A 57,671-nucleotide genomic window follows, 5' to 3' on the forward strand; every position below is an offset into this window, starting at 1 on the left:
TCGCCAACGGGAATGATATTTATAAATGGTTAACAGGAAAGTTCTGATGGGATCGATTTCTTTTTATCTTTAATAGATTCTAATTCGAGTTATCTAAATAAAAAAACTCCATCAAATTGATGGAGTTTTTTTTATTATAAAGAAGTAATTACTTAATCTACAAGAATAATAATTTTGTTATCATTTAATTCGACAGTACCACTTTGAATTGGCAACACCATCGCACCATTATCACCTTTACTAAACTTATTTTGATAAGCCTCTGCAATGGCTGTATTGCCTTTTATCTTCACATTTCCTTCCTGCAACAAAGATACGATTGGTGCGTGGTTGTTTAACATCTGAAACTCACCCATAACACCGGGAACTGTTACAGATTCAACTTCACCTTTAAATATACTTGCCTCAGGCGTTACAATTTCTAAAAACATACAGTTTATTTTAAGCGTCAGCTAACATTTTTTCTCCAGCTTCGATAGCTTCTTCAATCGTTCCTTTTAGGTTGAAAGCAGCTTCTGGATACTTATCTAATTCACCGTCCATGATCATATTAAAACCTTTAATGGTATCTTTAATATCAACCAACGAACCAGGAATTCCTGTAAATTGCTCCGCTACATGGAAAGGTTGTGATAAGAATCTCTGAACTCGTCTTGCTCTATGAACAATAAGCTTATCTTCTTCACTTAATTCTTCCATACCTAAAATGGCGATGATATCTTGTAATTCTTTATACTTCTGAAGAGTCTCTTTTACTCTTTGTGCCGTATTATAATGCTCCTCCCCCAAAACTTCTTTACTCAAAATTCTAGAAGTAGAATCTAATGGATCTACCGCTGGATAAATACCTAACTCGGCAATTTTTCTAGACAATACAGTTGTTGCATCTAAGTGAGCAAATGTGGTTGCAGGCGCAGGGTCTGTCAAGTCATCTGCTGGTACATAAACCGCTTGTACGGAAGTAATAGAACCATTTTTTGTTGAAGTAATTCTTTCTTGCATAGCACCCATTTCCGTAGCCAATGTAGGTTGGTAACCAACGGCAGAAGGCATACGACCTAAAAGTGCAGATACCTCTGAACCAGCTTGAGTAAAACGGAATATATTATCAATAAAGAATAAAACATCTTTTCCTTGACCTTCTCCGGCTCCATCCCTAAAATATTCAGCGATAGTTAAACCAGATAATGCAACTCGCGCACGTGCTCCAGGAGGTTCATTCATCTGTCCGAAAACGAATGATAATTTTGAATCCTTTAATTGACTCTCGTCAACTTTTTCAAGGTCCCATCCCCCTTCTTCCATAGATTTGTTGAATTCTTCTCCGTATTTAATAATACCCGATTCCAACATTTCTCTCAACAAGTCATTTCCTTCACGGGTACGCTCTCCAACTCCGGCAAACACAGATAATCCACCGTGTCCTTTCGCGATATTATTGATCAATTCCTGAATTAATACAGTTTTACCAACACCAGCTCCTCCAAAAAGTCCGATTTTTCCTCCTTTGGCATAAGGCTCGATCAAATCGATTACTTTGATACCGGTAAAAAGAACCTCAGTAGAGGTAGAAAGGTCTTCAAATCTTGGCGCTGCGCGGTGAATAGGTAATCCATTATCACCATCCTTAGGTAAGGCTTTTAATCCGTCAATCGGATCTCCATTTACATTAAATAGTCTTCCATAAATTTCAGTTCCTACAGGAATTTTTATTGGACTACCTGTTGCTACTACCTCATGACCTCTACTCAAACCGTCAGTAGAATCCATCGCAATACATCTTACGATATCCTCTCCTGTGTGCTGCTGAACTTCTAGTACTAACTTAGAACCATCTTCTCTGGTAATTTCTAAAGAGTCATAAATCTTTGGTAATTCAGATTCTGAAGAAAATGACACATCGATAACCGGGCCAATAATTTGAGCGATCTTACCTGTTGTTTTTGCCATTATTTGTAAAAATTAATTTTTGTTAACTATCAGACAACTAAACTGTAAAGCTTATTTAGCGCCTATTTTTCGAGGTGCAAAGATACTGTTTTAAAACAAATGGAAAAACATTTTTATCTTATTTTTTGAGTGCTAGAATATATTGAGCCACAGCCATTTTAGCTTCTTCTGAAAGATAATCTTGTGGAGGCATTTCAGGGTAGTCATCACGCACTTTTTTTGGCTTTGTAATGTAGTCAACAATTCCTTGTGGGTTGTTGTGGTAAATTGCCTGAATAGCATTCACCGGCACACCAATCAAGCGAATATCGTACGCATGGCAACCAGAGCAAATTCCATAATATGTCATTTCTCCTAATTCTAAAGCGGTAATTTCTTTTGGTTCAACCGGATGATCTAACATAAATGATTGAACATGCGCGGTACTGGTAATCTTCGGTTCTTCAAAATCTCCCAATCCAAATGTTCGGTATCGTTGTTTGTCTCTTATTGTACTGCCTTGACCTCCGCCAATCGCCAAAATATCAGGACCTTTTGAGGATAATTGTGTCATCATCAAGGCTTTTAATTCACCAACAGGTGCATTCCCATTATTGATCATAAAATTGTCCAGAATTGTTATTCGATCAGGGTTGGGTTCTGAATCAGGATCATTAGATGCTTTTGCTCCCCCATTTGCAAAATCTGTGATGATAATTCCTGCATTATTATTGCCGGAAATGATATTGTTTTCGATAATCACATCGTCTGCCGCCATGACTAAAATCCCTGTCCCCGGAGGTATACCCGACACAATGGAACCAGGAGCACCAAAATTTGCGTGGTTATTTTCAATCACAAAATTATCTCTGATAATTACATCATAAGTTGTTTTGATGGGTAAACCGGGAGTAATAAAAGCCAGAATTCCTCCAGTATTGTTATAGGCATAGTTATTTTCTACCAAGGCATGACGCGAATTTTCAATTTCGATTCCCGCCACGTTCTCAAAAACCTTGTTGTGCTTTACATCAACATTATCACACATCCCGATATAGATCGCAGCATCTTCAATTCCGGACAATATATTATGTTCTACGATACCATTTTTTCCATACTGAGGGAAAATTCCATAAACACCTGTATCAATGATCCAATTATTTCTAATCACAAAATTATTGCCTGCTTGCCCCATAATTCCGTTTCCTTTGTAATTGATAATCTTAAAATTTTCGATCTGTATACCATTTCCGGAATACAAAAAAGCATCATTCAATTCTTTTTTCCCATCTAAAACAGGCCATGCTCCCTCTTCAATTATTCCCTGAAAAGAGATATTATCTTTGTCGATATATAACGTTTCTGAATAAATCCCTGGGTATACACGTATTAAATCGCCTGGATTAGCTTTTTTTACAGCATCCTGAATTTTTGATCCATTTTTCACTTCGTGGATTTCTCCATTAAATTCGATGGAGGTATATCCATTAGTTAAAGAATCTGAAGAACTATGCTGTTCAGGTCGAAAGAGCACATTAGATGTTGGGAGGGGCGCTGACTTTTTCTTTACACCGAAAATTGTTTTGCCCAGAAATACACCAATGACTAAAATAATTAAACTGAAAATAATTTTTTTTAACATACTAAACTTTTTTAGGATATCGGAAGTCCAGACGGAACTTTCTTTGGAATTTCAGGCATAAATGTTTCATCCGTTAAGGTTTTTAAAAAATCATGAATTCTCTCGACCTCCTCGTCGCTCAATTGAGGCTCCCAAATATGCCAATGAAGATATAAATTTTCTCCTTTTGGAACGGCATGTCCCCTTCCTTTTGTATAAAATGCAATGGCCTCTTTTAGCGTTTTAAAATGTCCTGAATGCATGTACGGTGCAGTTTTTTCAATATTCCTCAAACTGGGCACCTTAAACCCACCTCTCATGGTAGCATCATTAAATGTTTCCTGAGCACCTTCATCGAAAAAATCGGCATTTGGTTCAGGACTTCCAATGACGGCAATCTGTTGATTTGAAAACAGCGGTGGCGTATGACACTCTGCACATCGCGCCACAAAAGATCTAAAAATATTCATTCCCTCAATTTCCTTTTCATTTAGCGCATTGGCAAACCCATGAGCATATTGATCGTACCTGCTGTTCAAACTAATCAGGGAAGTTTCAAAAGCAGTGATGGCCGTAAAAACTTCATTCATTTGAATAGAATCCTTTTCATTTTTAGTTCCAAATGCCTCTCTAAATAACTGCCTGTATTCTTTTGATAGATTTAATTTCTTCAAAATTTCCTCAGAAGTAGAAGCCATTTCATGTGGTGAAAAAAGCGGTCCTTGCATTTGTTCCTCGAGAGAATTGGCTCTGGCATCCCAAAAGAGTCTTTTCAAATAAGCCACATTCCAAAGGCTTGGTGCTGACCTTTCTAAAACTGCACCGTTCATTCCTTCTGATTTTGCTTTACCGTCGCTAAAGCCGAGTTCAGGATTATGACAAGAAGCACATGAAATTTTGTTATCACTAGATAAGATGGGATCAAAAAATAAATACCTGCCTAAATCCATTTGTTGTGGACTAAAGCCATCTCGCACCTCTGGTAAGCCAATTTTTAACCCACCTAGACCTTTATTATTTGGAGAATCATATTGCATGTACAAATTGACATTCTCACATTTATTTTCTTTGGTAAGCTTAAATCCGGGAGGACAAGTTGCACATAAACTAAAATAATTATTATTGCTATCTTGAAATTTTTTATACGCTGTTGGTGTTTTATCAAACAAAAAGACGAACAAGAAAACAATCCCGATAATAAAAATAGAAATCGTAAAAAAAATCCTATTCATTCTAAGAATACTTTAAACGAAAAAGGCACCCATCGGCGCCTTTTCTTATTGTAATGCTGGGTTATAATTGGTGGGGTATTCTCCCACATCGACCAATTCACCGGCTTCCTCAAAATTAGAACCATAGGTTTTATCTATGGCTTTCATCATTTCATTTGCAACAAGACCATATCCCCTGGCAGTTAAATGTACTCCGTCTAATGAAAATGCTCCTCCCCTTACTAGATCAGAAGTAAGAATATAATTACCGCTCTCTATACCGGATGTTGACAATTGTTTTAATAAAGTATTTGCATCTACAAATGCTAGACCTGCATTATCTGCCGCTGATTTAATAACATTGTTAAAACGATCTGTCGCATTTTTGACTTCTTCCTGCTCTGAGGGTATTAATACCCAATTATCGCGTAAAGGATAAGTAACACCATTGACCGCTAATTGTCCAGCTTGTTGAGCAGGTACTCCCAAACCAACCAACTGTTGGAAGTATTGTGTATTTACTGTAGCAATAATGGAAGAACTAGGCAATGACAACAAGTCATTTTGATTTGCTTGCCTTGATTGACCAAACTGACTAGATAATAAAAAAGCCGTTTGCTGATCTAAACCTCCAGCCATTAAAACTTGCATTAACTGGGCTGAAATATCTGTTAATGATTCGTCATAGATTAAAACTGGACTAGCCTGTGTTTCAGAATAAACTACTGAACGCTCTGGAACACCCAAAAAAGCAAAAGCTTGATTCAATTGCGCAAATGTTTGATTTAATAAAGGTATTTGAGCAGCGAAATCCGGATTTGAAGGACTTAATGGATTGTATGGAACTGTAGTAAAAAAAGGAATTGTTGTTACATCTGGTATATTGGCCATTACACCTTTAGCACCTTGAGATGTTAAGGTAGTTACAATGGCACTAATAGAACCATTAAATGTTGCATCATCAGTGATAGGATTTGATCCATCACCTCCTGTTGTGGCATAACCTAAGACATCATTATTTCCAACCCATAAAGTAAAAAAGGTGGGATTGAGCGCCATCGCATCTGCAATTACACTAGTATTAGGGTTTGAAGCCATTCTTACAAAGTAAGGATTGGCTAATCCTTGTTGTAAACCTGCAATATTACCATAACCAGGCGCCAATAAATGAAAACTTTTTGCTCCTGGCACACCCATATTATTGTAGGGGCCTGCTTGAATATTTGACACTTCGGTTGTTGGTGTGCCCGGTAGCACCTGAGGACCAGAACCGTTAAAAAACAATCTAGGATTGGAAATCACATTTCCTCCCAAAAGAAGTCCGCCAACATTATCATTAGTTAGTGGTTGTGTAAATTCTCCTCCGCCGACTAAAGCAAACTTTTCTGCCAAAATATTGGGAAAAGAATTGTTTTGTGCAGCAATAAAAAGTGCATTATCTGTAAAGCCTGCAGTTAAAGAATTGCCTAAAGAGACATAAGTATTAAAATCGGCTGAACCCGGTACCAGCGCAACTTTTTTATCCGATGGATTATCATCATCATCGTCACAAGCTACAAAAGCGAATAAAAATAAAAGTAGCCACGTATATTTTAATTTAAAACTCATAAGAATTATTTTAATAGTTAATTAGAAATTGCCAACAACCCAAGATACATAATACTGCGAACCAACGAATCCTGTACCAAACGCGGTAAAGTAATCTTGACCAAAGATATTGGATGCCCCAACTTTGATAGTCGATTTGAGCGATGGCATTGCATAGTTTACCTGTGCATCCATGGTGTGGTAAGCAGGAACGTCTCCATCCCCAAAAGTACCTTGCCAGAAATAAGCATCACTCCATCTCCAGGCAATATTAAAACCTAAGTTTTCATAAACATTCGCATTACCGAACATCATTTTCACCTTGTGTTCTGGGGTGTTAAAACTAGTTCTGAAATCAGGGTATTTTTCCTGGTCAAAATCTTGTTTTGCATATGTGTAGTTACCAGATATATCATAATTACCAAAAACTTTGGTCGAAAGTGATATAGATCCACCATAAGAATTTACGTCGGCATCAGAATTTGTATAGGTTTGATAAACTTCAAAATCTCCAAATTGCAAGGCAGCCAAGGATAAAGCATTATCCCCCACAGTGCCGTATAAGGGAACAAGGACATTTTCATTAGAAATGAAATCTTTATACTTGTTATAATAGGCGTTTAAATCAACGATGACCCTATTAAATTTCCCTCTATAGCCTAATTCAAATGAAGTTACCTGTTCTGGTTTTACCAAATTGATATTTGAGGCTTGAGGGGCACCGGCCTGGACTGAACTTACCGTAAATGAATTTTCATAGGCTTGTCTTCCTACAACATTTACTTGAGCTGGAACCCCCAAATTTTGACCACTTTGTGAAACATCGTAAGTTCTTACATCACGGTCTAAATTTGTTTTGGCAGCTCCAACAAGAACTGCGGCACCTGCATCCAAACCAATGAATAAATCTTGTGTAGTAGGATTTCTGAATCCTGTTTGAATAGATCCTCTAAAATTGTGATTTTGAGTCTCACCAGCGGTATAACCGAGAGAAAGTCTTGGTGAAAAGAAACCATCAAACAATTCAGATTTATCATAACGTACAGAAGCAGTAAGTTTTAATCGTTCTTCGGCTAAGAACTTTTTCTGTAATTGCGTATAAGCACCGTATTCTGAATAGTCAATTGGTCCATCCTTATCTGTATAAATAGAACCTTTTGAATTTAATTCATACATTCTATAAGACCCACCAACTTGAATATCTGCCCAATCCCATAAATGGCTAAAATTATAATTTGCATCACCGTGATAAAACTTTGATTCATCCTGAAATTTAGATCCTGTACTAAAATCCGGATCTTTTATGATCTCGTTAAATGCATTCTTGAATTCCGGTGATCCCGGTTCAAATCGGCCAGTATCCGCAGCGGCTCTAGCAGCCTTGTGGGCTTCATCTTCAGTCGCTCCTCCCAATGTTGCCCCAGCGAATGTATTGATATACTCTCCAAACCACTGTCTGTCTGATTTCCAGCGTCTGTTGATATTAACCCCTGTAAACACCATATCATATGAGTCTCCAGCGTCATCAGCAACAACATATCCTCTAACAAAGAAATTGTTACTTCTCACCTCAATTTTATGCTGCTGCATATTAAAGTTTTTAATATTGTATCGGTTCGTTCCTTGGTAGATGGTATTTCCAGACCCGTATTTTCCTACATAAGAAAACTCAATATCATTTTCCCAAGGTCTGATATACACACCCCAATCAGCCTTAAAGCTTTCTGCATTATAATTGGTTAGAGTAGTTTCACGGTAACCTGTTCGACTTACCACGACATCTGGAATTATGCCAAGACCACCAGAAGCTGCTCTGATGTTTGTTGATACTTCATCTCCATATACATTCAGACCATCGTAGTTATAGTCTTCTCTTGTATTTCCTTTGATAAATCTATCTACCATGTTGTCGGCATGCCAGTCTGTTCCTTTTAAATATCCAATGTTAATTTTTGCAGCAATTTTTTCATTGAATTTAACACCATATCTTGCACTAACATCGTAAAAGAAATTGGTTCCTGCCACATCTTGCGAAGTTACGCCTGCTTTTACACTGGCACTTACACCGTGGAAATCAAACGGATTTTTACTCGTCATGAAGAGAATTCCATTAAAGGCGTTGGCACCGTAAAGGGCTGAAGATGCACCTGGCAGTAATTCTATACTGTGCACATCTGTTTCTGTCATTCCCAATAAATTTCCTAAAGGAAAGTTCAATGCCGGTGCAGAATTATCCATTCCGTCCACCAACTGCATAAAACGTGTATTAGAAAAAGTCGAAAAACCTCTTGTGTTAATCGATTTAAACGTCAAACTGTTGGTATTGATATCTACCCCTTTCAAATTTTCAAGTCCATCATAAAAATCTGGTGAAGCAGTATTTTTGATATCTTTTAAAGACATCGTCTCTACTGTTACGGGTGATTCAAATATTCTTTCAGGTGTTCTCGACGCAGAAACGACTACTTCATCTAAAGTAGTTTGACTTTCTTGTAAAACGATTGTAATTTCTTCGTCCGCATTCGTTACCTCGTATGTATTGCGATCGTAACCAACCGAAGTAAATTCTAGTGTAAATGGTGGTGTCGCGGTCGTATTTACTGAAAATAACCCGTCAAAATCAGTTGAAGCACCCGTAGATCCTCCAATAATTTTTACATTCACGCCGGGTATCGGCTCATTATTTACGGCATCGACTACTTTTCCGGATACTTGCGTTTGAGCGTACGTAATCGCAAAAGCGAAAAAGGCCATCAATGTCAATAAGATAGATTTCATATAGTTCAAATTGTAGTTAAAGTGGCGAAAAATACAATTTTTTCGGAATATCGTGATTATCCTATGATAAAAATCAGGAAAAAATAAAATTATTTACCTTAATTATGACATTCATAATTTATTTTATGATCAGTTTCCTTGTAGAATTTTGATTTCCTCTTGAGACTTTAACAAAATAAATCCCTTTCCCAACTCCTGGAATTAGGATTTTCTCTCTAAATAGAATTTCCTGTGTATTGTATCTTTTTTGTATGATTTCTCTTCCTAGCATATCATATATTATGATACTCACATCACTGATTTGATCTGAAGAAAAGGTTATGGTAAAATAATTTTCTGCAGGATTAGGATAAATATTGAAATTTTCAAGTTCAAATTCATTGTTGCTCAATACTTCTTCATTTGTACAAATGTTCAAATTCCAACCGATAATGGAACCTATATCGTCAACCGCATTATCGATGACGCGCAATCTCCATATTCCGAAAGCGTCATCACCATTAAAAACTTGCAGGTCATCCTGAGGCTTAATTCTCCCCTCAATACTGGGCAGGGTAAGACTGCAAATAATTTCACTTCCATCATTTGTAAAAGTAGCCCCTAAATTATTATACTCAGGCCCAAAACATTGATTTCTTAAAAGCGCAATACTTTTCCCTGAGGGGCTTATCAAATCTAGCTGTAAATCGTTTACAAAGGCGTGCTCAATGTTAACAGATACTTCAAGTCTGTCGATAATTAAACTATTAGGCACATTTAATTGAGATATTACACCTGTCAGGTTATTATCAGGAATCTTTTTAGGAACGTCAGTAGAAACAAAACTGTTGCAATCTTCGACAAATGTCCCAATTGAAAATGCTTTTTTATTCACAGAATAAAAAATATTATTTGCCGCGGCTACCATTATATAACAAACAGGGTAACCTGTATTCGGTACCTGAATGCTTTCTTCGCCATCATTTGGCGTGTTTAGTTTTAGTGGCTCACTAAATGTAAGTCCGCCATCTGTAGATAAGAAAATATTGACATTGGCAGCATTAATATTGCTCCCTGTTGTTCCAGCCACATTCCACTTTATAATCTGTGAACTATTTTTCTCCCAAAAGAGATTTTCCTCGTTTTGAGAAGTTACAACAAAAGGCCCAGCAGCATCTGAAATCGTAACTTTCATGTCATCTGAGGCCGATTGCCCTCCTTCTTCATTATTATCTCTAACGGTAAGTGTAAAGTTTAAATTTCTGGCAACGCTTGGTGTAACTTCCCAGGTTGTAGATAAATTGCCTGAAACAACTGTTTTCAAATCAGGCATATAGCGATTCGGACTTTCCTTTGGATTTACGGAACGATACAAGGCCCCGCTTGTTGCTGTCGAACTTGGTGGAACAGTGGTTGCCCCTGCGTCTATTTGCTCCCAGCAATATGAAATCGGGTCATTATCTGCATCACTTCCCGATCCTCTTAAAACATAAGGAGTCGATTTTGGTATGGTAAAATCTGATCCGGCATTAGCCAAGGGTACGTTTCGATTCTGGGTGAGATTTGTAAAAGCGGCACAAGTACTTCTACCTGCACTGACATTATTCCAAATTTCTTTGATACTTATGGTATGAAAATATAAATCACTGTTTCCTTGTACATTCTGCGGAGCACATAAACCCGCATAAGCCATAAGCGTAGATCCGCTTCCAGGCTCTACCGACGTAGTTGCATTTCTTGTATCCCCACCACAATTAATCGCAGTCCCATTAAATGTATGGTTTGCCCCTAACTGATGACCAAATTCATGAGCTACAAAATCAAAGTAATACCTATCGCCCACCGGATTACTTGAACCGGTAACTCCTTTAGCCTTTGAACTGGTGCAAGCCGAGGCCAAGGAAGCTAAACCTCCTCCTCCAGTGCTAAATACATGACCAATATCGTAATTCGTTGTACCGATAACATTATCGATATTGGTTTGATTTTCATTTAACATGGTACTTCCTGAATTATTGGTATATGGGTCTGTGGAACCGTCTAAATAAATCAATTGATCAATACCTGGAATAATCTGAAAACGAATCGATAAATCATTTTCGTAGATTTCATTAATTCTACTGATAGCGAGTACCATTTCTGCTAAAATCAATACTTTTTTCTGTTGATCACTTGCGTTTTGAGCACCTGCCCGATCAATGTGAAACTGCGCATACTCACCCGTACATGCCAAAGCCAAACGGAAAGTTCGCATTCTTAAATCGTTAAAATTTTTGGCCAGAACAGCTTTCTGTTGAACGGATTCTAGACTTTCTGTTTGACACAAAAAATCATTTGCCAAATTTTTCAGATCGGATCTTTTGTAAGAAATATAGGTATTTTGATCTTGAGAACTTGGTTCTATAAACTGAATACTTCTTTTACTATCCATCACCATGGCATGCAAACCCTCAGGTGTAAAAGAAAGTCTTACCCGTTTGGAAGAATCCTTACTCTTTCCTTGATAACTTCGAATTTCAGGATATTTTTTTTGCAAATCCGGATGAATAACTTCGCTATCTGTCAATTCAAAAACTTCATATTCTCCCTCGGAAACAGGCAATTTAAAATCAAAACTTTCTTTGATCCCTTTGCTTACAATTTGCTTTTGAATCAGACTTGTATTTAATTCATATACTTTATAAATAGATGGTTCTGGTTTATCTTGAAACAATTCTCCCTTTGAGTCGGCAGCAGATAACTCCTTCCAATTGCCCATTGTTTGTCCGAAGAAATTAAGGGAATATAAGAGGGGTAGAATTAGTACGTAGCAATTTATTCTTCTAATCATAAAAACTCAGCTGATACAAATCTAAAAAAATAATCGGTTAAACTTTTAATTAGACCTTACCTTTGCATAAAAAAATAATGAAGATTCTTTTTTCTCTTTTAATTTTACTTTCCCTAACAAATTGTAAAACAACAAAATATTTGGGGCAAAACGCGCAAAATGAAGCACATAGTTTAACGCTTGATCATTGTCCGGATGGTGGCTCCTGTAAAATTTCTGTAATTAAAAACAAAGAATTACACTTAAAAACGGATGAATTTGGCATGAATTATCCGGAAATCATCGAAGGGGAAAATTACATTTTTGAATACATCTTCTCAAAAAACACTGATTATGCAGATGGAAATTACAAAGAAATTGTGCTATTCGAACTACCAAAAAACGAAATAAGTTTACTTTTGCAGGATGAAAATTTACAAAAAGTGAATTTATTGTATGGTAGATTATGCTATTGTAAAGGTGAATCTGGTTATGAAAAAGTTTTAAGGGGCAAACTAGACCTCAAAAGAAACAATAGCGAAGTAATAATAAAATTAGAATTTAATACTGATTTGCCACAGGTAATAAAAACCATTGAAGAGGTCATTATTTTGCCCTAAACATTGTATGAGAGTTCATCAAAGTATCATAGATTTTTCAAAAAAAAATATCCCTACTGTGCTGACCATTGGCACTTTTGACGGTGTGCATATTGGACACCAAAAAATAATTGAGCGGTTAAACGAATTAAAAAAGGAATCCCTTTACAGCGCCATTTTAACTTTCTATCCCCATCCCAGAAGAGTTTTGGGCAAAGAAAACCAAATTCAAATGCTCAATTCTTTTCAAGAAAAAAAAGATCTTCTTGCCATGTACAAATTAGATCATCTCATAGTTGAACCTTTTACAGAACGATTTTCACAAACTTCAGCTGAAGATTTTGTTAGAAATATTTTAGTTAACGAACTTAATGTCAAGAAACTTGTTATTGGCCATGACCATAAATTTGGAAAGAATAGAGAGGGTGATTTTGACAAACTTGTTGAACTGTCGAGGGTCTATGATTTTGCAGTGGAAGAAATTCCCTCACAAGATATTGAGAATATAGCTGTAAGCTCCACTAAAATTCGAAAAGCACTTTTGGCAGGAGATGTATTACTCGCCAATCGTTATTTGGGCTATCCTTATATCCTGAGTGGGAAAGTTGTGAAAGGCCATGGTATAGGTAGAACGATTAATTTTCCTACGATCAATATACAAATAGAGGAAGATTACAAACTCATTCCTAAAAACGGTGTGTATATAGTAAGAACTGAATACAATGGGATAAAAATGTTTGGATTGATGAACATTGGAACCAGACCAACATTAAATGGTCAAAACCGATCAATAGAAGTTTATCTTTTAGATTTTAGCGGAGATCTATACGGCAAAATACTGAGAGTCGAAATACTGAATCGCCTGCGCGACGAGACCAAATTCGATTCTATCGATGGATTGAAAAAACAAATTGCCGTAGATGAAATTCTGGCTAGAGAATGGTTGAGAAATAGATAAAATCTAAAAACAAGCCCTAATTAGTCTCAATTCATTGTTTATATTTGCCCCACATTTCAAATTTATTTCCCATGCTCACATTGGCTTTTATCAGAGAAAATAAAGATCTAGTTTTAAAAGGTTTAGTAAAAAGAAACTTTAAAAACGCTAGTACCATCATTGATGAAGTAATAAAAAAAGATAGTTTAAGACGTGAAACACAGGCTAAATTGGATCAGGTTCTGGCTGAGAGCAATAAGATATCAAAGGATATTGGACAATTCTTCAAATCTGGCGAAACCCATAAGGCCAATTTACTCAAAGAAAAAACAACCAAATTAAAAGCCGTTTCAAAAGATTTAAGTGATGCCTTAGCCGCTGCTGAGCATGAGCTCAATGAGTTGCTCTACCAAATTCCTAATATTCCAAACGAAATTGTTCCTGTGGGTAAAACACCTGAGGAAAATGTAGAAGTATACAAGGAAGGAGAAATTCCAAAATTATACAAAGATGCTGCACCTCATTGGGATTTAGCAAAAAAATATGATATCATAGATTTTGATTTAGGGAATAAAATTACGGGTGCCGGTTTTCCTGTATATAAAGGTAAAGGTGCCAAATTACAGAGAGCTTTGATCAGTTATTTTTTAGATAAAAACACAGCTGCCGGATACACAGAAGTGCAACCTCCCTTATTGGTAAACGAAGCTTCAGGTTTTGGTACCGGTCAATTGCCCGATAAAGAGGGGCAAATGTATGAAGTGGGTATTGATCAATTGTACTTGATCCCAACCGCAGAAGTTCCTTTGACCAACTTTTTTAGAAATGAATTGTTGAAAGAATCTGATCTTCCGATAGGATTAACTGCATATACACCTTGTTTTAGAAGAGAAGCGGGATCTTATGGTGCGCATGTAAGAGGGTTGAACCGTTTACATCAGTTTGATAAAGTTGAGATTGTGCGTGTAGAACATCCAAATAATTCTTATCAAGCTCTGGAGAATATGGTAGAACACGTGAAAGGTATTTTACAAGATTTGAAATTGCCTTTTAGAATTTTAAGATTGTGTGGTGGAGACATGGGCTTTACATCGGCCTTAACTTACGACTTTGAAGTTTATTCTACTGCCCAAGAAAGATGGCTTGAAATCAGCTCAGTATCTAACTTCGAAACTTTTCAGGCGAACAGACTTAAGTTAAGATTTAAAAATAATGAAGGTAAAAGTGAATTAGCACATACGCTAAACGGATCTTCATTGGCTTTACCCAGAGTTTTAGCCGGAATTTTAGAAAATTATCAAACCGAAAAAGGAATCGAAATACCTGATGTATTGAAACCGTATACCGGTTTTGACCTAATCGACTAAAAAATAGAAGCCTTAAGCGGCTTCTATCAGTCTTTTGTAGTGATGCATTTCAGTTAAATCCTTATAATAAGCATTTAATTGGCCTTTTCTCATGTGGTTTGTAGCTCTTTCTTTGGCCTTGTCGTAGAATTTGATTAGTTCGTTCATGTCTTTATTTTTTGGGTTGTTGTTTTGTTATTGGGTATATCTAAAAAGACTGCCCAATTAGAATAACGTTACATTTGGCCATTTATTTTATAATTAATTTAACATTCTTCGTGTTTTTTGTTTTTTCGATACATTTTTTCATCAATCTATCCTAAATTCATAATAATTTATACAAAACTTTAAATAGCATATCCAACTTTTGTTTTTCTAAATTTTCCGACCTTTACCAGATGAGAAATATTTTTTTTATTTTCTTCCTGAGTTTTTCTACATTTCTTTTCTCGCAAAAGCCGGAACAAGCTTATCGTTACTACATGAAAGGGGAATACGAGCAAGCCGCAATGCTATATAAAGCCTTACATGAAAAAAATAGAATTCAAAGAGAATATTTTAAAAAACTTATTACTTGCCAACAGCAGTTAGGTGATTATGATGAGGCAGAAAAAATTATTTTAAATCAGTTAATCGAATTTCCTATGCTCACTTACCTGGATGTAGAATTAGGATATAATTTTGAATTACAGGGAAAATTTGAAGAGGCTGAAAAATATTACCAAAGTGCGATTCAATCTATAGAGATTAACCCAAACCAAGTATATAATATTGGATATTCATTTACCGAAAATCATAAATTGGAATACGCACTTCAATCATATGAAATTGCTAAGAGAAAAAATCCGAAATTAGTGACACAGATTCAAGAAGCCCAAATTTATGGAGAGCAGGGCGAATTTGATAAAATGTTTGCATCTTATTTGAATTTGGTTGATTTTAATGAAGAATATGTAGACACAGTTAAGCGTTATCTCGCTCAATATATTTCTGACGACCCTTCTGATAAGAACAATATTTTATTCAAAAAGCAATTGCTTTTACGAGCACAGAACAATCCAAAAAATAGCTATAATTTATTGTTGAGCTGGCTTTTTGTTCAACAAAAAGACTATAACAAAGCAATTGTTCAGGAGATTTCCATTTATAACCGCGACAAAAGTAATATCGAAAAAATTTATGAGTTGGGATTGATTTCCATGGAAAATAAGGATTTTGAAAGTGCGAAAAAAGCATTTTATTTTATCCTCAACCAAGACAACAGTGATGAGGTCATCCTAAATATTCAGAACAATCTTCTTTCTATCCAAATTCAAGAGTCGAAACCCTCTGATTATTCTTCAGTCGATAAAAATTTTCAAGAAATTTTTATCCAGTATGGTAAAACGGGTAGAACAATTCCCTTACAAATCAATTACGCTGATTTTCTTGCCTTCCAATTAAACAAGCCGGATGAAGCAATTAAACTTTTAAAAGAGGCCATTCCGGATGCTTTATCCGAATTACAAAAGGGGATGATTAAAATAAAATTAGGTGACATCTTGGTGTTTGACAACCAGTTCAACCAAGCTTTAATTCTGTATAGCCAGGTTCAAAACGATCTAAAAAACAGCAATTTAGCGCAAACTGCTAGATTTAAAGTAGCACAAACTTCTTATTTTAAAGGGGATTTTGAATGGGCAAAAGACCAACTTTCTGTATTAAAATCATCAACATCGCAGCTCATCGCCAATGATGCCCTGGATCTTTATCTACTCATTTTAAATAATATCGATAAAGATTCGCTTAAAACACCTCTTGAACTTTATGCAAAATCACAGCTTTATTCTTTTCAAAAAAAAAATGATATAGCGATTAAGACATTGGATACCATTACCCAAAATTACAAAGGGAGCTTAATAGAAGATGATGCTTTAAAATTTCAAGCCGAACTATTTACATCAGAAAATATAGCAGATCGTGCTGAGTCTAATTATTTAAAAATTGAAAGTTTTTATCCAGACAGCATTTTAATCGATCAGGTTCTCTATCAATTGGCCGAGTTATACTTAAACCATTTATCGGAGCCCGACAAAGCCCGAATTTATTTCGAAAAAATTATTTTTAATTACCCCTCCAGTATTTACCTGGTTGATGCCAGAAAACAATACCGTAAATTAAGAGGGGATATTCTAAATTAAAACCATGATCATTTACAACGTTACCACCAATGTGGAAAAAGAAATAGAAGAAGATTGGCTCATTTGGATGAAAACCGAGCATATTCCTAAAGTAGTTAAAATTGGAAAATTTAGCCATGCCTTGCTGACAAAAATATTAATTGATGAAGAGATGGGCGGGATTACTTATTCTGTGCAATACACGTCACCCTCCAGAGACGTCTTGGCTAATTATTTAAATCAACACACACACATACTTAAACAGGAAGTAGTTGATAAATTTGGTGATAAACTGGTTTCATTTAGAACAGAATTAGAAGTAATAGATTTAATTGAAAACAATGAGCGTTAGTGCCAAAAAACATTTGGGACAACATTTTCTGACCGATGAAAATATTGCCTCTAAAATTGCAGACACACTAGTAGGTAAAGACTACAAGCAAGTATTAGAAATTGGTCCTGGCATGGGTGTTTTGACGAAATATCTTCTCAAAAAAGATTTTGAAACCAGCGTAATTGAAATTGATGATGAATCCGTGGCCTATCTCAAATTACATTTTCCAATGTTGTCAGATAAAATTCATCATTTAGATTTTCTAAAAACAGATATTCCGAAACTTCTAAACCATCAACAAACAGCCATTACAGGAAATTTTCCATATAATATTTCTTCTCAAATCATTTTTAAAACTTTAGAGAATAAAGAATTAATTCCAGAGTTTTCTGGTATGTTTCAAAAGGAGGTGGCACAAAGAATTACGTCAAAGCCCGGTAATAAAATTTATGGAATTTTGTCCGTTTTAACGCAAGCTTATTACCAAGCAGAGTATTTATTTACCGTGCCTCCCAATGTTTTTCAACCTCCTCCAAAAGTAGATTCGGGTGTTTTGCGTTTGACGAGAAAACCAAACTTAAATCTTGGAGTCGATGACGCTTTCTTTTTTAAAGTGGTAAAAACAGCATTTAACCAAAGAAGAAAAACCCTCCGCAACAGTTTAAAATCTTTTGATCTGAGCGATAAGTTGAAAGAAGATACTATCTTTGCGCAGCGTCCTGAACAACTTTCTGTTCAGGAATTTATCAACTTAACAAAAAGCTTAGAAGAAGATGCCCTTCGAGATCAACAATGAATTTATCGAAAACCTTGAGTCTCTTATAGAAAGAAGGGATGATCAAGTAATTATTGATCTTTTTGCTGAGGAACACACGGCAGATATTGCAGAAATTATTGACGAATTATCCAACGATGATGCGACCTATCTCTTCCGACTATTGGATTCCGAAAAAACGGCCGAAGCGCTTTTAGATATAGACGAAGACGACAGAGCCAGAATTCTATCAAAACTTTCGGAAAAAGAAATTGCAGAGCATATTGACGAATTAGACACCGATGATGCCGCAGATTTAATCGGGAGCCTCTCAAATGAAAGACAAAATATTGTTCTTTCTAATATCGAAGACGGTGACCATGCAAAAGATATTGCAGAATTATTGCAATACGATGAGGATACTGCCGGTGGTTTAATGGCGAAAGAATTAGTAAAAGTAAATGAAAACTGGACAGTTCCTAATTGTGTGCGTAAAATGCGATCACAGGCACAAGAAGTTACTAGGGTACACTCAATATATGTTGTTGATAATAAAAACGTTTTAAAAGGCAGATTATCTTTAAAAGACTTGTTGGTTGCCCCTGCTTCCGCAACAATATCCGAAATTTCTATTCCAAAAGTTGATTTTGTAAACGTGAATGACAAAGCCGAGGAGGTAGCGCGAATTATGCAAAAGTATGATCTAGAGGCCATTCCTGTTGTTGACAGTGAAAATCACTTACTCGGAAGAATTACGATTGATGATATTGTCGATGTAATTAAAGAAGAAGCAGAAAAGGATTATCAAATGGCTGCTGGTTTAACAGATGATGTTGAAGCTGATGATAGTATTATTGATCTCACCAAAGCGAGATTACCGTGGTTGGTACTCGGTTTATTTGGAGGAACCGCAGCGGCTTCCATCATGGGTGGGTTTGACGAAGCCTTAAAAAATTACCCTGAATTATTCTTTTTTACACCGCTTATTGCTGCGATGGCAGGTAATGTAGGAGTTCAATCTTCAGCCATCATCGTGCAGGGTCTTGCAAAAGATAACCTAAGAGGTTCTCTACTCAACCGTATGTTTAAAGAAATTAGCCTTGCCTTGGTGAATGGAGTTTTTCTGGCACTCATCGTTTTTTCTCTGGGATTATTGTTAAAATACCCTATGAAAGTGTGCAGTACAATTAGTATTTCATTAATTATTGTCATCATAATTGCTTCTTTAGTGGGCACATTCGTCCCCTTAATTCTTCACAAAAAAGGCATCGATCCTGCAGTTGCAACAGGACCCTTTATCACCACTTGCAATGATATTTTTGGAATTTTCATCTTTTTCACCATCGCTAAGCTAATCCTAGGCTTCTAAAGCGATCAGTTTTTTTCTATTTAAAAAACTCAAAAACAGCAATCTAAGGCGGAATTGCTTTTCTCTTTAAATTCCTATTTTTTTGCTTAATTTTGCTCCTCATATATCAAAAAGTAATGACAGAAGAAACTAAGTCTCTTAATTTCATTGAACATATTGTAGAAGGCGATTTAAGACAAGGTTTGGATCCCTCCAAATTGCGATTTAGATTTCCTCCGGAACCAAATGGTTATTTACACATTGGCCATGCAGCTTCAATTTGCTTAAATTTTGGAATGGGCTTGCGCTATGATGCTCCTGTCAACCTAAGATTTGATGATACAAATCCTTCAAAAGAAGAGCAGGAATATGTTGATGCGATCAAAAAAGATATTGAATGGCTGGGTTTCGAATGGGATAAAGAACTTTACGCGTCAGACTATTTTGATCAATTATACAATTGGGCAATTCAACTCATCAAAAATGGTAAGGCCTATGTTGATGACCAAACCTCTGAACAAATTGCGCAACAAAAGGGTACCCCTACTCAAGCAGGAACTGAAAGTCCTTACAGAAATAGATCTGTTCAAGAAAATCTAGATTTATTCGAGAAAATGAAAAATGGGGATTTTGATGAAGGTTCTCATGTTTTGAGAGCAAAAATAGATATGGCATCAACCAATATGCTGATGCGGGATCCTGTTATTTACAGGGTATTAAAAAAACCTCACCACAGAACGGGCGAAAAATGGAAAATTTATCCCATGTACGACTGGGCACATGGTGAGTCTGATTATATAGAACAAATCTCTCATTCCATATGCACTTTAGAATTCAAGCACCACAGAGAACTTTATGATTGGTTTTTAGACCAGGTTGTTGATGAGGAATTGGTTCGGCCAAAACAGCGAGAATTTGCCAGAAGGAATCTGAGCTATACGGTCATGAGTAAAAGAAAATTATTACAGTTGGTTGAAGAAGGTCATGTAACCGGATGGGACGACCCTAGAATGCCTACCATTTCTGGATTGCGCAGAAGAGGTTATACGCCAATGTCTATCCGAAATTTTAGCGAAACTGCGGGAATTGCTAAAAGAGATAATATTACCGATCTAGCTTTATTGGAATTTCAAATCAGAAATGAACTCAATAAAACAGCACCACGGGTAATGGCAGTTTTAGATCCGCTTAAAATAGTGATTACAAATTATCCTGAAGGGAAAGAAGAATTATTATTGGCCGAAAATAATCCCGAAGATCAAGATGCTGGCTTCAGAGATTTACCTTTTTCAGGAGAGATTTTTATAGAAAAAGACGACTTTTTGGAAGAAGCGGACAAGAATTTCTTTAGATTAAAATTAGGTCATGAAGTGCGCTTAAAAAATGGATATATTATTAAAGCCAACGAAGTTATCAAAGATGAGAACGGAGAAATTGTTGAGGTCCACTGTACTTATGATGAGGATTCTAGAAGTGGGAGCGGCACTGAAGCGAGTATGCGTAGGGTAAAAGCAACCATTCATTGGGTATCGATTAAACATGCGCTTCCGGCCGAAGTGAGATTGTACGACAGGCTTTTTACCCATGAAGCACCCGATGCGAATAAAGAAGTTGATTTTAAGACCTACCTAAACCCTGATTCTTTAAAAGTGCTTGAGAATGCTTTTGTTGAACCGAGCTTGGCAAATGTTATGCCTGGAGATAAATTTCAGTTTCAAAGGTTGGGTTATTTTAATGTGGATGATGAAAGCACAAAAGAACACCTTATTTTCAACAGAACGGTTTCACTAAAAGACAACTGGGCAAAAAAAGGAAAAAAGCACTAGCTTTAAAAATAAAGATCTTTGAAGACAGTAGAGCTCATAAAAATTCCAATTCAAACAGAAATGGAAAGCTTTGAACAAAAGTTCAAAGATTCTATGGCATCTACCGTTCCTTTAATCAACAGAATAACACATTATATCGTTCGTAGAAAAGGCAAACAAATGCGTCCTATGTTTGTGTTTTTAGTAGCGAAAATGGTGTCTAACGGTAATTTTAAAGAAAGAACTTATAGAGGTGCTGCAATTATTGAGCTCATACATACTGCTACTTTAGTGCATGATGACATTGTGGACGACAGCAACCGAAGAAGAGGTTTTTTCAGTTTAAATGCTTTATGGAAAAACAAGATCGCCGTTCTTTTTGGCGATTTTTTATTGTCGAAAGGTTTAATTTTGTCCATAGATAATGATGATTTTGACATACTCAAGCACATTTCGGTTGCCGTAAGGGAAATGAGCGAAGGTGAATTGCTGCAAATTGAAAAGGCCAGGCTTCTGGATATTACAGAGGATGTTTATTTTGAAATCATCAGAAAAAAAACGGCTACATTAATTGCCGCTTGTACGGCGATTGGCGCTACCTCTGTCGATGCACCACCAAGAGAAATAGAGAACATGAGGCGATTTGGTGAACTCATTGGAATTGCATTTCAAATCAAAGATGACCTATTTGATTATACCGATGATAAAATCGGAAAACCCACCGGAATTGACATTAAGGAACAAAAAATGACCCTCCCTTTAATATACGCATTGAACAACTGTTCTGAAAAGGACAGAAAATGGTTGATCAATTCTGTAAAGAATCATAATAAAAATAAAAAACGCGTTAAAGAGGTCATCAATTTTGTAAAAAAGAGCGGTGGAATAGATTACACCCAATCAAAAATGGAAGAATTCCAGAAAGAGGCATTGTTTTTGTTAGATAGATATCCGGATTCGCCCTATAAATCTTCTCTGATAACCATGGTAAATTATGTGATTGAGAGAGAAAAATAAGAGCGAGATTATTGTTCTCAATGATGAAAAAACTTCTATTACTTTTAATCATACTTTTCCTTAACAGCTGTGAAAGCTCATTTAGCGAACTCCAAAACCCAAATGTAGATGAGGACGGAGATCCAATTGTTGTTAATCCTGATCCCGAAAATGAAACACTTGGCGTTGAAGGGGGCTACTGTTATGGTTATTCTCCACCTTCAAGTGATCATAAGGTTGCCGAAATCCAAATTCCTGCCAATTTACCTGCCTCAATTGATCTATCTGAGTACTTACCTGAAGTAAGATCTCAAGGAACGCAAGGCTCTTGTGTGGCTTGGGCAACTGGTTATTACCTCAAAACATTTCAGGAAAACTTAGAAAACGATAGAAAAAATACAACCTCAAATGACATCAACATGAGTCCGGCGTTTATGTTTAATCAAATCAAGATACAACCCTGTGATGGTGCCGTGGTATCAAAAGGATTAGAATTACTTGTTTCGCAAGGGCTAAGTTCTTGGAATGAGTTTCCTTATGACGACGACAATTGCTTTGTAATGCCTACACCCGAATTGATAGAATTGGCTTCTCCTAATAAAATTCAAGATTTTTTTTATTTGAATGAAGGCCAAGTTTTTGAGCAAACCAAAACCTTTTTGAACAACAAGCAACCCATTGTTATTGCAGTAACTATAGATCGGACTTATTTTGGAGCCAGAGAAGGAAGTGATGCTGTTTATAGAAAATTTCAAAAAGATGACGGCGCTCATGCTATGTTAGTGGTAGGTTATGACGATACAAAACAAGCTTTTAAAGTGGTTAACTCTTGGGGGAAAAACTGGGGAAACAATGGTTTTGTTTGGATAGATTACAAAGCTTTTCAAGAAGCAAACGATCCAAATTCTGAATTTAAAATTTTATGCGAAGCATGGGTAAGTGAGGATGTTATAGATCTTGATAACGGCCTTCCAACGCCTTAAGTTCTTCCATAAATTGTCTGTCATTGCATAGCCGAGGGACTTTATGTTGACCACCTAATTTGTTGTGTTGCTTAAGCCAATCGTAAAACAAACCGTTTTTTACAGAATGAATAATTGGCGGATTAAGTGTCATATTTTTATACCTTTTCGCTTCATAATCAGAATTCAATACTTTTAAAGATTCATCGAGTGTCTTTTTAAAAACATTAAAATCTTTTGGAGATTTTCGAAACTCAATCATCCATTCATGGCTACCTTGTTTGTTATCAGACATAAATATAGGAGCAACAGTATAATCAACCACTTCTGCATCTGTTTTCTTACTCGCCTCTTTCAATGCTTCCTCTGCATTTTCCACCATCAATTCTTCTCCAAAGACATTGATAAAATGTTTGGTTCTACCTGTTATTTTTATTTTGAATGGATTCAATGAAGTGAATTTAACCGTATCGCCAATCAAGTACCTCCACAATCCGGAATTTGTAGAGATCACCAGAGCATAATTTTTGTTCAATTCAACCTTTTCTAAAGGAATGGCTTGAGAATCTTCATCATTGAATTCTTCCATCGGAATAAATTCATAAAAAATTCCGTAATCTAACATTAAAAGCAACTCATTCGAATCGTTTAAATCCTGTATAGCAAAAAAACCTTCAGAAGCATTATAAGTTTCATAATATTTAAATTGATGACTTGGAATAAGCTTCTTGTATTGCTCCCTGTAAGGATTAAAGTTTACGCCGCCATGAAAATAAACCTCTAGATTTGGCCAAACTTCAAGAATATTGTTCTTGCCTGTTTTCTCTAAAACTCTGTTCAAGAGTACAAGCATCCAGGAAGGAACACCCGCTAAACTTGTAATATCTTCATCAATCGTTTCATTGATGATTGCTTCCATTTTCGCCTCCCATTCGCCCATTAAAGCTGTTTTCTGACTTGGCGTACTGCTAAAATCAGCCCAAAAAGGTAAATTCTCAATAATGATAGCGGATAAATCTCCAAAATAAGTGTCGCTATTCTCGTATAATGCACTACTGCCTCCTAACCTCAAACTCTTCCCGTTGAATAACTCTGTTTCCTCATTATTATTGATGTACATACAAAGCATGTCTTTCCCCGCCTTTAAATGACAATCTTCCAAGGCTTCATTGCTTACTGGAATAAACTTACTTTTGGCATTAGTTGTGCCACTAGATTTTGCAAACCATTGTATTTTTGTTGGCCAAAAAATATTATTCTCCCCTTTTCTCGCTCTTTCTATCATTGGCTCAATAGATTCGTATTTCCTTATAGGTACCCTTTGAGCGAAGGATTCATAACTTTTGATCGAATGAAAATCATAAAGTTTGCCTATTTCGGTGTTTTTGGCAGAGGAAAGCAAATTATACAATACTTCACCTTGGGTATCTATAGGATACTTGATGAACATGTCCATTTGGTACTTGCGTTTTTTCAAAATCCAAGATAGAACGGTATTAAATAATGGAATTTGCATGGGGAATAAACCTAATTTTTGTTTTATCTTAGCCCTAAAATAAGGCAAAATATTTGTCTTATTCAAATTTTTAATAGGCACAAATTAATTTATTTTATGGCTAAGGTTGGAATTATCATGGGAAGTGATTCAGATCTTCCAATAATGCGAGAAGCAATCGAAATTTTAGAAGGATTTGACATTGAAACTGAGGTAGATATCGTTTCAGCTCATAGAACACCAGAAAAACTTTTTGATTACGCCACCAACGCCCATAAAAGAGGAATTAAGGTAATCATTGCAGGTGCTGGCGGAGCAGCCCATTTACCAGGTATGGTGGCATCTATGAGCCCACTACCTGTCATCGGTGTCCCGGTGAAATCGAGAAATTCTATCGATGGTTGGGATTCGGTTCTATCTATCTTGCAGATGCCAGGTGGAGTTCCTGTGGCAACAGTGGCATTAGATGGTGCAAAAAATGCCGGAATTCTGGCTGCTCAGATCATTGGTTCAAGTGATCAATGTGTACTTGATAAAATTATTTTTTATAAAGAGAGTTTAAAAAGCAAAGTTCTTCAAGCCTCTGCCAAATTGAAAAAATAAGTCGCTTACTTTTCCAAATTTAATATCAAACAAACAACCCTATCTTTTTATGGATAATCCTTTATTAATGGAGTTTACCGGTATTTATCAAACCGCTCCATTTTCGAAAATAAAAAATGAACATTACAAACCTGCATTTGAGAAAGCCATTGAAATGGCTAAAGCAGAAATTGACGCTATTGTAGAAAATACGGAAGAACCAAATTTTCAAAATACAATTGAAGCCTTAGATTTTTCCGGAGAAAAACTAGATCGAATTTCAAGTATTTTTTTCAATTTAAATTCTGCTGAAACGAATGATGAAATCCAAAAAATTGCACAAGAAGTTTCTCCTATGCTTTCTGATTTTTCCAATGATATAAGACTCAACAAAGCACTTTTTAAAAAAGTAAAAACAGTTTTTGATAAACAGAATGAATACTTTTTAACGACAGAGCAAAAAACATTACTCGATAAAAAATACAAAGGCTTTACACGTAACGGTGCCAATTTGAACGAAGTTGATCAGCAAAAATTAAGAGAAATAGATAAAAAACTAGCTCAGCTTTCTTTAAAATTCGGCGAAAATGTGTTGGCCGAAAACAATGCTTACGAATTGCAAATTACAGATGAGAACAGATTAAAAGGTTTACCTGATGGGGCTTTAGAAGCGGCAAAACTATTGGCAGAAGAACGTAAAAAGGACGGTTGGATTTTTACACTGGACATACCCAGTTATTTGCCTTTTATGACTTATGCAGAAGACAGATCTTTAAGAGAAATCTTGGCAAAAGAATATGGGAAAAGAGGTTTTCAGCAAAATAATTTCGACAATCAAAAAATTGTTTTAGACATAGTTAATTTAAGAAATGAAAGGGCAAAATTATTGGGTTACCCAACACATGCTCATTTCGTTTTGGAAGAAAGAATGGCAGAAAAGCCACAAAAAGTGATTGACTTTTTAGAAGATCTTTTGAAAAAGGCCAAACCAGCGGCAGTCAAAGAGTTTGAACAACTAAAAGAATTAGCAAGCAAAGATCAAATTGAAGCACTACAGAAATGGGACAGCTCTTATTACAGTGAAAAATTAAAGAAGCAACTTTTTGATTTAGATGAAGAACAATTAAAACCATACTTCAAACTGGAAAATACAATACAGGGTGTTTTCGAAATTTCTAATAGGTTGTACAACCTAACGTTTGAAGAAGTTCAAGATATTGATAAATACCACGAAGATGTAAAGACCTATCTTGTCAAAAAAAATGGCGAAGTACTTTCTGTGCTCTATGCAGATTTTTTTCCTAGAAAAGGAAAGAGAAATGGTGCTTGGATGACTTCGTATAAAAGCCAATGGAAAAAGGATGGAGTCAATTCGAGACCGCATATTTCTATTGTTTGCAATTTTACAAAACCTACTAAAACAAAACCATCGCTGCTCACTTTTAACGAGGTAACAACACTTTTTCATGAATTCGGCCATGCCCTCCACGGCATGCTGGCAAACACAACTTACCCTAGCCTTTCTGGGACTAGCGTGTATTGGGATTTCGTAGAATTACCTTCGCAGGTGTTTGAAAATTGGTGCTATGAGGAAGATGCGCTAAACCTTTTTGCCAAACACTATGAAACCGGTGAGTTAATTCCTTTTGAACTCATCGAAAAGATCAAGAATTCTTCTAACTTTTTAGAAGGACTTGCCACTGTAAGACAAATAAGTTTCGGACTATTAGATATGGCTTGGCACGCGAAAGATCTGTCTGCAATTAAAGATGTAAAATCATATGAAGAATTGATTTTTGAACAGACCAAATTCTATCCAGATGTACCTGAAAATTGTATGAGCACCGCGTTTTCACATATCTTTCAAGGCGGTTATTCCTCTGGTTATTACAGTTATAAATGGGCTGAGGTATTAGATGCTGATGCTTTTGAAGCGTTTAAAGAGAAAGGGATATTCGACAAAGAAACAGCTCGAAAATTTGAAGAATTTGTATTAAGTCAAGGAGGAACCGATAAACCCATGACTCTCTACAAAAAATTCAGAGGAAAAGAACCTGATGCCAAAGCATTGCTAAAAAGGGCAGGATTACTGCAGAACTAATCCAAATTATTAGATTTAATAACTATTTTTGCAATCGACTAAAAAAAAATCAAAAATGAAATCATTCGATGTTGTTGTTATAGGTTCAGGACCCGGTGGATATGTTGCTGCTATTAGATGTGCTCAATTGGGTTTAAAAACTGCCATAATTGAAAAATATTCGACCATGGGTGGAACTTGCTTGAATGTAGGTTGTATTCCGTCTAAAGCTTTACTTGATTCTTCTCATCATTATTACGATGCGGTGCACCATTTTGAAAAACACGGCATCGATGCAAAAGAGGTGAAAGTAAACTTTAAACAAATGATTGATCGCAAAAGTGAGGTCGTATCCCAAACATCTGGAGGTATCAATTTTTTGATGGATAAAAATAAGATCGATACATTTCAGGGCTTAGGTTCATTTAAAGATGCCAATCATATCAATATCAAAAAAGAAAATAACGAGACTGAAACGATCGAAACAAAAAATACGATTATTGCCACCGGGTCAAAACCGGGAAGCTTACCTTTTATAAAAATTGATAAGAAAAGGATCATAACTTCAACTGAGGCCTTGAGTTTATCTGAAATCCCAAAACATTTGCTGGTCATTGGTGGTGGTGTGATTGGTTTGGAACTCGGGCAAGTTTATAAAAGATTAGGTGCCGAGGTTTCTGTTATAGAATATATGCCAACTATCATACCTACGATGGATGGTGCACTTTCTAAAGAATTGCAGAAATCCTTAAAAAAGCAAGGAATGAAATTCTTTACAGATCACAAAGTTTCCTCTGTAAAGAGTTCAGGTAAGGAAGTGGTTGTTACTGCAGATGATAAAAAAGGAAATCCTGTAGAGTTTAAAGGTGATTACTGTTTAGTTGCCGTAGGAAGAAAAGCTTACACTGAGGGTCTTGGATTAGAAAATGTAGGTATCCAAGTAAATGAGCGCGGTCAAATTGAAACAAATGCACATCTTCAGACCAATATCCCAAATATTTATGCCATTGGGGATGTGATTAAAGGAGCAATGTTGGCGCATAAAGCCGAAGAAGAAGGTACCATGGCTGCTGAGATCATTGCCGGACAAAAACCTCATATCGATTATAATTTAATCCCAGGAGTTGTCTACACTTGGCCGGAAGTTGCCGGAGTAGGTAAAACCGAGGAAGAATTAAAAGCGGCAGGAGCAAATTATAAAGTGGGCTCTTTTCCTATGCGCGCTTTGGGAAGAGCGAGAGCCAGCATGGATATTGACGGACTTGTAAAGGTATTGGCAGATGCAAAAACAGATGAAATTTTAGGAGTTCATATGATTGGTGCCAGAGCAGCAGATATAATTGCCGAAGCTGTTGTGGCCATGGAATTTAGAGCTTCCAGTGAAGATGTAGCGAGAATGTCACATGCTCATCCAACTTATACCGAAGCCATTAAAGAAGCGTGTTTGGCAGTAGAAAACAGGTCTATTCACAGCTAGAAAATTAACACACAACATAAAAATGGTTATTGAGAGATTTTAAGTATTTTTCGATAACCATTTATTTTTTGTAAAATTTTGCGAATTCAGAAAGATTTTAAGGCCATAACGATTCCAGATCTCAAATTGAAATTACTCAATTGGGCTCAGCAGGAAAAAGTTTTCCTTTGGTGTGATTCGAATACCCATTTAGGTAATCAGACATACGAAACCTACGACGCCGTATTGGCCATAGGTGTACAAAGTGAGTTAAAATGCTCTTGTGAAAATGCTTTCGAAAAACTAAAACAATTTAGAAAAGTAGCAGACGACTATGTTTTTGGGTATTTAAGCTACGATTTAAAGAATGACATTGAAGCGCTTTCTTCGCAAAATTTTGATGGAGTAGGGTTTGATGATCTCTATTTTTTTCAACCTCAAAAAATCATTTTCCTCCAACAATCTACATTGTCTTTTTCCTATTTAAACGAATTTGAAGATGAGATGGAGAAAGATTTTCAAAAGATCCAAAATAGTAACTTTAACGTAATCTTTCCTAAAACAGATATCCATATTCAACAGAGAATTTCTACGGCCTCATATCAAGAAAAACTAAAAAATATCCTTGCACATATTCATCGCGGAGATATCTATGAAGTGAATTTTTGTCAGGAATTTTATGCTGAAGACTGCGAGATACATCCATTAACAGTATATTCAGAACTCAATTCGATTTCTACCCCGCCCTTTGCTACTTTTTTGCGCATCAATGATAAATATTTACTCTCTGCTTCCCCGGAGCGCTTCGTTAAAAAAATTGGTTCGAAAGTAATTTCACAACCCATTAAAGGCACCGCTAGAAGATCTTCTCATTTAAAGGAAGATGAAAAAATTAAAGCAGAACTGTCAAAAGATCCTAAAGAAAGATCAGAGAATATTATGATTGTAGATTTGGTGAGAAACGATTTGTCAAAAACAGCGATTAAAGGCAGTGTCCGTGTTGAAGAACTCTGCAAGGTATACACTTTTCAGCAAGTTCATCAACTCATTTCAACAGTGGTATCAGAAGTTTCTGATGAGATAGATGTAATTGACATTATTATTTCCCTCTTTCCTATGGGAAGTATGACAGGGGCGCCAAAAATTTCGGCGATGGAAATTATTGAAGAACTCGAAGAGACCAAAAGAGGTTTATACTCGGGTGCAGTGGGTTATTTTAGTCCGGAAAACGATTTTGATTTTAACGTGGTGATCAGGAGTATTTTGTACAATGCAACGCGTAAATATGTTTCTTTTTCTGTTGGTGGAGCCATCACGGCCCAATCAAAAATAGAAAATGAATACAATGAATGTATGCTAAAAGCAGAAGCCATGAAAAAAGCATTAAACCAAAAGTAAAGTCCGTTCTCTTAAACTTAAGTTACACTAAGACTTATAGAGATTTTCGATAAGCTGCAAGGTGTTTCCAATTCAAAAAAACCTTTCTTTTGAAATAGTTTTGAAGAGAATCTCGATTAGACTTAAGAATAAATCCTCACTACTTTCATTAAGTTACATTTTTTCGTAGTTTAATCCTTTAAAATATTAATTCTTTTCTTCTAATTCTATGATAAAGTCATCGGTCATCTTCTTTATTGCAATTTTATTATTTTCTTGCCAATCGAACACAAAAAATAAAGTCCATAAAAAAAAGCCCAATATCCTTTTTATCATGTCTGATGATCACGCCTATCAAGCCATTAGTGCTTACAGTGATGATTTGATTCAAACTCCAAATATAGATAGATTAGCAGATGAAGGGATGATTTTCACAAATGCCTGCGTCACTAATTCTATTTGTGGTCCTTCCAGAGCAACTATTCTCACTGGAAAATTCAATCATATCAATGGTAAAATAGATAATTATTTTCCTTTCGACTCTACACAGGTCACATTTCCTCAATTATTTCAGCAAGCGGGTTATCAAACGGCGATGTACGGAAAATTACATTTTGGTAATAATCCGAAAGGTGTGGATGATTTTATGATTCTACCCGGACAAGGAAATTACATCAATCCTAAATTTATAACACCAACAGGAGATACAGTTTTAACAGGTTATGTAACGGATTTAATCACTGACCAAACATTAAAATGGCTTAAAGAAAAACGCGATCCCAACAAGCCCTTTATGATGATGTATTTGCATAAGGCCCCTCATAGACCGTGGTGGCCATCACCTGCCAAGTTTGCAGAATTTAGTAAAAGAACCTTTCCACAACCAGAAACTTTATTCGACAAATACGAAGGCAGGGGTACTGCAGCCAAAACAGCTGAAATGAATATTTTACACCATATGATGTACAGCCATGATTCTAAAATTAGACCTGAAACGATTTCAAAAATGGGCAGCGTTTTACCTGAGATTGAAGATTTTGAGAATGGTTTTTACGGACCCTACAATCGGGCAAACGAACAACAGAAAGCACTATATGATGCAGTCTTGGATTCTATCAATAAAGATTTTGAATTGAACTGGCCAAAAATGAATGAAAAAGAAAAAATGAACTGGAAATACCAACGCTTTATGCAAGATTACTTGGGCTGTATTTCTTCTATTGATGATAATGTAGGTCGTGTGTTGGATTATCTGGACGAAGCCGGCTTGGCAGAAAATACAGTTGTAATTTACACCTCAGATCAAGGGTTTTATTTGGGCGAACACGGGTGGTTTGATAAAAGATTTATTTATAATGAATCCTTTAAGACCCCATTATTAGTAAGATGGCCAAACCAGATTAAACCTGGCATGAGTAATGATGAAATGGTACAGAATTTAGATTTCGCTCAAACCCTCTTGGAAATCGCAGGATTAGACGCACCCGATGATATGCAAGGAGAAAGTTTAGTTTCCTTGATGAAAGGTGAAAATGACAAATGGACCAGAAAAGCTGTTTATTATCATTATTACGAATACCCAGCTGTTCATATGGTAAAAAGACATTATGGCCTCGTTAGTAAGGAATATAAGTTAACCCATTATTATTATGATATTGATGAATGGGAATTGATTGATCGAATAAAAGATCCTTTAGAAATGACAAATCAATATGATAATCCTGAATATGAAAACATTGTAAAACAACTCAAAAATGAATTAATAGAATTACGCAAAAAATATAAAGATTCTATAGAACTAGATCAAAAGTATATTGAATTACATAAACAAAGAGAGAATTTGTTGAAAGGAAGCTAAAGTTTTGTAATATTTATTTTTGTTTTAGTTGTTTTTAAAAAGGAGATTTTTGGCGTTTAAATTAAGATAAGAGTTGTCTGCCCTTCTTATTTTAATTTCCGTGATGCTTAAGTTAGTAAATCCATTGAATTCTCATTTGTATCGAATTTGTAACACCAACTAAATCGTCTTTTTTTAGGTTACCAATTCCATAGACAATCCCAGTTTTCCAGTATTGTGTTGCCCACCAGTTCACTCCAATATCCCAACGAAACAATAAACCACCATCGATATTAGAACTGTCAAGATTGACATGTCCTACTCTGCCAACTAGCTCAAGAGCACCATATTTACCATCTGGCATTATTCTCCTGGCATATGCAGATCTTTTATCATAAGGCCTTGGGTCTCCGCTCAATACATAACTACCGGTAGCATAATATCCTTGAAATTGTTCATATCCATTGCCGGTATCTACCCATGAATGAACATATTCAAGAAGAACTGAAAAGTTTTCAAGACTCCAGAGTTGTTCTAAACTCAAATTAAATTGTGAATTTGCTTCAATATTTCCGGTATCCACAAAATTAGAGGTAATATTAGATTCATTCTTACCCTTTAACCTAATTACACCATCCTGGGCTTCCACATAACGCACGCCAAGACCCATATGAATATATTGAGCACCACCATCATACCACTTGGGTAATCCAGTGACTCTAGCCGTAAAAGTATTGGCAGATTCGGAAAAACTGTAGTCATTTTCCAACCAACTATTAAACCAGCCGGCTGCAATAGTTGCCCTATCGTTCATAAAAAAATGCTTGTAGCTCACACCCAGGTTTCTACTTTTAAAAAAGGGACTCAATAATCTTTCCATATGTGGTAAGTTTGCGGCATCCCCTACCATTTCATAGATAAAAGTTTCTTTTAATTTCCCAACATAAAATTCATTTTTATCCCCTACCGGAATTACCAGTCGGAAATCAGTGAGTCCGAATGAATCCGTTCCCTCGGGCCTGTCTTTACCCTTGTATTCAATACTAATTAAATATTGCCATGGATTCTTGAAATTAATTTTCCCTTTTAACATCATCCGGGCGCTTCGTATATCGAAACGATTCTCTTGTTCGCCAACCTGATCTATATTATCGTCGTCTTGAATTATATAATTGTAGTCGAGGATAGGAGCAAAACCTAATTTTAATGTAACCCATTTAAATCCTTGGTCAGACCAGCCCATCTTTTTTTCTGTCACATCCGGAATAAAGTAAGTTTTTGAAGAATCTGGTAATACTTGAGTTTGGGAATCATCTACAAGGCTTGTAAATTGTCCATAAACCGATGGGATAGATATCATACTTGCAGAAAAGATAAAGAACAAGATATACCTATAGTTTAAGAGAATTCTATACATATATGAAATGGTTAGTTGATTAAAACTAAATTACATTTTTTTTAAATACAATTTTAAGAAATCAACTAAACCAAAAACTCTATCTATTTAAGGTTTCTTCCATTTTTTTCCTGATCTCGCCTAAAGCTAGATTTCCAATGCTACCTATGTGTGTATGTTTGATTTTTCGATTGGGTCTAAACGCTCCATTTTCAATTTTTTGTCCAATGATTTTATAGGCATCGCGAAATGGCGTTCCGTTTTGAACCAACGCATTTACCTCTTCTACACTAAACAAATAGTCGTACATCTCTGCATCAACTACATCTTTTTTTACTTTGATCTCTTTAAGTGAAAAAATAAACATCTCCAAACAAGCCTTGGTATTTTGTAATGCAGGCATTAAGCCTTCTTTGAGCAATTGAAAATCTCTGTGATATCCGCTGGGCAAATTATTTGTAATGAGTGTAAGCTCATAAGGTAAAGCTTGAATTTTATTGCATTTCCCCCGGATCAATTCGAAAACATCCGGATTTTTTTTGTGTGGCATGATACTAGAACCTGTCGTTAATGCATCTGGAAATGAAACAAACCCAAAGTTCTGACTCATATACAAACAAATATCATAAGCAAATTTAGCTAAGGTTCCCGCCAAAGAACTGAGCGAAAATGACACTATTTTTTCTGCTTTCCCACGACTCATTTGCGCCGCAACTGAATTATATTTCAATGTGCCAAACCCCAAAGATCTGGTGGTTGATTCTCTATCAATCGGAAAAGAACTTCCATAACCTGCTGCAGAACCCAAAGGGTTTTGATTCACAACCTTAAACGCCGCATTGAGCATATACATATCATCAATCAAACTTTCCGCATAGGCCGAAAACCACATGCCAAAAGAAGAAGGCATCGCCACCTGAAAATGTGTATAGCCCGGCAATAAAACAGATTGATAATCATTGGCCAATTTCATTAAAAGATCGAAAAATTCTTCAACCAAGTTTTTAATTTCGTCTAACTCATCTTTCAAATATAAATGCATATCCACCAGAACCTGATCATTTCTTGATCTGGCAGTATGTATCTTTTTTCCAGTATCACCTAGCTTTTCTGTGAGGAGAAATTCTACTTTAGAATGTACATCTTCGAAAGAATCCTCAATTAAAAATGTTCCTTCTTTTATTGATTTTTGTATTCCTCCCAGCTCACGCTCTACAGCACTCATTTCACTTTTACTCAACAACCCGATTTCGTGAAGCATTTTGGCATGCGCCAAAGAGCCAATGACATCATATTTAGCCAAAACCAAATCCAATTCTCTGTCGTTTCCAACAGTAAATAAATCAATCTTTTTATCGGTACTAAATCCTTTATCCCAGAGTTTCATAATTTCTTTTTTCTATAAGATTTCTTCTAATAATTGTATGTACAAAGTAATACCATCCTCAATTTCTTTTAAATAAATATACTCATCCGCAGTATGTGAACGCAAGGAATCTCCGGGGCCAAGCTTCAACGAATGACAAGTCAAGTTAGACTGATCAGACAAAGTGGGAGATCCATAAGTTTCTCTGCCTAATTTAATTCCGGCTTGAACAATAGGGTGCTCTTTTGGAATAAATGATGAGTTTAAACGCAAAGAGCGTTCTTTCACTTCAACCTTAACGGCTTTTTTCACTTTTTCTAAAACTTCCAGATTACTGTATTTATCTGTTACGCGGATATCCACGACAAAATGACAAGTGGAGGGTACAACATTATGCTGGTCACCAGCTTCAATCTGCGTAACCGTCATTTTTACTTCTCCCAAGGTTTCAGAAATTTCAGGAAAATGATATGTTTTAAACCAATGTATGGCATCCATGGCGTGGTAGATAGAATTATCTCCTTTGCTATGTGCGGCATGCCCTGGAGTCCCGTGAGCATAACAGTCAAGCACGAGAAGGCCTTTTTCTGCAATAGCCAAATGTAAAGAAGTAGGCTCACCTACAATCGCAAAATCGATCTTTGGTAAATCAGATAAAACACTTCGAATCCCATTTTCTCCCGAGCTTTCTTCTTCTGCCGAAGCCAACAAGACCAAATTATACGCTAGATTCTCCTTTTTATAAAAATATAAAAAAGCCGCTACCAAACTAACCAAACATCCTCCCGCATCATTACTGCCTAAGCCGAATAATTTTCCATCTAATATTTCTGGTTGAAATGGATTTTTGGTATAACCCTTATTAGGCTTTACCGTATCATGGTGAGAATTAAGTAAAATAGTAGGCTTTGTCTCATCAAAATATAAGTTTTTCACCCAGATATTATTCCCTTTTTGATGAATTTCATCACAATAGGCTTTTAAATAATGGGTCAAAATCTCAGCAGTAAATTGTTCCTCCCCAGAAAAAGATTGGGTCGCAATTAGCTTTTGTAATACCTCGATGCTTTCGTTGTACAATTTCTTTTTCATAAAATAAGTGTTGTACATTTTTGCTTTGTTTCATAAAACACATTCGGACTGCCAATGGTTACTTTTTGAACACCTTTTTCGAGCGCAGCAAAACAGTTTTCTAATTTTGGTAACATCCCCTCTGCAACAATTCTATCTTTTTTAAGCGCTTCAAAATAAGGCTTATTTATCTTTTCAATAACCGAATGGTTGTCATTGACATCTCTTAAAACACCATTTTTTTCAAAACAATAGATTAATTCAACGTCGTATTTTTCAGACAAACCAATAGAAAGTTCACTTGCAATGGTATCGGCATTTGTATTTAATAATTGCCCATTTTTATCGTGCGTAATAGCGCAAAAAACAGGTGTTAATTGGCTATTTAATAAGGCCGAAATCGTTTTTACATCGATCGAATCTACATCACCGGCAAAACCGTAATCGATTTCCTTGACAACTCGCTTATGCGCCAAAATGCAATTCCCGTCGGCGCCACTCAATCCAATGGCATTGCATTGGTTTTTTTGCAAATTAGCAACTATATTTTTGTTGAGCAATCCCGCATAAACCATGGTCACTATTTCTAAGGTAGCAAGGTCTGTGATCCTTCTTCCATTTACCATTTTCGGTTCTAGTCCTAACTCCTCAGCCATTTCCGAAGCTTTTTTACCTCCGCCGTGAATAAGAATTTTCTTTGATGGAATTTGGGCAAAATGGAACAAAAATTCTTCCAATGCTATAGGGTCATTGATCACATTTCCTCCTATCTTTAGGATTTTTAAGCTTTCTTTCATTTTGTTACTTTTTCAATCCTTCCAAAATCTTTTTTAGAACTAGTTGAGCAGAGTAAGTCCTATTATTAGCCTGATGGATCACAATAGATTGATCGCTATCCAAAACTTCATCGGCCACCACCACATTTCTCCGAACTGGTAAACAATGCATAAATTTTGCCTTGTTTGTTTGGCTCATTTGTTTGTTTGAAATTGTCCAATTTGGATCCTGGTTGATCACCTTGCCATAATCTTTAAAAGAACTCCAGTTTTTTACATAAACAAAATCAGCATTTTGAAAAGCGTTCATTTGATCTGTTTCGATTTTAGAATCTTTCGTTATTTCGGGATCTAATTCATATCCTTTAGGATGAGTGATCACAAAATCTACATCACTTTTCTGCATCATTTGCACAAAAGAATTAGCTACTGCATGGGGCAGCGCCCTGGGATGAGGTGCCCAACTCAGTACAACTTTAGGTCTTTCTTTTGTTTTATATTCCTCAATCGTAATGGCATCTGCCAAGGCCTGTAAGGGGTGTCCAATCGAACTTTCCATGTTTACAATCGGTACCGATGCGTATTTTTTAAAACCAGATAAAACTTCTTCAGCTCTGTCTTTTTCTTTGTCTGTTAGCGTTGGAAAAGCCCTTATCGCAATAATATCACAATATTGAGAAATCACTTGTGCGGCTTCTTTGATATGTTCGGATTTGCCTTGATCCATGACCACACCCTCTTCAAATTCAAGCGCCCATCCTTCATTATTGAAATTCATGACGATACTCTCCATTCCTAAATTCATCGCAGCCTTTTGCGTACTCAAACGTGTTCTCAAACTATTGTTAAAAAACAATAAACCAAGTGTTTTTCCGGCCCCAATTTCTCTTTGAATGGGTTGCTGCTTTAATTTTAAAGCTTCTTTTACCCAATGATTCAACGAGTCTATGTCATTTACAGATAAATAATGCTTCATTTTCTTCCAATTTTGGTGAATGGAATTATATTTTCAAAGGCATTCAGAATAAAATTGTCCTTTAATCCATTTACGATCCAAGTTTCTATTTGCTGATTGTATAAAATTTCTGCGGCATCAATTTTAGATTGCATGCCTCCGGTGCCATGTGATGATTTTCCTGTGAAAACTTCTTTTCTCAAATCTCCTATACTTTCTACCCTATCAATTGTAACTTTTTCGCCACTTTCTATCGATTCTTTGGTGTAAATTCCATCTGTATTCGTAGCGATGATGACTAGATCTACACCCAATAAACTACCTGTAAGCGCAGCTAATTTATCGTTGTCACCAAACTGAATTTCTTCTGTAGCAACTGTATCATTTTCATTGATGATGGGAATGTACCCATTCTGTACAAGTACATTCAAGGTATTAAAAATATTGTCGCGTGAGGTTTCTCTTTCAAAATCCGGATAAGACAACAAACATTGCGAAGTAAGAAGTCCTAATTCTCTGAAATTTTCTTGAAAAATGCGCATCAAATGGGGTTGCCCAATAGCGGCTAAGGCTTGTTTTACCGTAATCGCTTTACCGTTACTTTCCAATTTTACAAATTGTTTGGCTACCGCGATGGCTCCTGAGCTCACAATAATAAACTCACAACTATCTTTTAATTGAAAAATCTGACGTGCAATATCTTCTATTTTCCCTCTTGAGATTTGGTCGGTTTCGCGTGTGAGCGTATTGGTACCGATCTTCAACAATACTCTTTTTTTATCTGATCTGCCCTTCTCCATAAACATACCATTTGTTTGTGACCAAATGCTCCAAACCTATAGGACCTCTCTGGTGCAATTTATCGGTGCTAATGGCCAATTCGCCACCCAGACCAAATTGAAATCCGTCTGTAAATCTTGTCGAGGCATTTTGATAAACAGCAGCGGCATCTACTTCATCCATAAATTCCCTTGCCATTTCGTTACTTTTTGTCAAAATACAAGCTGAGTGCCCTCCTCCAAATTGATTAATCTTATCGATGGCCTCTTGCATACCCTCAACCCTGCCTATGACAATTTTATAATCTAAAAACTCTTCATACCAAACACTTTGATCTTCAATTTCTTCTATTCCGTCAAATTTTGAAGTAGTCTCATCTCCCCAAATCTGCACGTTAAATTTCATAAGTTGGGCTATTAATCTCTTTAAAAACCCTTCAAAATTTGGCAATTGTCTATCAATTAATACTTTATCCAGTGCGTTACAGGCAGAGATTTTAGCCACTTTGGCATTCACAATAATTTCTATGGCTTTTTCCTGATCTGCCGATGACGCCAAATAGATGAAATTATTTCCTCGTCCACTTACAATCACCGGACAAGTAGCATTTTCTTTGACGAATTGAATTAATTTTTCGCCTCCTCTCGGTATGATCAAGTCGATTTTTTGGGTCGGATTTTTTAAAAATTCTTGTGTTTCTTCTCTGTTAAAAACCAAATATTCCACCCAATTTTCGTCAACCGAATTAAACTTTAACGCTTCCCGCCATAGTTTAACGATAGACTTGTTTGAATGAAAAGATTCCTTCCCTCCTTTAAGTAAAATTTTATTACCCGACTTAAATGCGATACCGGCAGCCTCGATGGTAACATCAGGTCTGGATTCGTAAATGATCAGTATAGTTCCAAAAGGGGCTGTTCGATTTTCTATTCTCAAACCGTTTTCATGCACAAAAGAGAATCGCTCCTTTCCTAGAGGATCTTCTTGTTGTACTAATTGATTCAAAGATTCGATCATGCCCTCAATTTTTGCATCATCAACTTTTAATCGATCGTACATCGCTAAATCTGTGTCTTCAAAACTTTTAAGATCCTTCTGATTGATCGCAATGATTTCTGCTCTATTTTTTTCTACGAGCTCGGCCATTTTCAGCAAAACGGAATTCCTTTGTTTTATGCTTAATGTTTTATTCATTGTTTATTCTAAAACTTTTTTCAGCGATATGATAAAATCATCTAGTTGTTTAGAGCTTATATTCAAAGGAGGTAAAATCCTTAAAAGTTTTTTGTTAGATGCACCACCAGTAAAAATATGCTCTTCCATAATTAGTTTTTTCCTAAGTTCAGCCACATCAAAATCAAATTCCAGGCCCAACATCAAACCTTTTCCTTTTACTTTTTTTACCTGAGGAATTTGTTTTACTTTCTCAATAAAATCAGCAGAAACAACATTGACGTTTGAGATAAGGTCATCTCTTTGAATCACATCTAAAACAGCAAGAGCGGCCGAGCATGCCAAATGATTCCCTCCAAAAGTAGTGCCTAATAACCCATAACTCGCTTTAATTTTTGACGAAATTAACACACCTCCTATAGGGAAACCGTTGCCCATGCCTTTAGCGGTTGTAATAAGATCTGGCAAAATACCGTGGTGTTGGAAAGCAAAGAACTTTCCACTCCTTCCATATCCTGATTGAATCTCATCTGCAATCAAAATCACATCATGCTTTTTACAAAGTCTTTCCAAATCTTTGAAAAACCCTGTATTTCCTTCATCCAACCCACCAACACCTTGAATTCCTTCTATGATGATCGCACAAACATCATTTTTAGCAAGTTCTTTTTCTACCAAATCAATTTCGTTCAGAGGCAAAAAAGTACTTACTTGTTGCTGATTAATAGGTGCATTGATCTTTTTATTATCAGTTACAGCAACTGCCGCAGAAGTTCTACCATGAAAGGCGTTCTCAAATGCAATGACACGTTTTTTACCTGTATGAAAAGAGGCTAGTTTTAAAGCATTCTCATTCGCTTCGGCTCCTGAATTGCACAAAAACAAAGCATAGTTCTCAAAACCAGACAATTTTCCCAGCTTTTTAGCCAAAGCCAATTGTATCGGATTAATAATAGAATTAGAATAAAATCCTATTTTTTTTAATTGCTCCGTTATCGCGTTGACATAATCCTCCTGGGCATGACCAATAGAAATAACGCCATGCCCTCCGTATAGATCGAGATATTTTGCACCCTTCTCATCATAGACATAACAGCCCTTGGCAGAAACCGGAGTGACATTATAGACCGGATATACATCAAATAAATCCATCCTTTTTAAATTTCATTAATTTTTTCGAATGAAGTCACAAGTCCTTTGATAAGCGAAGAACTCAAACCTTGGTGCTCCATTTCATTTAAACCTTGAATCGTACAGCCACTGGGGGTTGTTACTTTGTCTATTTCTTCTTCCGGGTGACTTCTACTATCAATCAATAAACTGGCAGCACCCAGACAAGTCTGCATAGATAATTCTAAGGCCTCCTCACTGTGAAATCCAAGTTGTACAGCTCCCTGTGAAGTCGCCCTTATCAATCTCATCCAAAAAGCAATGCCACTGGCACAAATCACTGTTGCAGCCTGCATCAAATTCTCTTCAATACACATAGTTTTTCCTAAAGCATTAAAAATGGTCTTTGCATATTCTACATTTTTCTTTCCCCTTTCATTGGCAGAAATACATGTCATAGATTGACCAACTGAAATAGCTGTGTTGGGCATACATCTGATGATAGGTAAATCATTTCCTAAAACATCTTCTATGTCACTGATTTTTCTTCCGGTAACCACTGAAATAAGGGTATGCTTTTTGGGATTAATAACATCTTTAATCTCTTCCAGAACACCTTTTAATTGAGCTGGTTGAACTGCTACAATGATCACATCTGAATACTTTACCAATCTCTTATTCTCGGTGGTTATTTTAACCACGGATAAATTTCCTATATTATCTAAAGATCTTGGATTTCTTTTAGACAAATACAACGATTTACATTTGATATGTTGCTTTTCACTTAAAATTCCAATAGCTACAGAATAACCTAAATTACCCACCCCAATAATTCCTATTTTCATATTTTCTATTTAAAAATAATTTGCCTTTAATTGTAAACCTGTTTTTTCGTCGATGCCAAAAATTAAATTCATGTTTTGGACTGCTTGTCCCGAAGCACCTTTCAATAAATTATCTATTACACTTGTAATCAAAAGCTTGCCTTTAAAAACTTTTAAGTGAAGTAAGCATTTATTGGTATTCACCACTTGTTTTAAATGAATTTCTTCATCAGATATAAAGGTAAAGGCTGAATCTTTATAAAAATCCCTATAGAGAACTTTTGCTTGTTCAAGTGATCCTTCGAATTGAGTATAAATGCTTGCAAAAATTCCTCTGCTAAAATTCCCTCTATTTGGAATAAAGAAAAGATCTTGTTTGATACCTTCTTGTAATTGAGCCAAACTCTGCTCAATTTCACCCAAATGCTGGTGCGTAAAAACTTTATACGACGAAAAATTATTATCTCTCCAGGTGTAATGTGTCGTTGGTGACAAAGAGGTTCCTGCACCAGTTGCCCCTGTAACGGCGTTGACATGTATATCATCACAAATAAAACCTGCTTTGGCCAAAGGCAAGATCGCCAATTGAATAGCGGTGGCAAAACAACCCGGATTTGCAATATGTCTGGCAGTTTTTATTTCGCTTACATTCAATTCGGGCAAACCGTAAACAAATGTTCTTCCTTCAAATACGGCATCTTTTTTCAGTCTAAAATCATTACTTAAATCAATAATTTTTGTAGAAGAAGAAAAGCTATTCTCTTGCAAAAAGGATTTGGAATTACCATGTCCCAAACACAAAAACAGAACATCTACCTCAGGATTAATATGATCTGAAAAATAGAGATCGGTCTCACCTATCAAATCTTGATGAATTTTTGTAACAGGATTTCCTGCGTTAGACGTACTATAAATAAAATCGATTTTTACTTGAGGATGGTTGATCAAAATTCTAATCAACTCACCTGCCGTATAACCGGCTCCACCTATAATTCCCGCTCTAATGATCATATCAGCCTTTGTTTACATGATTAAATATCTTACCCTGATTGGCCGTAATTTTTATAAAACCTTTGGCATCATCAGCCGTCCATCCTTCATTGCTTTCACCATAACTGGCAAAAGAGGAATTCATTAAATCGTGGGCAGAATTAATACCGTTTAAAGCAAACCTATATGGATGGAGGGTTAAAAATACATCACCGGAGACATACCTTTGTGTATCTTCCAGAAAAACTTCAATATTTCGCATGACTTCGTCCAAATAATGGCCCTCATGCAACATCATCCCGTACCAATTGCCCAATTGTTCTTTTTGAAATTGTTGCCATTTAGTGAGCGTATGTTTTTCCAATAAGTGGTGTGCCTTAATGATGATGAGCGGAGCAGGTGCTTCAAATCCTACCCTTCCCTTTATACCGATAATTGTATCTCCAACATGAATATCTCTTCCGATGGCATAAGCCGAAGCCATTTTGTTTAATTTTTCGATATTATTTACGGGCTTATCATTTTCTCCATTTATCGCAACCAACTCTCCCTTTTGAAAGGTTAAAGAAATGTTCTCTGATCCACTTCGGGTGAGTTGACTTGGATATGCTTCACTTGGCAAAGCATCTTTGGATTTTAGCGTTTCTTGTCCGCCTACACTTGTCCCCCATAATCCTCTATTGATAGAGTATTTTGCCTTTTCCCATGAATATTCAATGCCGTTGGCTTGCAAATAATCAATTTCCTCTTGTCTTGCTAATTTTTTATCCCTGATGGGTGTAATAATTTCAATTTCGGGTGCCAAAATTTGAAATATCATATCAAATCTCACTTGGTCGTTGCCGGCACCGGTACTTCCGTGCGCAATGTAATTTGCACCAATTTTCTTGGCATATTCTACAATCTCGATGGCCTGAATAATTCTTTCTGCACTTACACTCAGCGGGTAAGTGTTATTTTTTAAAACATTACCATAAATAAGGTATTTTACTACTTTTTCATAAAAAGTTTGTACAGCATCCAGAGATACATAACTCGCTGCTCCTAATTTCAAAGCTTTGTCTTTGATCTCAGAAATTTCTTCTTCACTAAAACCCCCGGTGTTTACACTTACTGCGTGCACCTCAAAATTCTCTTCCTTTGATAAATACATGGCGCAATAAGAAGTATCCAATCCACCACTATAGGCTAATACAAGTTTTTTCATTGTTGATTACTTTGCTCAAAACAATAATACTCATTGTTTTGTTGATTAATTTTCTGGTTTATTCTCTTTTGATTGATTTTTCTTTAAAAAAATACTTTGTTTAATTCTTTTTAAACGACTCAGAACTTTTGAGTCAAAATCGTGTTCTTTCAAATCCTTTTTGTTCTTTGGATCATAAAGCATTCCGGTACAGAGACACATTTTTTGATTTGTTCTTTGCAATACATCGTAATTTCTGCAAGTTTGACAGCCTTTCCAAAACTCAGGATCATCTGTGAGCTCTGAAAAAGTAACCGGTTTATATCCCAAATCATAATTAATTTTCATGACCGCCAAACCAGTAGTGATGCCAAAAATCTTTGCGCCAGGATATTTTTCTTTAGAATAGTTAAAGATTTTCGTTTTTATTTTTTTGGCTAGGCCCAAATTTCGATAATCGTGATGAACAATTAATCCAGAATGAACTACATAATTCTTATCACTAAAAATTTCTATATAGCAAAACCCTGCAAATTTATCGCCATCTAAAGCGATAACAGCGTTTTGATTTCTCATTTTTGTAGAAATGTATTCCGGTGTTCTTTTGGCAATACCTGTTCCTCTTTCGGCTGCCGATTTTTCAATAGTTGCGCAAATGATCTCTGCGTATTTAATGTGTTTTTCGTTTGCAATTGCAATTTCCATTAACTAATGTTTTTAAGATTGGATAAATAAGAATCGAAATGCGGAATTGGGCTCACCATATTCCAAAAATAACCCGTACCCTTACGGGCGGAAACGGTGGGTTTGAAAAATCACATCACTACTTCCAAAGAAAAAGTGAAAAAGAATTGTTCTGAGATTGAATGAAAAAAGTGGCATGTTGAAATTAAAATTGAAAATAATTGTTAAAAAAAGTTCGAAGAAAAACCTTAATTAAATGCGGCGATAGGGTACAATACTGAACCTTAAAGTGGTAATATGCGTCTGTTTTAATTTCACATGGCAATATTACAACAATTATCAAAACATCAAAAATAAATTTCCGTTAAATTCAACAAAATGAAAATTTTCTTATGAAGAATTCATTTATTCGATTTGTTTCTTGAAGTTTTCTTTAACAAATTGAACAATTCTTTTCACTTCTACTATATCAGTTTCTAGAATTGTTCCAATATCTTTGAGATTCAATTTACCCAAGATATAAAGATCTACAACATTTGAGGTCTGCACAGGAAGCAGTTTATACAAGGTTTGAAAAGATTGTTTAAAACCTTGTTCTTTCATTTTGTTATGCTCCTTTAATTCGAATAGCGACATTAAGTTTTGTTGCACTTCTTCTGATTCTAATACAGATGATCCTTCGTCATTTTGATGATAAGAAATATCATCTAATTCTTCATTCATGATCAGATCAAAATCTCCATCCACAGTAAAATTTTCTTCCATCTGTTTTAACTCTTCTTCTAAAATCAGTTTTATACTCACATTTTGTTTATGCCATTTTTCTTCATCCGCCAAGGCTATAATTTTATAATGAGCTTTTGCGAACATAAACATTTGAAGCGCATGCTGATCAATATCCTCTCCTACTTTATTCTCATAAACCTCTAGAATCACCTCATCTATAATTTCTGAAGGACGGTACATGTTTTTTGGCAAAACGCCATGGTGTTCCAGCACACGCAACCTATTTTTTACATAAGGATAAAGTTTATGACTTATCGCTAAAGTCTTTTTTTCCAAACTTTTTTCTCTTTTTTCACTGTTATTGTCGTGCTCATTTTTCATAATCAGAGATTTTAATGTTCCTCTTAAAATTACGAAATAATTCTTCAATTGTTGGGTATTGTGGAAGATTTTAGCTTCGAGTTATGATAGATTTTCAACAAAAATATAGGTGTTTTAACCGTTTTAAATATATTTGATCCAAACTGCTTTGAACATGCTTGGTAATCCCTTTACATTCCGGCAAAATGATGTCGATTTTTTCGGTAAAATTTACCCCTCCAAAAAGGTAAATGCAGTTGTTATTATTGTGCACGGTTTGGGCGATCATTTGGGCCGGTACGAAGACTTTGTCATTCCTGAACTCTTGAATAATGATTTCTCTGTCTTGGCATACGATCAATTCGGACATGGCAAAACCAAAGGAAAAAGAGGATACAATCCCGGGTTTGATCAGGTTTTAGAAAGTTTGCATATCGTTGTAAAAAAAGCGGTGGAGATGTTTCCTCAAAAACCTATATTTCTCTACGGCCATAGCATGGGCGGAAATGTTGTTTTAAATTATGCGCTCCGCTCCCCCGAATTAATACAAGGTATAGTTTTATCGAGTCCTTTTTTAAGATTGGCATTTTCGCCTCCTGCTTGGAAACTACAATTGGGAAAATTAGCCCTGAAATTCTTTCCGGGAATAACAATGGGTAATGAGTTAGACCCCAAAGCCTTATCACATGACCCAAAAGCTGTGGAAAAATATTTAGCAGACCCTTTGGTACACGACAAAGTTAGTCCGAATTACTCGATTCGATTTTTAGAGAGCGGCGAATGGGCAATTGAGAACATCGACTTTTTAAAGCTAAATGCGCTGGTTTTACACGGCACAGCAGATATGCTCACCGATCATTTAGCCTCAGTTGAAATCTCAAAAAAGAATCCTAAAAAAATAAAATTGCAATTGTATCCAGATGGGTATCACGAACTTCACAATGAGGCTCTCAAAGAAACTTTCTTAAAAGATATCTGTACTTGGATCAACAAAAACCTTTAAAATTTCTATGAAAAAAATTGGACTTATCCTCTTACTTATTTTTCAGGCCAATGCCTTATCTACCATTGCTCAGAATAATTTTCAAGGATCTTATCAGGAATTGAATTTCGCAGACGAGATTGATTTGAAATGGTTGGCTCTATATTATCGTTCCTTTAAAAATGGGAATGAAGAACTAACTCAAAACTATACTTCTATTAATGCTGAGGAAATCAAAAAGAATCTCAATTATTTAAAAGAAAGAACCCCTCTTCCGCTGCAATATAATCCCATTATTGAAAATGTTATTAGACTATACTTAACAGATGGGTTGGAAACTTTGGAAAATATCAAAGATAGATCCGCTTATTTCTTTCCCGTTTTTGATAGTTATTTGGCTCAATACAACTTACCCTTGGAAATGAAGTATTTAGCCGTAGTAGAATCCGCTTTAAAAACAGATGCCTTGTCTCATTCGGGCGCCAGAGGCATTTGGCAGTTTATGTTGGGAACAGCCAGAATGTATCAGCTCAAGATTGATTCTTATGTGGATGAAAGAAAGGATATTTTTTCTTCTACCAAAGCGGCTTGTGAATATTTAAGTGTTTTACACAGCATGTTTGGCGATTGGAATTTAGCCATTGCTGCGTATAATTGTGGTCCCGGAAATGTGACAAAAGCCATCAGAAGGGCCGGTGGTCAAAAAGATTATTGGCAAATAAGACCTTTTTTACCCAAAGAAACACAAGCATATGTTCCTGCTTTCTACGCCACACTTTATATTTTTGAGCAATCGGACAAATATTTAAAATCAGTAAATCAAAATGGGATATCTTTTTTTGAAACAGATACAATCCATGTCAAAAAGCAACTTAATTTAAATGAAATTGAAAAACATTTACAAATTAAAAATCAATTGCTTTCACAATTAAATCCGAAATACACAAAGAACGTCATTCCAAAAAACGAATACCTCACCCTTCCTAAAAGCTTAGTTTCTAATTTTATACAATTTGAATCAGGTTTGTTTAATGACAATCAATATGTAGAAATCGTTAAAAATACGCATACCCCTGAACACAAAAAAGAGATCATAGAATTGAATAACTCAAAACAAACAGAATTGGGCACTGTACGAAAGTCTGATTTTAAAATTGAAACCTATGTGGTAAAAGAGGGGGACTCTCTTTTTAAAATTTCGAGGTTGTATCCTAATGTGAGTATAAACCAACTTCGTACATGGAACAATATTTGGGGGGTGAATTACGTTAAACCAGGGACTAAGCTGCTTATTTACAAAAGTTAAGGTCCTTTGTAAAAAAATAATTTAGTCAATAACTTTAACAATATTTTTTCATTTTAAACAGTAAATTTATCCGGTCGATTATATAAAATTTATAGTTTAGCCGTTTTTTAAAAATTAACTTGATTACATCAATAAAAACTTTAACAATGCGTCATATTTCTGCCCTGATTTTTTTTCTATCTACATTTCTTGGATTTGCTCAAAGCATTGACCTAGAAAAAGATTCCACCAAACAAGCATTGGCAGAAATGCTGAGAAGGGATTTGTTGATGTCTAGTATTGATACTATTCATACAGACTCTTTAGAAGCGCTTGAAAAAAATGTTGTGCTGATCGACTATCCTATTGCGTCCGAAATTGATAAGAAATGGCTGACAGCATGGAACAACAATTTTCTGAGTGATTTACCCGATCTTCCCATAGATATAGATAGCACCAATGTGGTCATAGAAGATTTGCCTACAGAATTATTAAAAGAAAGGCTACATGCTTTGAACAGTAAAACCCCATTTAATGTAGAATATAATACCTCTCTCGAAAAAGTAATTAAGCATTATTTAAAAAACAGAAAACAGACTTTGGCAAATTTAATGGGTAGAGCAAAATATTATTTTCCCATTTTTGAGGAACATTTAGACAAATATAATATCCCATTAGAAATTAAATATTTGGCTATTGTAGAATCTGCTCTAAAACCTACCATAAAGTCTAGGGTAGGCGCTACAGGCCTTTGGCAGTTTATGTATAGCACGGGTAAATTATACAAGCTGGATGTAAGTTCTTATGTGGATGAAAGAAGCGACCCAATCAAATCAACTGAAGCCGCTTGTAAATATTTAAGTAACTTATATTCCATTTTCGGAGATTGGGATTTGGCCTTAGCAGCCTATAACTCAGGTCCGGGAAATGTAACAAAAGCAATACGAAGATCTGGTGGAAAAACAAATTATTGGAATATCAGGCCTTATCTTCCTAGAGAAACAGCTGGCTATTTACCTGCCTTTTACGCCACCTATTATATCTTTGAATATGCTGAGGAGCACCAGTTATATGCCACAAATGAATTGCCTAACTCTTTTGAAACTGATACAATTCGAGTAAAAAGACAGATTACCTTTGACCAGGTCAATAGAATTCTTAAAACCGATAATGAGTTGTTAGAATTCCTTAATCCACAATATAAATTAAAAATAATACCATTTGAAGAAAAAGAAAATCACACCTTGAGATTACCCCGATATTTAGCAGGTACTTTTGTCGCAAATGAAGATTTAATATACACCTATGCAGAGGCAGATGATGCAAAGCGTGAAAAACCTTTACCTGCTAATCTCACTACTCCTGATAGAATAAGATACAAGGTGAGAAGTGGAGATTATTTGGGCAAAATTAGCAGTCGTTATGGTGTACCTGTGAGCAGTATCAAAAGATGGAACGGACTTAAAAGCAATAACTTAAGGGTAGGCCAATACTTGACCATTTATCCTAAAAATGGATCTGTAACGACCACGGTGACACCAAAAAGTAACGATAATACGAGTACGGCAGCCGCTGTTAAAGAGACAAATAATAACAAATACACAACATATACAGTGAAAAATGGAGATTCACTTTGGTTGATTTCTCAGAAATTCCCTAATGTAACTGTAAAGCAATTAAAAGAATGGAACAATTTTTGGAGTGAAAAGAATTTAAAACCGGGAACTAAGCTCAAAATTTACTAATTTTCCCGGGCATTAAGCTAAAATCTCGATCATGTCCAAAATTTATTCACTAGTCTTAGTGATTTTTCTCTTCATTTCATGTAACTCAAAAAATGATTCAATAACACTTGTCGAATCTACCGGCAGAATCAACAACTTATTAGTTGTCATGAATAATGAAGATTGGGATGGCCGCTTAGGTGATTCTGTCCGAGCGATTCTCGCTAAACCTTTGGTGGGATTACCCCAAGAAGAAGCGCCTTTTAGCGTCAACCAAGTGGATCCTGGTGCTTTTTCAAGTCTTTTTAAGAGGTCCAGAAATGTACTTTATATAGATTACGCCGAGAAAGAGAATTATTATACCACATTTAACGTCTACTCTTCTCCTCAAACGATTTTAACCATTTTAGGAACAGATATCAACAATATTCTAAGTAAGATTGAGAAATATAAATATGAAATGATATCTGTTTTTAAAAAGCAGGATCTGGCACTTTATCAAAGTAAGATCACGAAAGACCACTGGAAAGCTGAAAACATTCAAACCATGGAGAACCTCGGTTTTTCAATTAAAATTCCCACAACTTATAATGTCGTAGAAGATGACGGGAGTTTTTTATGGTATCGCTATTCTTTTGCCAAGGGCATGTTGAATATAATCGCTTATAGCTTTCCCATCAAAGACAGAAGTGAATTTAATCCATTAAATATCATCAAAAAAAGAGATTCCATCGGTAAAACACATATCCCAGGGCAGTTTGAAAATACATATATGAAAACTGAACCTCTGTATAACCCAACCGCCACTAAAATGAAACTTGACAATAAAGAAGCCTATGAAATTCGCGGTTTATGGATTGTTAAAAACGATTTTATGGGAGGGCCCTTTGTTAATTATGCCATTTTGGATGAAGCTCAAAATCGAGTTCTTGTATTGGAGGGCTTCAGTTATTCTCCTGCCACCAAAAAAAGGGATTTTGTTTTTGAAATGGAAGCCATTCTAAAAACGATCCAGATCGAATAGCATTATTCTGACCCGGGAAATTCAATTTCCAAATTATCTGTATTGTAAGTCATGAGCTCTCCATCTTTTTCATAGATCAAAAAAACTTTTAACTCAGGTTTATTCGCTAAAAAAGCTTTTGTTTTTTCAAAGCCCATGGCCATAAAAGCGGTGGCATAAGCATCTACATCTGCACAATCTAAAGAAGAAATGACCGAGGCACTTAGTAAATCACTTTTGCTCGGATACCCGGTTTTTGTGTCTATGGTATGGGCAAATCGTGCACCGGTTATACTATCGATTTTGAACTTCCTGTAATTCCCTGATGTGGCAATTGATTCATCACTTAACAAAACGAAACTTTGGTAGGATCTCGAACCATCAAAATGAGGTTTTTCAATAGCAATTTTCCATGATAAGCCTCTTTCATTCTTCCCCCTAGTTCTCACCTCTCCGCCAATCTCTACTAAATAATTCTCGATTTCCTTTGATTCTAAAAAACGACCCAATACATCGACCGTGTACCCCTTGGCAATCGCATTAAAATCCAGAAAAAAAGGAGTATACTTTGCTTTAATCTTACCATTTACCAAATTGATTTTATGCAGACCTACACCTTGTAGTAGCGATTCTATTTTTGCAGAATCTATATTTGCGAGACCATCACCTGGTCCAAAACCCCACGCGTTCACCAAAAGTCCAATGGTCGGATCAAAATACCCACCTGTCTCTTCGCAAATATTTAAGGATTTTTGAAAAACTTCTTCAAAATAATGATCAACTTGAACCAAAGTGTCACCGCTATTGATTTTAGAAATATCAGAGTTGGGGATATAGGTAGACAAAGATTGATTGATCATGTGAAACAGACTGTCAATTTCTTTTTCAAAATTTCTTTGCTGTGCATCGTCATAAATAGCAGAAAATGTTGTGCCTAAAGCATTACCCGAAAGTCTCTGATACGTTTTATCATCAGACTTACAAGAAATCAATAATATCATTAAAAAATAAAGAAAAAAGTTTGTCATTCGGTAAGATATTAGTAAATATTTAACGTATCATTTTAAGCCAACCTGTATATTTGTACCGTACATTTCAAAAGCGTTGAAAGTACAAAAATATTAATATCTTCGTGTTAAAATTAAATTATTCACAATCATGAAAAAAATATTGTTTTTGCCCATTTTAGTGGCTCTTTTATTAACCTCTTGTGTTTCACAAAAGAAATATGCCGACTTGGAAACATCTTACCAAGCGACAAAACAAGAACTTGTTGACGCAAAAGCGGATCTACAATCTTGTTTGATCGAAAAAACACACTTGCAAGATTTGAATGCTTCGCTTAAGATCGATAAAGATCAACAATTGAAGCAGGTAGAAAACTTGACCGTTCTTACGCAATCATCTTCAGAAAACATCAAGGAAATTATCTCTCAATTGAGTGAAAAAGACAAATACATCAATGGCATCAGAGCAGCCATGTCTAAAAAAGATTCTATCAATTTAGCCGTTGCGTTTCAGTTGAAAAAAGAATTAGCTGCGGGCATTCAAGATGAGGATATTCAAATTGATGTGGAAAAAACTGTTGTTTATATCTCTATTGCCGATAAAATGTTATTCAAAACTGGAAGTTCTGTAGTTTCAGACAAAGCTAAAATGGTGTTGGGTAAAGTAGCAACCGTAATTTCTTCAAGACCAAGTATGGAAGTACAAGTGGAAGGCTACACAGACAATGTGCCGATTTCTACGAATTGTGTAAAAGACAACTGGGATTTAAGTGTTGACAGAGCTACTTCTGTTGTAAGAGTGTTGCAAGAAGATTACAATATTGATCCAGCGAGATTAATTGCTGCTGGTAGATCTGAGTATGTTCCTCTAGAGAGCAATGCAACGCCAGAAGGAAGAGCTACAAACAGAAGAACCAGAATCGTTATTTTACCAAAACTTGACGAATTCTTCGATATTCTAGAACAAAAACCTGAATAATTTTATTTCAGCATATCATATAAAAGGCGACCTACGGTCGCCTTTTTTTATGTGTTCAGGTCTCCAAGTTCTTTTAAAAGTTCTCTTAGAAAAACCGGATTAGCCATAACTCCTGAATTATTGGTATCCTCCAACAAAATTAAGTCCGTATTTTCTGGTCTTAAAACATACAATTCCTCTGCGGAGGTATAAGGAATTACTTTATCTAACTTGCCGTGAAACATCAAAACCCTGCCTTTTAACTTTGGGAAGAATACACTTGAATCCATCTTGTATTTTAAAATAAGGCCTACAGGTAAAAATGGATAATGGTTTTTGGCAGACAAACGCAAAGAATACATAGGTGATTCCAACACGAGTAAAATGGGCTTATTCTTCACCGCAGCTTCGACCGCAAAAAATGCGCCCATCCCCTTTCCATAAATTACTATATCTGATTCCGGATAAACATTTTTAGCGAAATCGCACCAGACTTGCACATCAGAAATCATTTTATCCTCATTAAAACTTCCTCCGCTTTTACCAAAACCTCTATAATCCATTAACAAAACATCGTAACCTGCATTAAAAAACAAACCTGTTGATTGACCCCAAATCTGCACATTACCTGCATGGTTATGGAAATAGAGTACAATCCCTTTAGCTCGTTCATTATAAAAATGAATCCCATTTAAGAGCGCACCATCTTTCGCTTTTAAGTTAATCTCTTCAAATGGACGATCAAATTCAAATTGATGGGTAGAATCGAGTTTTACCGCGTGAAAAACAAAATAATCTTGTGTGAAGTATAAAACAAGACTAATGAGAAAAAAAATCAGAAATGCTATTCCTAAAACATATATCCATATCATATAGGCACCTATTAATACTCAAAATTAAGTTTTACCTAAAGAAGTAATTAAATTTTAACTAATTTTAGGACATCCAATAAAAAAAGGCAACCTTATCAGGCTGCCTTTTTTAAAATATTTTGGAGTGAATTATCCTCCGAAATCGTCAAATCTGATATTTTCATCAGGGATTCCAAAGTCTTCACCCATTTGCTGTACTGCTTTGTTCATCATTGGAGGTCCACAGAAGTACAATTCAATATCTTCAGGAGCTTCGTGTTTAGACAAATATTGATCTATTACAGCTTGGTGCACAAATCCTAAGAATCCATCTCCTTCTTTATCAAAAATATCCTTTTTCACTTTCCAATTATCTTCTTCTAAAGGTTCTGAAAGCACGACAAAGAATTTAAAATTAGGAAAATCTCTTTCCAATTCTCTAAAGTGTTCCAAATAGAATAATTCTCTCTTTGACCTACCGCCATACCAGAAAGTTACTTTCCTGTTGGTTTTAACTGTCTTGAATAAATGATACAAGTGAGATCTCATCGGAGCCATACCGGCACCACCACCTACATACAACATCTCTGCATCAGATTCATTGATAAAGAACTCTCCATAAGGTCCAGATACGGTTACCTTATCACCCGGTTTTCTGCTAAAAATATAACTGGAGGCTACACCCGGATTAACACTCATCCATCCATTTTTAGCTCTATCCCATGGCGGAGTGGCAATCCGCACGTTTAGCATGACATTACGACCCTCAGCAGGATAAGAAGCCATCGAGTAAGCTCTCTCTACCAATTCGCCGTTTTTCATTACCAAAGGCCACAAATCAAATTTATCCCACTCTAATTTGAACTTATCTGGTTCGCCCGGATGTTCTGCAGGATGCGCTTGAATATCTATATCGCTATAAGGCACCTCTGTTTTTGGTATTTCAATTTGAATATATCCCCCTGCCTCGTAATCCATGTCATCAGGAAGTTGAACGACAAATTCTTTGATAAAAGAGGCAACGTTATAATTTGACACAACCGTAGCTTCGTATTTTTTAATTCCAAACACTTCCTCAGGAACGGTAATTGTCATATTTTCTTTTACTTTTACCTGACAAGCCAATCTGTTTCCGGCGGCTAATTCTTTTCTTGTAAAGTGCGGCACCTCGGTTGGTAAAGGTTCCCCTCCACCTGATTCAACCTGACATTTACATTGGATACAAGTACCTCCACCTCCGCAAGCAGAGGGCAAGAATACTTTTTCATTACCTAAAGTCGAAAGTAAGGAAGAACCTGTTGGGACCTCAATTTCCTTCTCACCATTGATAAGAATTTTTACTTTTCCGGAAGGTAATAACTTTGCTTTAGCAACCAATAAGATGGTCACTAAGATGAGTACTAACAATAAAGAAAATACTATACTTGCTACAATTGGATTCATTCTCTATAATTTCTTTTGACTATAATTTAATTCCCGAAAAACTCATAAAGGCTATCGCCATCAATCCGGTAATAATAAACGTAATCCCTAAACCTTTGAGGGGTTGAGGTACATTTGAATATGCAATTTTCTCTCTGATAGAAGCAATTGCCACAATGGCTAAAAACCATCCTACACCAGAACCTAATCCGTACACAGCAGATTCTGTGATGGTTGAAAAGTTTTTCTGTTGCATGAATAAAGCTCCCCCTAATATGGCGCAGTTAACGGCGATCAGCGGAAGAAAAATCCCTAACGCACTGTAAAGTGCAGGAGCAAATCTTTCTACGATCATTTCTACCAACTGAACCATAGAGGCGATAACGGCGATAAAAAGAATAAAACTCAAGAAACTGAGGTCTATATTGGCATATTCAGGTCCCAACCATGTTAAGGCGCCTTCTCTTAAAATATACTTATCTAATAAATAATTCACGGGTACCGTAATGGCCAAAACAAAGATTACGGCAGCACCAAGACCAACAGCGGTTTTTACAGTTTTAGAAACTGCAAGGTAAGAACACATCCCCAGGAAATAGGCAAAGATCATGTTCTCTATAAATATACTTCGTACAAATAAACTTCCTAATTCTTCCATTTTATTTAGAATTAAATTCCGAAGCGGAATTAATTATTTTCTTCAATTAATTTTCTGTTTCTAGATCTTTGGAACCAAATAATGACTCCCACCGTGATCAAGGCCATTGGCGACAATAACATAAAGCCATTGTTTTCATATCCGAATTGGTATAAACCGGTAGACTCTGCAATGGTTTTCCCTTTGTGTCCTAAGATCTCATAGCCCAATAGCTTACCTGATCCTAAAAGCTCGCGGAAAAAAGCGACAATAATTAAAATCAAACCGTAACCTGCAGCATTACCAATACCGTCTAAAAATGATTTCCATGGTCCGTTTGCCAAAGCAAAAGCTTCCAACCTTCCCATGATGATACAGTTGGTAATGATCAATCCAACAAAGACAGACAATTCTTTACTCACGTCATAAGCATAAGCTTTTAGAAATTGATCCACTAAAATTACCAGAGATGCCACGATTAAAAGTTGGACAATAATTCTAATCCTACTAGGAATTAAATTTCTGATTAACGAGACGATCACATTACTAAAAACTAGTACAAATAATACCGCCAAAGACATGACAATGGCCGGCTTTAATTGAACCGTAATGGCCAGTGCGGAACAAATACCTAAAACTTGAACCGTAATTGGATTGTCATCGTTCAGAGGATCTGTAATAAGCGCTTTATTCTTTTTTGAGAATAAGGGTTCTTTATCTTCAGCCATAATTAATTGTTTTTTAAATAAGGTAAATAATTCTGCATTCTCTCTGCAATCATATTCGAAACACCATCTGAGGTTATTGTTCCTCCAGAAATAGCATCAACCCCATGTTGATCGCCAGAGGGAGCACCTCCTTTTACCGCTTTTACAGAAACAAACTCTCCGTTTTCATCGAACAATGTCTTGCCTTTAAACTGATCTTCAAACCAAGACTGATTGATTTCAGCACCTAAACCAGGAGTTTCTCCTTTATGGTCAAATGAAGCGCCAACGATCGTATTTTTATCTTCATCCAAGGCGATATATCCCCATACTGCATCCCATAATCCAGCTCCATAAAGTGGGACAACATAATAACTCTTACCTTCCTTTTCAGCGATGTACAAAGGAAAATGCTGTTCACTTTTATCTTTCTTCAACTCCTTATTCAATTCTACTGTAAATGCATCTACTTGTTCATCAACTGTTCCATCAGGATTTAAAGAAAGTTGTTGCTTGACGTATTTGTTATACGCTTCTGTCGCTTCATCTCTCGTTACTTCAATTCCAACAGTAGATAAAATATTCTGCATTTTCTCGTTCTTTACATTCTCTGCCTGCAATGGCTTCAAGGAGGTAGCTGCAAAAGCTAAACCGGCTGCCACAAGAACCACCATGATAATGGCGAAAATAAATGTATAAGCATTGCTATTTTTATCCATATTTCTAAGCGTTAACTTTGACTAAACGTTTTTTTCTTTTTTTGATGTTACCTTGCACCACATAGTGATCGATGGTTGGAGCAAAGACGTTCATGAGCAAGATGGCCATCATCATCCCTTCTGGTAAGGTAGGATTAACTACCCTGATCAAAATTGCAAAAATACCGATCAAAAATCCATAAATCCATTTTCCTTTGGCTGTTTGTGCTGCTGTGACAGGATCAGTTGCCATAAAGACAAGTCCAAATGCAAAACCACCTACAATCAAATGTTTCCACCAAGGAAAATTGATCAACTCATTGGTTGTACTTCCAAAAGCGTTAAAAATCAATCCCATGACTGCACCGCCTAACAAAGTAGACAACATGATTCTCCAGCTTCCAATACCGGTAAATAGTAAAATGGCTGCACCAATCAAAATCATAAGGACAGAAGTTTCTCCAACAGATCCAGGTATAAAGCCCATGAACATGTCATAAACACTAAAACTAGGCTGACCATTAGCAGCCAAAGTACCTAGTACTGTTTCACCAGACACCCCATCGGCCACAGAATCTGCCACCCAAACGGTATTACCAGACATATAAGGGGCATATGAGAATAAAGCAAATGCCCTTGCTACCAGCGCAGGATTCAAAATATTCATCCCCGTTCCACCGAAAGCTTCTTTGCCAATGACAACAGCAAAAACGACAGAAACAGCTAACATCCACAATGGAAGGTCGATGGGCATAATAAGAGGAATGAGTAATCCGGTAACCAAATACCCTTCATTCACCTCATGTCCTCTGAAAATAGCATAGGCGAATTCTATTCCCAAACCAACTGCATAAGAAACAACGATCATAGGTACAAAACGCACCGCACCAAACATAAAATACTCCCAAAAACCGTGTCCGGCACCCATATTTTGGTATCCGATATTCCACATTCCAAAAATAATGGTTGGAATCATGGCAATAACTACGGTAATCATAACGCGTTTGAGGTCTACCCCA

50 protein-coding genes (2 of these 50 cut by a window edge) are annotated in these 57,671 nt (G+C 35.9%); 21 read left to right on the plus strand and 29 right to left on the minus strand.

Annotation, left to right across the window (positions count from 1 at the left end; genetic code table 11):
- Positions 1–47, plus strand: partial view of an RIP metalloprotease RseP gene (gene rseP / locus ACFQ39_RS02895; protein WP_377176263.1) — the 3' end only. It extends 1,282 nt beyond the left edge of the window; only the last 47 of its 1,329 coding nucleotides appear in the window; its start codon lies beyond the left edge, outside the window; the stop codon is at positions 45–47.
- Positions 48–152: 105 nt separating this feature from the next.
- Here the strand turns inward: rseP and ACFQ39_RS02900 are convergent, their stop codons facing one another.
- The 7 genes from ACFQ39_RS02900 to ACFQ39_RS02930 form a co-directional block, all read right to left on the minus strand.
- Positions 153–431, minus strand: coding sequence for a F0F1 ATP synthase subunit epsilon (locus ACFQ39_RS02900; RefSeq protein WP_377176265.1), 279 nt, complete (start codon positions 429–431; stop codon positions 153–155).
- Positions 432–441: 10 nt separating this feature from the next.
- Positions 442–1,950: a F0F1 ATP synthase subunit beta gene (atpD, locus tag ACFQ39_RS02905; RefSeq protein ID WP_377176267.1), complete on the minus strand. Its 1,509-nt coding sequence runs from the start codon at positions 1,948–1,950 to the stop codon at positions 442–444.
- Positions 1,951–2,068: 118 nt separating this feature from the next.
- Positions 2,069–3,571, minus strand: a complete 1,503-nt coding sequence (locus ACFQ39_RS02910; protein ID WP_377176269.1) for a parallel beta-helix domain-containing protein — start codon at positions 3,569–3,571, stop codon at positions 2,069–2,071.
- Between the two features lie 11 nt (positions 3,572–3,582).
- Positions 3,583–4,782 carry a cytochrome-c peroxidase gene (locus tag ACFQ39_RS02915; RefSeq protein ID WP_377176271.1) on the minus strand — a complete coding sequence of 400 codons (1,200 nt, stop codon included), beginning with the start codon at positions 4,780–4,782 and terminating at the stop codon, positions 3,583–3,585.
- 45 nt (positions 4,783–4,827) lie between these two features.
- Positions 4,828–6,369 carry a G-D-S-L family lipolytic protein gene (locus ACFQ39_RS02920; protein WP_377176273.1) on the minus strand — a complete coding sequence of 514 codons (1,542 nt, stop codon included), beginning with the start codon at positions 6,367–6,369 and terminating at the stop codon, positions 4,828–4,830.
- Between the two features lie 21 nt (positions 6,370–6,390).
- Positions 6,391–9,126 (minus strand): TonB-dependent receptor, encoded by a 2,736-nt coding sequence (locus ACFQ39_RS02925; RefSeq protein WP_377176275.1) that lies wholly within the window; start codon positions 9,124–9,126, stop codon positions 6,391–6,393.
- Between the two features lie 118 nt (positions 9,127–9,244).
- Positions 9,245–11,863, minus strand: coding sequence for a zinc-dependent metalloprotease family protein (locus ACFQ39_RS02930; RefSeq protein WP_377176277.1), 2,619 nt, complete (start codon positions 11,861–11,863; stop codon positions 9,245–9,247).
- Between the two features lie 149 nt (positions 11,864–12,012).
- On the opposite strand from ACFQ39_RS02930, the gene ACFQ39_RS02935 reads away from it, so the two are divergent.
- The 3 genes from ACFQ39_RS02935 to serS all read left to right on the plus strand — a co-directional run bounded on the left by ACFQ39_RS02935 (position 12,013) and on the right by serS (position 14,817).
- Positions 12,013–12,534 (plus strand): hypothetical protein, encoded by a 522-nt coding sequence (locus tag ACFQ39_RS02935; RefSeq protein ID WP_377176279.1) that lies wholly within the window; start codon positions 12,013–12,015, stop codon positions 12,532–12,534.
- Between the two features lie 7 nt (positions 12,535–12,541).
- Positions 12,542–13,471, plus strand: a complete 930-nt coding sequence (locus tag ACFQ39_RS02940; RefSeq protein ID WP_377176281.1) for a bifunctional riboflavin kinase/FAD synthetase — start codon at positions 12,542–12,544, stop codon at positions 13,469–13,471.
- Between the two features lie 71 nt (positions 13,472–13,542).
- Positions 13,543–14,817: a serine--tRNA ligase gene (serS, locus tag ACFQ39_RS02945; RefSeq protein ID WP_377176283.1), complete on the plus strand. Its 1,275-nt coding sequence runs from the start codon at positions 13,543–13,545 to the stop codon at positions 14,815–14,817.
- 12 nt (positions 14,818–14,829) lie between these two features.
- Here the strand turns inward: serS and ACFQ39_RS02950 are convergent, their stop codons facing one another.
- The gene (locus tag ACFQ39_RS02950; RefSeq protein WP_377176285.1) at positions 14,830–14,964 is read right to left on the minus strand and encodes a hypothetical protein; all 135 of its coding nucleotides are present in this window, start codon (positions 14,962–14,964) and stop codon (positions 14,830–14,832) included.
- Positions 14,965–15,194: 230 nt separating this feature from the next.
- On the opposite strand from ACFQ39_RS02950, the gene ACFQ39_RS02955 reads away from it, so the two are divergent.
- The 7 genes from ACFQ39_RS02955 to ACFQ39_RS02985 all read left to right on the plus strand — a co-directional run bounded on the left by ACFQ39_RS02955 (position 15,195) and on the right by ACFQ39_RS02985 (position 23,175).
- Positions 15,195–16,976, plus strand: coding sequence for a tetratricopeptide repeat protein (locus ACFQ39_RS02955; RefSeq protein WP_377176287.1), 1,782 nt, complete (start codon positions 15,195–15,197; stop codon positions 16,974–16,976).
- A 4-nt stretch (positions 16,977–16,980) separates the two neighbouring features.
- Entirely contained in the window at positions 16,981–17,307 is a 327-nt protein-coding gene (locus ACFQ39_RS02960; protein ID WP_377176289.1) for a DUF4286 family protein, read from the plus strand.
- The gene (gene rsmA, locus ACFQ39_RS02965) at positions 17,297–18,085 is read left to right on the plus strand and encodes a 16S rRNA (adenine(1518)-N(6)/adenine(1519)-N(6))-dimethyltransferase RsmA (RefSeq protein WP_377176290.1); all 789 of its coding nucleotides are present in this window, start codon (positions 17,297–17,299) and stop codon (positions 18,083–18,085) included. Before ACFQ39_RS02960 ends, rsmA begins: the two co-directional genes overlap by 11 nt.
- On the plus strand, positions 18,063–19,412 hold the full coding sequence (gene mgtE / locus ACFQ39_RS02970; protein WP_377176292.1) for a magnesium transporter: 1,350 nt from the start codon (positions 18,063–18,065) through the stop codon (positions 19,410–19,412). The genes rsmA and mgtE overlap by 23 nt, the downstream gene beginning before the upstream one ends.
- Before the next feature lie 116 nt (positions 19,413–19,528).
- Complete coding sequence (locus ACFQ39_RS02975) at positions 19,529–21,217, plus strand: glutamine--tRNA ligase/YqeY domain fusion protein (RefSeq protein ID WP_377176294.1); 1,689 nt, start codon at positions 19,529–19,531, stop codon at positions 21,215–21,217.
- Between the two features lie 18 nt (positions 21,218–21,235).
- Positions 21,236–22,213: a polyprenyl synthetase family protein gene (locus tag ACFQ39_RS02980; RefSeq protein ID WP_377176296.1), complete on the plus strand. Its 978-nt coding sequence runs from the start codon at positions 21,236–21,238 to the stop codon at positions 22,211–22,213.
- 23 nt (positions 22,214–22,236) lie between these two features.
- Positions 22,237–23,175 (plus strand): C1 family peptidase, encoded by a 939-nt coding sequence (locus ACFQ39_RS02985; RefSeq protein WP_377176298.1) that lies wholly within the window; start codon positions 22,237–22,239, stop codon positions 23,173–23,175.
- On the opposite strand, the gene ACFQ39_RS02990 is transcribed toward ACFQ39_RS02985, so the two are convergent.
- Entirely contained in the window at positions 23,141–24,670 is a 1,530-nt protein-coding gene (locus tag ACFQ39_RS02990) for a GH3 auxin-responsive promoter family protein (protein ID WP_377176300.1), read from the minus strand. The two genes, ACFQ39_RS02985 and ACFQ39_RS02990, sit on opposite strands and share 35 nt — an antisense overlap.
- A gap of 96 nt (positions 24,671–24,766) precedes the next feature.
- Here ACFQ39_RS02990 and purE point away from each other — a divergent pair, with 96 nt between their 5' ends.
- The 5 genes from purE to ACFQ39_RS03015 all read left to right on the plus strand — a co-directional run bounded on the left by purE (position 24,767) and on the right by ACFQ39_RS03015 (position 32,002).
- Positions 24,767–25,252, plus strand: coding sequence for a 5-(carboxyamino)imidazole ribonucleotide mutase (gene purE, locus ACFQ39_RS02995; RefSeq protein WP_377176302.1), 486 nt, complete (start codon positions 24,767–24,769; stop codon positions 25,250–25,252).
- A gap of 49 nt (positions 25,253–25,301) precedes the next feature.
- Complete coding sequence (locus tag ACFQ39_RS03000) at positions 25,302–27,332, plus strand: M3 family metallopeptidase (protein ID WP_377176304.1); 2,031 nt, start codon at positions 25,302–25,304, stop codon at positions 27,330–27,332.
- A 55-nt stretch (positions 27,333–27,387) separates the two neighbouring features.
- Entirely contained in the window at positions 27,388–28,788 is a 1,401-nt protein-coding gene (gene lpdA, locus ACFQ39_RS03005) for a dihydrolipoyl dehydrogenase (protein WP_377176306.1), read from the plus strand.
- A 78-nt stretch (positions 28,789–28,866) separates the two neighbouring features.
- Positions 28,867–30,165 (plus strand): anthranilate synthase component I family protein, encoded by a 1,299-nt coding sequence (locus tag ACFQ39_RS03010; RefSeq protein ID WP_377176308.1) that lies wholly within the window; start codon positions 28,867–28,869, stop codon positions 30,163–30,165.
- Positions 30,166–30,373: 208 nt separating this feature from the next.
- Positions 30,374–32,002 carry a sulfatase family protein gene (locus ACFQ39_RS03015; protein WP_377176310.1) on the plus strand — a complete coding sequence of 543 codons (1,629 nt, stop codon included), beginning with the start codon at positions 30,374–30,376 and terminating at the stop codon, positions 32,000–32,002.
- A 112-nt stretch (positions 32,003–32,114) separates the two neighbouring features.
- Here the strand turns inward: ACFQ39_RS03015 and ACFQ39_RS03020 are convergent, their stop codons facing one another.
- The 13 genes from ACFQ39_RS03020 to ACFQ39_RS03080 all read right to left on the minus strand — a co-directional run bounded on the left by ACFQ39_RS03020 (position 32,115) and on the right by ACFQ39_RS03080 (position 45,399).
- Positions 32,115–33,398: an OprO/OprP family phosphate-selective porin gene (locus ACFQ39_RS03020; protein WP_377176312.1), complete on the minus strand. Its 1,284-nt coding sequence runs from the start codon at positions 33,396–33,398 to the stop codon at positions 32,115–32,117.
- A gap of 79 nt (positions 33,399–33,477) precedes the next feature.
- A complete protein-coding gene (gene argH / locus ACFQ39_RS03025) occupies positions 33,478–34,764 on the minus strand; it encodes an argininosuccinate lyase (RefSeq protein ID WP_377176314.1) in 1,287 nt (428 codons plus the stop codon).
- Between the two features lie 12 nt (positions 34,765–34,776).
- Positions 34,777–35,835, minus strand: a complete 1,059-nt coding sequence (locus ACFQ39_RS03030; RefSeq protein ID WP_377176316.1) for a M20 family metallo-hydrolase — start codon at positions 35,833–35,835, stop codon at positions 34,777–34,779.
- Positions 35,832–36,611, minus strand: coding sequence for an acetylglutamate kinase (argB, locus tag ACFQ39_RS03035; protein ID WP_377176318.1), 780 nt, complete (start codon positions 36,609–36,611; stop codon positions 35,832–35,834). Before argB ends, ACFQ39_RS03030 begins: the two co-directional genes overlap by 4 nt.
- Before the next feature lie 4 nt (positions 36,612–36,615).
- On the minus strand, positions 36,616–37,566 hold the full coding sequence (locus tag ACFQ39_RS03040) for an N-acetylornithine carbamoyltransferase (protein ID WP_377176321.1): 951 nt from the start codon (positions 37,564–37,566) through the stop codon (positions 36,616–36,618).
- A complete protein-coding gene (gene proB / locus ACFQ39_RS03045) occupies positions 37,563–38,345 on the minus strand; it encodes a glutamate 5-kinase (protein WP_377176322.1) in 783 nt (260 codons plus the stop codon). Before proB ends, ACFQ39_RS03040 begins: the two co-directional genes overlap by 4 nt.
- On the minus strand, positions 38,323–39,519 hold the full coding sequence (locus ACFQ39_RS03050; protein ID WP_377176324.1) for a glutamate-5-semialdehyde dehydrogenase: 1,197 nt from the start codon (positions 39,517–39,519) through the stop codon (positions 38,323–38,325). Before ACFQ39_RS03050 ends, proB begins: the two co-directional genes overlap by 23 nt.
- A gap of 3 nt (positions 39,520–39,522) precedes the next feature.
- Complete coding sequence (locus ACFQ39_RS03055; protein ID WP_377176326.1) at positions 39,523–40,650, minus strand: aspartate aminotransferase family protein; 1,128 nt, start codon at positions 40,648–40,650, stop codon at positions 39,523–39,525.
- A gap of 5 nt (positions 40,651–40,655) precedes the next feature.
- On the minus strand, positions 40,656–41,453 hold the full coding sequence (gene proC / locus ACFQ39_RS03060) for a pyrroline-5-carboxylate reductase (protein WP_377176328.1): 798 nt from the start codon (positions 41,451–41,453) through the stop codon (positions 40,656–40,658).
- A gap of 9 nt (positions 41,454–41,462) precedes the next feature.
- Positions 41,463–42,440 (minus strand): N-acetyl-gamma-glutamyl-phosphate reductase, encoded by a 978-nt coding sequence (argC, locus tag ACFQ39_RS03065; protein ID WP_377177526.1) that lies wholly within the window; start codon positions 42,438–42,440, stop codon positions 41,463–41,465.
- Between the two features lie 4 nt (positions 42,441–42,444).
- Positions 42,445–43,629 carry an argininosuccinate synthase gene (gene argG, locus ACFQ39_RS03070; protein WP_377176330.1) on the minus strand — a complete coding sequence of 395 codons (1,185 nt, stop codon included), beginning with the start codon at positions 43,627–43,629 and terminating at the stop codon, positions 42,445–42,447.
- Positions 43,630–43,674: 45 nt separating this feature from the next.
- On the minus strand, positions 43,675–44,313 hold the full coding sequence (locus ACFQ39_RS03075) for a GNAT family N-acetyltransferase (RefSeq protein ID WP_377176333.1): 639 nt from the start codon (positions 44,311–44,313) through the stop codon (positions 43,675–43,677).
- Positions 44,314–44,697: 384 nt separating this feature from the next.
- Entirely contained in the window at positions 44,698–45,399 is a 702-nt protein-coding gene (locus ACFQ39_RS03080) for a hypothetical protein (RefSeq protein WP_377176335.1), read from the minus strand.
- A 154-nt stretch (positions 45,400–45,553) separates the two neighbouring features.
- Between ACFQ39_RS03080 and ACFQ39_RS03085 the strand changes: the two genes are divergently transcribed.
- The 4 genes from ACFQ39_RS03085 to ACFQ39_RS03100 all read left to right on the plus strand — a co-directional run bounded on the left by ACFQ39_RS03085 (position 45,554) and on the right by ACFQ39_RS03100 (position 50,393).
- The gene (locus ACFQ39_RS03085) at positions 45,554–46,381 is read left to right on the plus strand and encodes an alpha/beta hydrolase (RefSeq protein ID WP_377176337.1); all 828 of its coding nucleotides are present in this window, start codon (positions 45,554–45,556) and stop codon (positions 46,379–46,381) included.
- Between the two features lie 7 nt (positions 46,382–46,388).
- Entirely contained in the window at positions 46,389–47,666 is a 1,278-nt protein-coding gene (locus ACFQ39_RS03090) for a lytic transglycosylase domain-containing protein (RefSeq protein WP_377176338.1), read from the plus strand.
- Between the two features lie 146 nt (positions 47,667–47,812).
- A complete protein-coding gene (locus ACFQ39_RS03095) occupies positions 47,813–49,390 on the plus strand; it encodes a lytic transglycosylase domain-containing protein (protein ID WP_377176340.1) in 1,578 nt (525 codons plus the stop codon).
- A 31-nt stretch (positions 49,391–49,421) separates the two neighbouring features.
- The gene (locus tag ACFQ39_RS03100; protein ID WP_377176342.1) at positions 49,422–50,393 is read left to right on the plus strand and encodes a DUF4837 family protein; all 972 of its coding nucleotides are present in this window, start codon (positions 49,422–49,424) and stop codon (positions 50,391–50,393) included.
- Between the two features lie 2 nt (positions 50,394–50,395).
- Here ACFQ39_RS03100 and ACFQ39_RS03105 read toward each other — a convergent pair whose 3' ends face one another.
- Entirely contained in the window at positions 50,396–51,400 is a 1,005-nt protein-coding gene (locus tag ACFQ39_RS03105) for an FAD:protein FMN transferase (protein ID WP_377176344.1), read from the minus strand.
- A gap of 130 nt (positions 51,401–51,530) precedes the next feature.
- Between ACFQ39_RS03105 and ACFQ39_RS03110 the strand changes: the two genes are divergently transcribed.
- A complete protein-coding gene (locus tag ACFQ39_RS03110; protein WP_377176347.1) occupies positions 51,531–52,358 on the plus strand; it encodes an OmpA/MotB family protein in 828 nt (275 codons plus the stop codon).
- 47 nt (positions 52,359–52,405) lie between these two features.
- Here the strand turns inward: ACFQ39_RS03110 and ACFQ39_RS03115 are convergent, their stop codons facing one another.
- From ACFQ39_RS03115 to ACFQ39_RS03140, 6 genes are all read right to left on the minus strand, one after another.
- A complete protein-coding gene (locus ACFQ39_RS03115; RefSeq protein ID WP_377176349.1) occupies positions 52,406–53,209 on the minus strand; it encodes an alpha/beta hydrolase in 804 nt (267 codons plus the stop codon).
- 129 nt (positions 53,210–53,338) lie between these two features.
- Positions 53,339–54,631 (minus strand): NADH:ubiquinone reductase (Na(+)-transporting) subunit F, encoded by a 1,293-nt coding sequence (gene nqrF, locus ACFQ39_RS03120; RefSeq protein WP_377176351.1) that lies wholly within the window; start codon positions 54,629–54,631, stop codon positions 53,339–53,341.
- 19 nt (positions 54,632–54,650) lie between these two features.
- Positions 54,651–55,268: an NADH:ubiquinone reductase (Na(+)-transporting) subunit E gene (nqrE, locus tag ACFQ39_RS03125; RefSeq protein WP_377176353.1), complete on the minus strand. Its 618-nt coding sequence runs from the start codon at positions 55,266–55,268 to the stop codon at positions 54,651–54,653.
- A 29-nt stretch (positions 55,269–55,297) separates the two neighbouring features.
- Positions 55,298–55,975: an NADH:ubiquinone reductase (Na(+)-transporting) subunit D gene (locus tag ACFQ39_RS03130; protein ID WP_377176355.1), complete on the minus strand. Its 678-nt coding sequence runs from the start codon at positions 55,973–55,975 to the stop codon at positions 55,298–55,300.
- Positions 55,976–55,977: 2 nt separating this feature from the next.
- Positions 55,978–56,673 (minus strand): NADH:ubiquinone reductase (Na(+)-transporting) subunit C, encoded by a 696-nt coding sequence (gene nqrC, locus ACFQ39_RS03135; RefSeq protein WP_377176357.1) that lies wholly within the window; start codon positions 56,671–56,673, stop codon positions 55,978–55,980.
- Positions 56,674–56,677: 4 nt separating this feature from the next.
- Positions 56,678–57,671: the 3' portion of an NADH:ubiquinone reductase (Na(+)-transporting) subunit B gene (locus ACFQ39_RS03140; RefSeq protein ID WP_377176359.1), read on the minus strand. It continues 149 nt past the right edge of the window; only the last 994 of its 1,143 coding nucleotides appear in the window; its start codon lies beyond the right edge, outside the window; it ends in the stop codon at positions 56,678–56,680.

It is taken from the genome of Namhaeicola litoreus, assembly GCF_042679565.1.
Classification (GTDB): Bacteria; Bacteroidota; Bacteroidia; order Flavobacteriales; family Flavobacteriaceae; genus Namhaeicola; species Namhaeicola litoreus.

Excerpts from the sequence above, each read along its gene's own strand:
- ACFQ39_RS02900 (WP_377176265.1), bottom strand. The coding sequence starts at position 431 with ATGTTTTTAGAAATTGTAACGCCTGAGGCAAGTATATTTAAAGGTGAA.
- atpD (WP_377176267.1), bottom strand. The coding sequence starts at position 1,950 with ATGGCAAAAACAACAGGTAAGATCGCTCAAATTATTGGCCCGGTTATC.
- ACFQ39_RS02910 (WP_377176269.1), bottom strand. The coding sequence starts at position 3,571 with ATGTTAAAAAAAATTATTTTCAGTTTAATTATTTTAGTCATTGGTGTA.
- ACFQ39_RS02915 (WP_377176271.1), bottom strand. The coding sequence starts at position 4,782 with ATGAATAGGATTTTTTTTACGATTTCTATTTTTATTATCGGGATTGTT.
- ACFQ39_RS02920 (WP_377176273.1), bottom strand. The coding sequence starts at position 6,369 with ATGAGTTTTAAATTAAAATATACGTGGCTACTTTTATTTTTATTCGCT.
- ACFQ39_RS02925 (WP_377176275.1), bottom strand. The coding sequence starts at position 9,126 with ATGAAATCTATCTTATTGACATTGATGGCCTTTTTCGCTTTTGCGATT.
- ACFQ39_RS02930 (WP_377176277.1), bottom strand. The coding sequence starts at position 11,863 with ATGGGCAATTGGAAGGAGTTATCTGCTGCCGACTCAAAGGGAGAATTG.
- ACFQ39_RS02935 (WP_377176279.1), top strand. The coding sequence starts at position 12,013 with ATGAAGATTCTTTTTTCTCTTTTAATTTTACTTTCCCTAACAAATTGT.
- ACFQ39_RS02940 (WP_377176281.1), top strand. The coding sequence starts at position 12,542 with ATGAGAGTTCATCAAAGTATCATAGATTTTTCAAAAAAAAATATCCCT.
- serS (WP_377176283.1), top strand. The coding sequence starts at position 13,543 with ATGCTCACATTGGCTTTTATCAGAGAAAATAAAGATCTAGTTTTAAAA.
- ACFQ39_RS02950 (WP_377176285.1), bottom strand. The coding sequence starts at position 14,964 with ATGAACGAACTAATCAAATTCTACGACAAGGCCAAAGAAAGAGCTACA.
- ACFQ39_RS02955 (WP_377176287.1), top strand. The coding sequence starts at position 15,195 with ATGAGAAATATTTTTTTTATTTTCTTCCTGAGTTTTTCTACATTTCTT.
- ACFQ39_RS02960 (WP_377176289.1), top strand. The coding sequence starts at position 16,981 with ATGATCATTTACAACGTTACCACCAATGTGGAAAAAGAAATAGAAGAA.
- rsmA (WP_377176290.1), top strand. The coding sequence starts at position 17,297 with ATGAGCGTTAGTGCCAAAAAACATTTGGGACAACATTTTCTGACCGAT.
- mgtE (WP_377176292.1), top strand. The coding sequence starts at position 18,063 with ATGCCCTTCGAGATCAACAATGAATTTATCGAAAACCTTGAGTCTCTT.
- ACFQ39_RS02975 (WP_377176294.1), top strand. The coding sequence starts at position 19,529 with ATGACAGAAGAAACTAAGTCTCTTAATTTCATTGAACATATTGTAGAA.
- ACFQ39_RS02985 (WP_377176298.1), top strand. The coding sequence starts at position 22,237 with ATGAAAAAACTTCTATTACTTTTAATCATACTTTTCCTTAACAGCTGT.
- ACFQ39_RS02990 (WP_377176300.1), bottom strand. The coding sequence starts at position 24,670 with ATGCAAATTCCATTATTTAATACCGTTCTATCTTGGATTTTGAAAAAA.
- purE (WP_377176302.1), top strand. The coding sequence starts at position 24,767 with ATGGCTAAGGTTGGAATTATCATGGGAAGTGATTCAGATCTTCCAATA.
- ACFQ39_RS03000 (WP_377176304.1), top strand. The coding sequence starts at position 25,302 with ATGGATAATCCTTTATTAATGGAGTTTACCGGTATTTATCAAACCGCT.
- lpdA (WP_377176306.1), top strand. The coding sequence starts at position 27,388 with ATGAAATCATTCGATGTTGTTGTTATAGGTTCAGGACCCGGTGGATAT.
- ACFQ39_RS03015 (WP_377176310.1), top strand. The coding sequence starts at position 30,374 with ATGATAAAGTCATCGGTCATCTTCTTTATTGCAATTTTATTATTTTCT.
- ACFQ39_RS03020 (WP_377176312.1), bottom strand. The coding sequence starts at position 33,398 with ATGTATAGAATTCTCTTAAACTATAGGTATATCTTGTTCTTTATCTTT.
- argH (WP_377176314.1), bottom strand. The coding sequence starts at position 34,764 with ATGAAACTCTGGGATAAAGGATTTAGTACCGATAAAAAGATTGATTTA.
- ACFQ39_RS03030 (WP_377176316.1), bottom strand. The coding sequence starts at position 35,835 with ATGAAAAAGAAATTGTACAACGAAAGCATCGAGGTATTACAAAAGCTA.
- argB (WP_377176318.1), bottom strand. The coding sequence starts at position 36,611 with ATGAAAGAAAGCTTAAAAATCCTAAAGATAGGAGGAAATGTGATCAAT.
- ACFQ39_RS03040 (WP_377176321.1), bottom strand. The coding sequence starts at position 37,566 with ATGAAGCATTATTTATCTGTAAATGACATAGACTCGTTGAATCATTGG.
- proB (WP_377176322.1), bottom strand. The coding sequence starts at position 38,345 with ATGGAGAAGGGCAGATCAGATAAAAAAAGAGTATTGTTGAAGATCGGT.
- ACFQ39_RS03050 (WP_377176324.1), bottom strand. The coding sequence starts at position 39,519 with ATGAATAAAACATTAAGCATAAAACAAAGGAATTCCGTTTTGCTGAAA.
- ACFQ39_RS03055 (WP_377176326.1), bottom strand. The coding sequence starts at position 40,650 with ATGGATTTATTTGATGTATATCCGGTCTATAATGTCACTCCGGTTTCT.
- proC (WP_377176328.1), bottom strand. The coding sequence starts at position 41,453 with ATGAAAATAGGAATTATTGGGGTGGGTAATTTAGGTTATTCTGTAGCT.
- argG (WP_377176330.1), bottom strand. The coding sequence starts at position 43,629 with ATGAAAAAACTTGTATTAGCCTATAGTGGTGGATTGGATACTTCTTAT.
- ACFQ39_RS03075 (WP_377176333.1), bottom strand. The coding sequence starts at position 44,313 with ATGGAAATTGCAATTGCAAACGAAAAACACATTAAATACGCAGAGATC.
- ACFQ39_RS03080 (WP_377176335.1), bottom strand. The coding sequence starts at position 45,399 with ATGAAAAATGAGCACGACAATAACAGTGAAAAAAGAGAAAAAAGTTTG.
- ACFQ39_RS03085 (WP_377176337.1), top strand. The coding sequence starts at position 45,554 with ATGCTTGGTAATCCCTTTACATTCCGGCAAAATGATGTCGATTTTTTC.
- ACFQ39_RS03090 (WP_377176338.1), top strand. The coding sequence starts at position 46,389 with ATGAAAAAAATTGGACTTATCCTCTTACTTATTTTTCAGGCCAATGCC.
- ACFQ39_RS03095 (WP_377176340.1), top strand. The coding sequence starts at position 47,813 with ATGCGTCATATTTCTGCCCTGATTTTTTTTCTATCTACATTTCTTGGA.
- ACFQ39_RS03100 (WP_377176342.1), top strand. The coding sequence starts at position 49,422 with ATGTCCAAAATTTATTCACTAGTCTTAGTGATTTTTCTCTTCATTTCA.
- ACFQ39_RS03105 (WP_377176344.1), bottom strand. The coding sequence starts at position 51,400 with ATGACAAACTTTTTTCTTTATTTTTTAATGATATTATTGATTTCTTGT.
- ACFQ39_RS03110 (WP_377176347.1), top strand. The coding sequence starts at position 51,531 with ATGAAAAAAATATTGTTTTTGCCCATTTTAGTGGCTCTTTTATTAACC.
- ACFQ39_RS03115 (WP_377176349.1), bottom strand. The coding sequence starts at position 53,209 with ATGATATGGATATATGTTTTAGGAATAGCATTTCTGATTTTTTTTCTC.
- nqrF (WP_377176351.1), bottom strand. The coding sequence starts at position 54,631 with ATGAATCCAATTGTAGCAAGTATAGTATTTTCTTTATTGTTAGTACTC.
- nqrE (WP_377176353.1), bottom strand. The coding sequence starts at position 55,268 with ATGGAAGAATTAGGAAGTTTATTTGTACGAAGTATATTTATAGAGAAC.
- ACFQ39_RS03130 (WP_377176355.1), bottom strand. The coding sequence starts at position 55,975 with ATGGCTGAAGATAAAGAACCCTTATTCTCAAAAAAGAATAAAGCGCTT.
- nqrC (WP_377176357.1), bottom strand. The coding sequence starts at position 56,673 with ATGGATAAAAATAGCAATGCTTATACATTTATTTTCGCCATTATCATG.